The organism is Burkholderia sp. Se-20373 (assembly GCF_017104705.1).
GTDB lineage: Bacteria > Pseudomonadota > Gammaproteobacteria > Burkholderiales > Burkholderiaceae > Burkholderia.
In genome coordinates, this window is the sequence record NZ_JAAGPH010000006.1 from 1 (window position 1) to 55343 (window position 55343).

The 55343-nt window shown below is 65.5% G+C and carries 54 protein-coding genes and 5 pseudogenes (1 of these 59 running past the window's edge); 33 read left to right on the forward strand and 26 right to left on the reverse strand.

Features of this window, described 5'->3' with window-relative positions:
* The 3 genes and pseudogenes from G3N96_RS03120 to G3N96_RS03130 form a co-directional block, all read left to right on the forward strand.
* Nucleotides 1–231 (forward strand): annotated as a pseudogene (locus G3N96_RS03120) (hypothetical protein); the annotation flags it as partial.
* Between the two features lie 116 nt (nt 232–347).
* Nucleotides 348–1967 (forward strand): glutamine-hydrolyzing GMP synthase, encoded by a 1620-nt coding sequence (gene guaA, locus G3N96_RS03125; RefSeq protein WP_206136206.1) that lies wholly within the window; start codon nt 348–350, stop codon nt 1965–1967.
* A gap of 223 nt (nt 1968–2190) precedes the next feature.
* Nucleotides 2191–2568: pseudogene (locus tag G3N96_RS03130) on the forward strand (Arm DNA-binding domain-containing protein); the annotation flags it as partial.
* Between the two features lies 1 nt (nt 2569).
* On the opposite strand, the pseudogene G3N96_RS03135 reads toward G3N96_RS03130, so the two are convergent.
* Together G3N96_RS03135 and G3N96_RS03140 are read right to left on the reverse strand one after the other, a co-directional pair.
* Nucleotides 2570–2683, reverse strand: a pseudogene (locus G3N96_RS03135) (transposase); the annotation flags it as partial.
* Nucleotides 2682–3328, reverse strand: a pseudogene (locus G3N96_RS03140) (transposase); the annotation flags it as partial. The pseudogenes G3N96_RS03140 and G3N96_RS03135, both read right to left, overlap by 2 nt.
* A 58-nt stretch (nt 3329–3386) precedes the next feature.
* Here G3N96_RS03140 and G3N96_RS03145 point away from each other — a divergent pair.
* Both G3N96_RS03145 and G3N96_RS03150 read left to right on the forward strand, forming a co-directional pair.
* Nucleotides 3387–3539 (forward strand): annotated as a pseudogene (locus tag G3N96_RS03145) (redox-sensitive transcriptional activator SoxR); the annotation flags it as partial.
* Between the two features lie 794 nt (nt 3540–4333).
* The gene (locus tag G3N96_RS03150; RefSeq protein WP_206136207.1) at nt 4334–5386 is read left to right on the forward strand and encodes a sugar transferase; all 1053 of its coding nucleotides are present in this window, start codon (nt 4334–4336) and stop codon (nt 5384–5386) included.
* Between the two features lie 55 nt (nt 5387–5441).
* On the opposite strand, the gene G3N96_RS03155 is transcribed toward G3N96_RS03150, so the two are convergent.
* Complete coding sequence (locus G3N96_RS03155; RefSeq protein WP_206136208.1) at nt 5442–5810, reverse strand: hypothetical protein; 369 nt, start codon at nt 5808–5810, stop codon at nt 5442–5444.
* A gap of 289 nt (nt 5811–6099) precedes the next feature.
* Between G3N96_RS03155 and G3N96_RS03160 the strand changes: the two genes are divergently transcribed.
* The 9 genes from G3N96_RS03160 to G3N96_RS03200 all read left to right on the forward strand — a co-directional run bounded on the left by G3N96_RS03160 (nt 6100) and on the right by G3N96_RS03200 (nt 17716).
* Nucleotides 6100–7212 (forward strand): polysaccharide biosynthesis/export family protein, encoded by a 1113-nt coding sequence (locus G3N96_RS03160; RefSeq protein ID WP_124584615.1) that lies wholly within the window; start codon nt 6100–6102, stop codon nt 7210–7212.
* Between the two features lies 1 nt (nt 7213).
* Nucleotides 7214–7684, forward strand: coding sequence for a protein-tyrosine-phosphatase (locus G3N96_RS03165; RefSeq protein WP_124584547.1), 471 nt, complete (start codon nt 7214–7216; stop codon nt 7682–7684).
* Nucleotides 7671–9893: a GNVR domain-containing protein gene (locus G3N96_RS03170; protein ID WP_124584545.1), complete on the forward strand. Its 2223-nt coding sequence runs from the start codon at nt 7671–7673 to the stop codon at nt 9891–9893. The genes G3N96_RS03165 and G3N96_RS03170 overlap by 14 nt, the downstream gene beginning before the upstream one ends.
* A gap of 91 nt (nt 9894–9984) precedes the next feature.
* Nucleotides 9985–11235, forward strand: a complete 1251-nt coding sequence (locus G3N96_RS03175; protein WP_241022454.1) for a glycosyltransferase family 4 protein — start codon at nt 9985–9987, stop codon at nt 11233–11235.
* Nucleotides 11226–12614, forward strand: a complete 1389-nt coding sequence (locus G3N96_RS03180; protein ID WP_124584541.1) for an O-antigen ligase family protein — start codon at nt 11226–11228, stop codon at nt 12612–12614. Before G3N96_RS03175 ends, G3N96_RS03180 begins: the two co-directional genes overlap by 10 nt.
* Nucleotides 12611–13900, forward strand: a complete 1290-nt coding sequence (locus tag G3N96_RS03185) for an oligosaccharide flippase family protein (protein WP_206136210.1) — start codon at nt 12611–12613, stop codon at nt 13898–13900. Before G3N96_RS03180 ends, G3N96_RS03185 begins: the two co-directional genes overlap by 4 nt.
* 12 nt (nt 13901–13912) lie before the next feature.
* Entirely contained in the window at nt 13913–14848 is a 936-nt protein-coding gene (locus G3N96_RS03190; protein WP_124584537.1) for a glycosyltransferase family 2 protein, read from the forward strand.
* Nucleotides 14832–16460 (forward strand): polysaccharide pyruvyl transferase family protein, encoded by a 1629-nt coding sequence (locus G3N96_RS03195; RefSeq protein ID WP_346778872.1) that lies wholly within the window; start codon nt 14832–14834, stop codon nt 16458–16460. The genes G3N96_RS03190 and G3N96_RS03195 overlap by 17 nt, the downstream gene beginning before the upstream one ends.
* On the forward strand, nt 16457–17716 hold the full coding sequence (locus G3N96_RS03200) for a glycosyltransferase family 4 protein (protein ID WP_206136211.1): 1260 nt from the start codon (nt 16457–16459) through the stop codon (nt 17714–17716). The genes G3N96_RS03195 and G3N96_RS03200 overlap by 4 nt, the downstream gene beginning before the upstream one ends.
* Before the next feature lie 29 nt (nt 17717–17745).
* Here G3N96_RS03200 and G3N96_RS03205 read toward each other — a convergent pair whose 3' ends face one another.
* On the reverse strand, nt 17746–18600 hold the full coding sequence (locus G3N96_RS03205) for a glycoside hydrolase family 16 protein (RefSeq protein WP_124584612.1): 855 nt from the start codon (nt 18598–18600) through the stop codon (nt 17746–17748).
* Between the two features lie 312 nt (nt 18601–18912).
* The gene (locus tag G3N96_RS03210; RefSeq protein ID WP_124584533.1) at nt 18913–19191 is read right to left on the reverse strand and encodes a hypothetical protein; all 279 of its coding nucleotides are present in this window, start codon (nt 19189–19191) and stop codon (nt 18913–18915) included.
* 155 nt (nt 19192–19346) lie between these two features.
* Here G3N96_RS03210 and G3N96_RS03215 point away from each other — a divergent pair, with 155 nt between their 5' ends.
* Both G3N96_RS03215 and G3N96_RS03220 read left to right on the forward strand, forming a co-directional pair.
* Complete coding sequence (locus G3N96_RS03215; protein WP_206136212.1) at nt 19347–19679, forward strand: H-NS histone family protein; 333 nt, start codon at nt 19347–19349, stop codon at nt 19677–19679.
* A gap of 174 nt (nt 19680–19853) precedes the next feature.
* A complete protein-coding gene (locus G3N96_RS03220) occupies nt 19854–20711 on the forward strand; it encodes an IclR family transcriptional regulator (protein WP_124584529.1) in 858 nt (285 codons plus the stop codon).
* A 610-nt stretch (nt 20712–21321) separates the two neighbouring features.
* On the opposite strand, the gene G3N96_RS03225 is transcribed toward G3N96_RS03220, so the two are convergent.
* Both G3N96_RS03225 and G3N96_RS03230 read right to left on the reverse strand, forming a co-directional pair.
* On the reverse strand, nt 21322–21939 hold the full coding sequence (locus G3N96_RS03225; protein ID WP_206136213.1) for a 3'-5' exonuclease: 618 nt from the start codon (nt 21937–21939) through the stop codon (nt 21322–21324).
* Between the two features lie 234 nt (nt 21940–22173).
* Nucleotides 22174–22839: a DJ-1/PfpI family protein gene (locus tag G3N96_RS03230; RefSeq protein ID WP_124583967.1), complete on the reverse strand. Its 666-nt coding sequence runs from the start codon at nt 22837–22839 to the stop codon at nt 22174–22176.
* An 88-nt stretch (nt 22840–22927) separates the two neighbouring features.
* Between G3N96_RS03230 and G3N96_RS03235 the strand changes: the two genes are divergently transcribed.
* On the forward strand, nt 22928–23494 hold the full coding sequence (locus tag G3N96_RS03235) for a TetR/AcrR family transcriptional regulator (RefSeq protein ID WP_206136214.1): 567 nt from the start codon (nt 22928–22930) through the stop codon (nt 23492–23494).
* A 115-nt stretch (nt 23495–23609) separates the two neighbouring features.
* Here the strand turns inward: G3N96_RS03235 and G3N96_RS03240 are convergent, their stop codons facing one another.
* From G3N96_RS03240 to G3N96_RS03275, 8 genes are all read right to left on the reverse strand, one after another.
* Nucleotides 23610–24074, reverse strand: coding sequence for an acetyltransferase (locus G3N96_RS03240; RefSeq protein ID WP_206136215.1), 465 nt, complete (start codon nt 24072–24074; stop codon nt 23610–23612).
* Nucleotides 24075–24190: 116 nt separating this feature from the next.
* Nucleotides 24191–24682, reverse strand: a complete 492-nt coding sequence (locus tag G3N96_RS03245; protein ID WP_206136216.1) for an NUDIX hydrolase — start codon at nt 24680–24682, stop codon at nt 24191–24193.
* Between the two features lie 50 nt (nt 24683–24732).
* Nucleotides 24733–25617 carry an NAD(P)-dependent oxidoreductase gene (locus G3N96_RS03250; RefSeq protein WP_206136217.1) on the reverse strand — a complete coding sequence of 295 codons (885 nt, stop codon included), beginning with the start codon at nt 25615–25617 and terminating at the stop codon, nt 24733–24735.
* A 97-nt stretch (nt 25618–25714) separates the two neighbouring features.
* Nucleotides 25715–26002, reverse strand: coding sequence for a DUF971 domain-containing protein (locus G3N96_RS03255; protein WP_206136218.1), 288 nt, complete (start codon nt 26000–26002; stop codon nt 25715–25717).
* Nucleotides 25999–26994: a HEAT repeat domain-containing protein gene (locus G3N96_RS03260; protein WP_206136219.1), complete on the reverse strand. Its 996-nt coding sequence runs from the start codon at nt 26992–26994 to the stop codon at nt 25999–26001. Before G3N96_RS03260 ends, G3N96_RS03255 begins: the two co-directional genes overlap by 4 nt.
* A 31-nt stretch (nt 26995–27025) precedes the next feature.
* A complete protein-coding gene (locus tag G3N96_RS03265; protein WP_124583949.1) occupies nt 27026–27271 on the reverse strand; it encodes a ferredoxin family protein in 246 nt (81 codons plus the stop codon).
* Between the two features lie 10 nt (nt 27272–27281).
* Nucleotides 27282–29021, reverse strand: coding sequence for a fumarate reductase/succinate dehydrogenase flavoprotein subunit (locus tag G3N96_RS03270; RefSeq protein ID WP_206136220.1), 1740 nt, complete (start codon nt 29019–29021; stop codon nt 27282–27284).
* On the reverse strand, nt 29018–29788 hold the full coding sequence (locus G3N96_RS03275; protein WP_089461213.1) for a GntR family transcriptional regulator: 771 nt from the start codon (nt 29786–29788) through the stop codon (nt 29018–29020). Before G3N96_RS03275 ends, G3N96_RS03270 begins: the two co-directional genes overlap by 4 nt.
* Nucleotides 29789–30105: 317 nt before the next feature.
* Between G3N96_RS03275 and G3N96_RS03280 the strand changes: the two genes are divergently transcribed.
* The 11 genes from G3N96_RS03280 (at nt 30106) to G3N96_RS03330 (ending at nt 40311) form a co-directional block, all read left to right on the forward strand.
* Nucleotides 30106–31326, forward strand: coding sequence for an MFS transporter (locus G3N96_RS03280; RefSeq protein ID WP_206136221.1), 1221 nt, complete (start codon nt 30106–30108; stop codon nt 31324–31326).
* Between the two features lie 282 nt (nt 31327–31608).
* A complete protein-coding gene (locus G3N96_RS03285) occupies nt 31609–32010 on the forward strand; it encodes a DnaJ family domain-containing protein (protein WP_006478536.1) in 402 nt (133 codons plus the stop codon).
* Entirely contained in the window at nt 32007–32603 is a 597-nt protein-coding gene (gene tadA, locus G3N96_RS03290; protein ID WP_206136222.1) for a tRNA adenosine(34) deaminase TadA, read from the forward strand. The genes G3N96_RS03285 and tadA overlap by 4 nt, the downstream gene beginning before the upstream one ends.
* 115 nt (nt 32604–32718) lie before the next feature.
* Nucleotides 32719–33657: a muramoyltetrapeptide carboxypeptidase gene (gene ldcA / locus G3N96_RS03295; protein ID WP_206136223.1), complete on the forward strand. Its 939-nt coding sequence runs from the start codon at nt 32719–32721 to the stop codon at nt 33655–33657.
* 307 nt (nt 33658–33964) lie between these two features.
* Nucleotides 33965–34669, forward strand: coding sequence for a GntR family transcriptional regulator (locus tag G3N96_RS03300; RefSeq protein ID WP_206136224.1), 705 nt, complete (start codon nt 33965–33967; stop codon nt 34667–34669).
* A 150-nt stretch (nt 34670–34819) separates the two neighbouring features.
* Nucleotides 34820–36304, forward strand: coding sequence for an NCS1 family nucleobase:cation symporter-1 (locus G3N96_RS03305; protein ID WP_124583942.1), 1485 nt, complete (start codon nt 34820–34822; stop codon nt 36302–36304).
* Between the two features lie 10 nt (nt 36305–36314).
* Nucleotides 36315–37106, forward strand: coding sequence for an aspartate/glutamate racemase family protein (locus G3N96_RS03310; RefSeq protein ID WP_089425660.1), 792 nt, complete (start codon nt 36315–36317; stop codon nt 37104–37106).
* Nucleotides 37107–37254: 148 nt separating this feature from the next.
* Complete coding sequence (puuE, locus tag G3N96_RS03315) at nt 37255–38208, forward strand: allantoinase PuuE (protein ID WP_124583940.1); 954 nt, start codon at nt 37255–37257, stop codon at nt 38206–38208.
* A complete protein-coding gene (gene uraD / locus G3N96_RS03320) occupies nt 38205–38726 on the forward strand; it encodes a 2-oxo-4-hydroxy-4-carboxy-5-ureidoimidazoline decarboxylase (protein ID WP_089456399.1) in 522 nt (173 codons plus the stop codon). Before puuE ends, uraD begins: the two co-directional genes overlap by 4 nt.
* Before the next feature lie 62 nt (nt 38727–38788).
* Nucleotides 38789–39802: an allantoicase gene (alc, locus tag G3N96_RS03325; RefSeq protein ID WP_206136225.1), complete on the forward strand. Its 1014-nt coding sequence runs from the start codon at nt 38789–38791 to the stop codon at nt 39800–39802.
* Complete coding sequence (locus G3N96_RS03330) at nt 39799–40311, forward strand: ureidoglycolate lyase (RefSeq protein ID WP_206136226.1); 513 nt, start codon at nt 39799–39801, stop codon at nt 40309–40311. The genes alc and G3N96_RS03330 overlap by 4 nt, the downstream gene beginning before the upstream one ends.
* An 81-nt stretch (nt 40312–40392) precedes the next feature.
* Here G3N96_RS03330 and G3N96_RS03335 read toward each other — a convergent pair whose 3' ends face one another.
* A complete protein-coding gene (locus G3N96_RS03335) occupies nt 40393–41358 on the reverse strand; it encodes a LysR family transcriptional regulator (RefSeq protein WP_206136227.1) in 966 nt (321 codons plus the stop codon).
* A gap of 151 nt (nt 41359–41509) precedes the next feature.
* Between G3N96_RS03335 and G3N96_RS03340 the strand changes: the two genes are divergently transcribed.
* Nucleotides 41510–41914 (forward strand): RidA family protein, encoded by a 405-nt coding sequence (locus tag G3N96_RS03340; protein WP_124583932.1) that lies wholly within the window; start codon nt 41510–41512, stop codon nt 41912–41914.
* Nucleotides 41915–41944: 30 nt separating this feature from the next.
* On the opposite strand, the gene G3N96_RS03345 is transcribed toward G3N96_RS03340, so the two are convergent.
* The gene (locus G3N96_RS03345) at nt 41945–42088 is read right to left on the reverse strand and encodes a hypothetical protein (protein WP_241022455.1); all 144 of its coding nucleotides are present in this window, start codon (nt 42086–42088) and stop codon (nt 41945–41947) included.
* 128 nt (nt 42089–42216) lie between these two features.
* On the opposite strand from G3N96_RS03345, the gene G3N96_RS03350 reads away from it, so the two are divergent.
* A complete protein-coding gene (locus tag G3N96_RS03350; protein WP_124583926.1) occupies nt 42217–42633 on the forward strand; it encodes an ACT domain-containing protein in 417 nt (138 codons plus the stop codon).
* 92 nt (nt 42634–42725) lie between these two features.
* On the opposite strand, the gene G3N96_RS03355 is transcribed toward G3N96_RS03350, so the two are convergent.
* Together G3N96_RS03355 and uraH are read right to left on the reverse strand one after the other, a co-directional pair.
* A complete protein-coding gene (locus tag G3N96_RS03355; RefSeq protein WP_039342830.1) occupies nt 42726–43919 on the reverse strand; it encodes a urate hydroxylase PuuD in 1194 nt (397 codons plus the stop codon).
* Between the two features lie 52 nt (nt 43920–43971).
* Nucleotides 43972–44325: a hydroxyisourate hydrolase gene (gene uraH, locus G3N96_RS03360; protein WP_089473068.1), complete on the reverse strand. Its 354-nt coding sequence runs from the start codon at nt 44323–44325 to the stop codon at nt 43972–43974.
* 523 nt (nt 44326–44848) lie between these two features.
* Between uraH and G3N96_RS03365 the strand changes: the two genes are divergently transcribed.
* Entirely contained in the window at nt 44849–46261 is a 1413-nt protein-coding gene (locus tag G3N96_RS03365; protein WP_124583922.1) for an 8-oxoguanine deaminase, read from the forward strand.
* Nucleotides 46262–46353: 92 nt separating this feature from the next.
* On the opposite strand, the gene G3N96_RS03370 is transcribed toward G3N96_RS03365, so the two are convergent.
* Complete coding sequence (locus G3N96_RS03370) at nt 46354–47283, reverse strand: LysR substrate-binding domain-containing protein (RefSeq protein ID WP_006762467.1); 930 nt, start codon at nt 47281–47283, stop codon at nt 46354–46356.
* 222 nt (nt 47284–47505) lie between these two features.
* Nucleotides 47506–47715 (reverse strand): dodecin, encoded by a 210-nt coding sequence (locus G3N96_RS03375; RefSeq protein ID WP_011352399.1) that lies wholly within the window; start codon nt 47713–47715, stop codon nt 47506–47508.
* Between the two features lie 135 nt (nt 47716–47850).
* On the opposite strand from G3N96_RS03375, the gene G3N96_RS03380 reads away from it, so the two are divergent.
* Complete coding sequence (locus G3N96_RS03380) at nt 47851–48744, forward strand: NAD(P)-dependent oxidoreductase (RefSeq protein WP_206136228.1); 894 nt, start codon at nt 47851–47853, stop codon at nt 48742–48744.
* Nucleotides 48745–48810: 66 nt separating this feature from the next.
* Here G3N96_RS03380 and G3N96_RS03385 read toward each other — a convergent pair whose 3' ends face one another.
* The 4 genes from G3N96_RS03385 to G3N96_RS03400 form a co-directional block, all read right to left on the reverse strand.
* Complete coding sequence (locus G3N96_RS03385) at nt 48811–49257, reverse strand: hypothetical protein (protein WP_027784713.1); 447 nt, start codon at nt 49255–49257, stop codon at nt 48811–48813.
* A gap of 333 nt (nt 49258–49590) precedes the next feature.
* A complete protein-coding gene (gene mscL, locus G3N96_RS03390) occupies nt 49591–50022 on the reverse strand; it encodes a large conductance mechanosensitive channel protein MscL (RefSeq protein ID WP_006487991.1) in 432 nt (143 codons plus the stop codon).
* A 232-nt stretch (nt 50023–50254) separates the two neighbouring features.
* The gene (locus G3N96_RS03395) at nt 50255–51415 is read right to left on the reverse strand and encodes a tetratricopeptide repeat protein (protein ID WP_124583919.1); all 1161 of its coding nucleotides are present in this window, start codon (nt 51413–51415) and stop codon (nt 50255–50257) included.
* Between the two features lie 88 nt (nt 51416–51503).
* Entirely contained in the window at nt 51504–52184 is a 681-nt protein-coding gene (locus G3N96_RS03400) for a PspA/IM30 family protein (RefSeq protein WP_059233905.1), read from the reverse strand.
* 444 nt (nt 52185–52628) lie between these two features.
* Between G3N96_RS03400 and G3N96_RS03405 the strand changes: the two genes are divergently transcribed.
* A complete protein-coding gene (locus tag G3N96_RS03405) occupies nt 52629–55145 on the forward strand; it encodes a penicillin-binding protein 1A (RefSeq protein ID WP_206136229.1) in 2517 nt (838 codons plus the stop codon).
* Between the two features lie 84 nt (nt 55146–55229).
* Here G3N96_RS03405 and G3N96_RS03410 read toward each other — a convergent pair whose 3' ends face one another.
* Nucleotides 55230–55343: the end of a DUF3574 domain-containing protein gene (locus G3N96_RS03410; protein WP_206136230.1), read on the reverse strand. 318 nt of this gene lie beyond the right edge of the window; only the last 114 of its 432 coding nucleotides appear in the window; its start codon lies off the right edge, out of view — the gene reads right to left on this strand; it ends in the stop codon at nt 55230–55232.

Below are 55343 nucleotides of genomic sequence, written 5' to 3' on the forward strand. Positions count from 1 at the left end.
TCGCCTCGGGCGCCTGCGCTCGCGGCGCGGGAGCAGGCGCTCGAGGCGTGCGCGCCTGCGCATCGTCCGGCCGAGCCGGCGATGGCGCCCGCGTCGTCGCCGGCACCGCAGCGTGTCGAACCCGTCGTCAGCCGTCCCGCAGCGTCCGCTGCATCGTCGTCACCGGCCGCATCCGGCCCATCGTCGTCCGGCACCGTCGCACTCGACGAGCGCCCGCCGATGCAGGATTGACCGGCCATGCGTCGAGCGTGCTGCCTTCCGCCCGACGCCGCTGTCCATGCTATTGACGCAGCGCATGATGAAAATGATGCGCTGCTTTTCTTATTCTCTTCATCCCGTCCGCAGCCATGCACGACAAAATCCTGATTCTCGACTTCGGTTCGCAAGTCACCCAACTGATTGCGCGACGCGTGCGCGAAGCGCACGTCTACTGCGAAATCCATCCGAACGATGTGTCCGACGACTTCGTCCGCGAGTTCGCGCCGAAGGCGGTGATCCTGTCGGGCAGCCACGCCAGCACGTACGAAGACCATCAGCTGCGCGCGCCGCAGGCCGTGTGGGATCTTGGCGTGCCGGTGCTCGGCATCTGCTACGGCATGCAGACGATGGCCGTGCAGCTCGGCGGCAAGGTCGAGTGGAGCGACCACCGCGAATTCGGTTACGCGGAAATGCGCGCACACGGCCACACGCGCCTGCTCGACGGCATCGAGGACTTCAAGACGGACGAAGGCCACGGGATGCTGAAGGTCTGGATGAGCCACGGCGACAAGGTTGCCGAACTGCCGCCGGGCTTCGCGCTGATGGCGTCGACGCCGAGCTGCCCGATCGCCGGCATGGCCGACGAGGCGCGCGGCTACTACGCGGTGCAGTTCCATCCGGAAGTCACGCACACGGTGAAGGGCCGCCAGATCATCGAGCGCTTCGTGCTGCAGATCGCCGGCGCGAAGCCCGACTGGATCATGAGCAACCACATCGAGGAAGCCGTCGCGAAGATCCGCGAGCAGGTCGGTGACGAGGAAGTGATTCTCGGCCTGTCGGGCGGTGTCGATTCGAGCGTCGCCGCTGCGCTGATCCATCGCGCGATCGGCGACCAGCTCACCTGCGTGTTCGTCGACCACGGCCTGCTGCGCCTGAACGAAGGCAAGATGGTGCTCGACATGTTCGAGGGCCGCCTGCATGCGAAGGTCGTGCACGTCGACGCGTCCGAACAGTTCCTCGGCCACCTGGCCGGCGTGACCGATCCGGAAGCGAAGCGCAAGATCATCGGCCGCGAGTTCGTCGAGGTGTTCCAGGCCGAGGCGCAGAAGCTGTTGAAGGCGAAGTGGCTCGCGCAGGGCACGATCTACCCGGACGTGGTCGAATCGGGCGGCACGAAGACGAAGAAGGCGACGACGATCAAGAGCCACCACAACGTCGGCGGCCTGCCGGAAACGCTCGGCCTCAAGCTGCTCGAACCGCTGCGCGACCTGTTCAAGGACGAAGTGCGCGAGCTGGGCGTTGCGCTCGGCCTGCCGCCGGAGATGGTGTATCGCCATCCGTTCCCGGGCCCGGGCCTCGGCGTGCGGATCCTCGGCGAAGTGAAGCGCGAGTTCGCGGACCTGCTGCGCCGCGCGGACGCGATCTTCATCGAGGAACTGCGCAACACGACCGCGACCGCGCACGATGCGGCTGCCGGCCTGTGCGGCGAAGCCGATGTCGGCAAGAGCTGGTACGACCTGACGAGCCAGGCGTTCGCGGTGTTCCTGCCAGTGAAGTCGGTGGGCGTGATGGGCGATGGCCGCACGTACGACTACGTGACGTCGCTGCGCGCGGTGCAGACGACCGACTTCATGACCGCGCACTGGGCGCACCTGCCGTACGCGCTGCTCGGCCGCGCGTCGAACCGGATCATCAACGAGGTGCGCGGGATCAACCGTGTGGTGTACGACATCTCGGGGAAGCCGCCGGCGACGATCGAGTGGGAATGATCTAGACTGCTCCCAAGTCGTTCCGGGAGTTCAGTTTTCCCGCTGTTTTTTCGTTAAAAAACAGCGGGTTATTGTTCGCTGCGATCCGCTGCGATCCGCGCAATGCCATGTGGAAATGTCGGTACCGCTGACGGTATCGATGTTTCCTCCTCGGACGACCTTGTCCGATACCGTCAAATCGGTTTGACGGTATCGGCCGACGGTATGCGTTTGAGGAGGCAATATGCTCACAGACACGACGCTGCGCGCTCTGAGGCCAACCGAGAAAATCTATTAGGTCGCCGATCATCGCGGGCTATATGCAGCGGTGATGCCGTGGGGGGGCGTGAGCCTCAGGTACGACTACCGACTAAACGGTCGCCGCGAAACCGTGGTTATCGGTCGGTACGATGCATCACTGTCAGCGCGAAAGCCACGCAAACCAGACGAGCTCGGACTTGGAATGGCAATCAGTCTTTCTGAGGCTCGCATCCTACGCGACCAGGCTGCTCGGGCGATTCAGCGCGGGGAAAGTCCATCACGTGCGAAGGTTGAAAAACGCGTCGACGCAGCGGAGGCGTTGACGTTTGGTAAGTGGGCGGGGAAGTACTTCGAGGAGGCTAGGTGTTTTTCGCGCGCACGGCTGCCCATGCGGCCGTCACCAGTGCAGTCTTTAACCATGTACCGCTCTTGCGGACACGAGTGCTGCGGCGTTTGCCTGCGCTCTCGTCATTGCGCCGTCACCGAGAAATCCTGGTTCAGCAGATTCGGCGCGAGAGGCAGGTCGTGCTTCGAGTTCGTCGTGGCCTTTGTAGCGCAGTCCCAGTTTTCTGCGCAGCCGCTTGATCCGGTGCACGCCGACTTGCACGCCACGTTCTCGAGATCTTGCTGCAGTCACTCGGGGCCGAAACGTTCCAGGGCTCGCTTATGGGCGGCGAGCTCCTCGGCCTCCAGGCGAGGTCCCTGCTGCGTTCTTTCGGATGCCTCGCGCTTGCGCCATCCATAGCAACCGCTGATCGATACGCCCAGCACGCAGCGCATCGGCGGCTTGGGATAGTCCTGTCGCATGTGTTCAATCACGCCGTACTTCACCGCAACTCCTTCGCGAAGTACGTCGCGAACTTTTTTTGGGAGATCGGACTCCATTTTGACCTCGGCCAGTTCGCGCTTGATCTGCGCCAGCTCGGCTTCCAATTCCGTCAGTGGCTTCTTGCGTTGACCGACATCTTTCAGTTTACCGTCCTTCGCCGCGGGAACCCAGTTTGCCAGCGCCTTGATTGGGATTGACAACCGTCGGGAAGCTTCCGATACCGCAACACCTTCAGTCAGCGCCAGCTTGAACGCTTCGACGCGAAGCAAACCGCTCCTGGAATTCGATTCATGCATGCCTCGGTTTCTCGATACTACGAAACGTTGGCTTCCATTTTTTTCGCCCGGCCTCAGTTGCGCGACCAGATGGACGGGGGCATCGGTTGCGGGTGTCTGCCGATGAAGGATTGCCTGCTGAGGAACCCGGGCAATGCGTTGAGCAAGCGCGGACGAGGGGCGGTGCTGCTCGAGGGCGAGCCGGTTCGCCAGCGCAAGCCGACCTGATGCGCACGTTCATGCGGCCGTGACGATCGATTTCATTTCACCGACACCGAAGCGAGGTGCAGATGCGCGTCAGCGCAAGTCTTCGCGACGGTCGTCACTTATCGGCCAATTGATTTCAGGCGGAAACCGGAAATGCACAGTCGTTTCCTTTTGTTCGCCAGTGAACCGCCTGTCCAGATCCGATGCAGGAAAATAACCGGAAGATTTCCGGTGACATCGAAATATCCCCCTCATTCGCCCGCGTCAGACACATGGAATCGAATTGCCGGCGTTATTTCCGTCGTGTGTGCGTTACGGGGTGTCGTTACGTAACGGGCGACAAGATTCCCGATTCGCAAACGTTTTACGCGTGGAAGCTCAATTAATCAGACGTTTTTAATAAAAATCATAGGTCGTTGTTTCATTGGTATTTTTTTGCGATGCAGCACGAAAATCCGGAACAGTGGCACGGATTGTGCATTGAACGATGCGTGCCGCAGTAACGAATACCAAAACGATAGACCAATCATGAATCGAAACCACATTCCGAAATCCGGACGCGACGCGGGGGCGAAGCGGTCGAATCCGGACATTCGCACCATTGATCGCTCCGGCAGGCCAACCGATTCAGGCCTGTCCGGGAGCGACGTCATCCTTGCCGCAAAGGAACGTCCCAGCAGGTTCCAGCAGAGCCGATCTGCCGGCATGCGGGCGTACGCGTAGCCGTATCTCGATTCCAATAATCCAGTCAAGTCATAAAATTAGTATTGCGAAATAAATAATTAATCGATATTTCGTACATGTCGGGGTCAATGATGGACGGGTTCTTCTTGCGCGTGATCGACGGTGCGTTGATCGTGGTCGGCGCCTTTGGGGCATTGCATTTCGGGTTTCCGGCGGACGGCCTGTCGCACACCGGATTCGATGGCTTGCTCGTGGCTTTCGCGGTTGCGCTCGCGTTGTCCGTGTTTCCGGCATGCGGGCTGTATCGCGGTACTCGCGGACGCTCGGCGGTCAACCTGATGAGTCGAGCGATTGTCGCCTGGCTAATCGTGCAGGCCGGCGGATATGCATTGCTCTTCGTACTGCACCGGCTGCATCTGGTGCGCGGACTTTGGTTCGTCTACTGGACGATTACCAGCGGGATCGGGATGCTGCTGGCCCGCACGCTCGCGCTCGCGGTGCTCAAGCTGGTCGTGCGTTTCGGCCGGCGGGCGCGCAGTGTGGCGGCACAAGGGCCGGTGGTGGCTTCTCGCATGATGCGGTTCGTGTTCAAGCGCGTTTTCGACCTCGCGCTTTCGATTCCGCTCCTTTTTATTCTGGTGCCATTATTCGTAATACTAATTATTTTGGTGAAGCGGGATGGCGGTCCGGCATTCTTCGGGCATGTCCGTGTCGGCCGTGACGGAACGCGTTTCCGGTGCCTGAAATTCCGCACGATGGTCGTCAATTCCGACGAAGTGTTGCGCGACACGCTCGCCCGCGATCCGGAAGCGCGCGCGGAATGGATGAGGGACTTCAAGCTGAAGAACGACGTGCGCATCACGCCGGTCGGGCATTTCCTGCGACGGACCAGCCTCGACGAACTGCCTCAGTTGTGGAATGTGCTGCGCGGTGAAATGAGCCTCGTGGGCCCGCGCCCGATCGTCGACCAGGAACTCGCGCGCTATGGCAGCGATGCGCACTACTACCTCATGAGCACGCCTGGCATTACCGGGCTATGGCAAGTGAGCGGACGCAGTAATGTCGACTACGCGCAGCGCGTATCGCTCGACGTGTCGTATGTAAAGCAATGGTCGCCCTTGCTCGACTTCGGCATCTTGCTGCGCACCGTCAAGGTCGTGATGCGACGGGAGGGGGCGTACTGACGGCGGCATGGCGTGCGCGATCGATGTCGCGAGGCCGGCTCGCGACGCAGTGGCATCACGGCGAACTGGGGGCGGGATTCGCGTAAACCGAAGATGCCGACCAGCCGTCGTATTGGTACGGGTCGCCAGCCGTGCTGCTTGCGGCGCCGCTGTTCCGGTCGCGGTAACGGGCGAGGTGCTGGCGACGCGTCAGCGGTGCGTGATGCTTGCCCGTCGCCCCCGACAGCTTCGGTGCGGCGGGTCTGGCTGACGACGCGGCGTCGCTTGCCGTGCTGGCCGGAACCGGAAGCATCGCCTCGGTCTGCGTGATGCGGGCGGCGTGGGGCACGCGTTTGACGGCAGAGGTGGAGGCAGGGAACTGTGCAAGGGCGGTGACGCTGAGCGAAATGCTCGTTGCAACAGCAAGCAGGTGCGGGATTTTCATGAAATGGCAAGAAGCGAGATCGTTTCGGGGTGAGTGCGGATATGCCAGGGCGTGCGGTTGCTTTGCGATGCGCGTGATTGACAGAAGACGGTGGAGGATCGATTCGAACCGCCATCCAACACATAGGCCAAAAAGGATGACTGACCATCTGATCGGTATTCGAACGATAGCACTGTCCGTCGTATCGAAGGAAGCGCGGAACGTACGTCGCCGGGTTGCACAATGCGGCGGAATCTTGTCGGTCGCACTCGCGCTGACGTGGCTCGGCGGCTGCGCGTTTGCACCTGGCATGACTTTTCGCGGCGGGTGTCCGGCCGGCGTCTCTGCTGATCCGTCGGGGGCCTGTGGCCGGGCGACGCATGCGGCGTCACTTGCCGCTACGACGGGCGGCACGACAACCGAAGATGCACCGCCCGCCGGCGCGCTCGTCGAGATCGATGCCACGCTGATCGACCAGACGCGGGCACAGGCCGGGCCGCCGATCCCGAACGACGTGCTTTCGCTGTTCCAGCAGGCGCGCCCGTACACGCTCGGGCCCGGCGATGTCCTCAGCATCGTCGTATGGGATCACCCGGAACTCAACATGCCCGTCGTCGCGACATCGAACGGCATCGATACGACCGGCTCGAATGCGATCGTTTCCGGCTATACGGTCGACACGAACGGGGTGGTGCAATTCGCGTACGTCGGCCCCGTCAAGGTCGGCGGGCTCACGGAGTTGCAGGCGCGCGACATGCTTGCGCGCCACCTGGCGCGTTATATCCGGGATCCGCAGGTGACCTTGCGGATCCAGGCGTATCGCAGCCGGCGCATTTATCTCGACGGCGAAGTCCGCATCCCCGGCCTCCAGGTGATGAACGACCTGCCGATGACGTTGCCCGAAGCGATCAATCGCGCAGGAGGATTCACGTCGAACGGCGATCGCGCACGTGTCGCGGTCACGCGCGGAGAGGCGACCGTGACCGTGAACCTGCCGCGCATGATCGAGCAGGGACTCAACCCCGACCGGATCCTGCTGCAAAGCGGCGATCTCGTACGCGTCTATCCCGTCAGCGACAGCAAGGTGTTCGTGCTCGGCGAGGTCGGGCACACGATGACGGCGACGTTCAACAACGGCCGCCTGACGCTGAATGACGCGCTCGGCTATGCGGGCGGCGTCAGTCCGTATTCGGGCGATGCGAGCCAGGTCTATGTCGTGCGTAGCCGGCGCGGCGGTACGCCGACGGTCTTCCACCTGAATGCGACGTCGCCGGCAGCGATGGCGCTCGCGAACGATTTCGATCTGATGCCGGACGACGTGGTCTTCGTCGATGCGTCGTCGCTGGTGCGCTGGAGCCGCGTGGTGGGCATGTTCCTGCCTAGCGCGCAGACGCTCGCGACCGGCCGAAATATCGCGTTCTGACATGGACCGTCTGCTCCTGGTTTGCACTGCGAACGTGTGCCGAAGCCCGATGGCAGAGGCCCTGTTTCGACGCGTGCTGGAGGGTGTGCACGTGATGTCGGCCGGCGTCGACGCGATGCCCGGAATGGGCGCTGACCCGGCTGCGATCGCCGTCATGCGGCGTATCGGCCTCGACCTCGGCCAGCATCGCTCGCAACTGCTGGCACGCTGGATGGTCGAGTCGTCCGCGCTTGTGCTGACGATGAGCGAACGTCAGCGCCAGGTCATCGTACACCGCTACCCGTCCGTCTCCCAACGTGTCTGCCGTCTGCTGCCGGACGGGGACGTGGCGGATCCCTACCGGCTCGACAGTGCGGCGTACGCAGCGACGGTCGAGCGATTGACGACGGGCGTCAGGTACTGGTCCGGTCTGCTGGCCGGTGTCACCCGTCATACCCAAACATTGCAGGAAACGACCCATGAACCATCTTGATGCGCCAGTGCGTTACGCGGAACCGGACGACGGGCCGTCCGGGACGGTCGCGAGTTATCTCGACGCGCTTTACGACAACCGGCGGCTGATCGCGCTCGTCACGGGATTGACGCTGTTGATCGGTACGACCTATGCGTTTCTCGGGGTACCGGTCTATCGGGCCGATATCCTGGTGCAGGTCGAAGAGAACACGAATTCGGCAAAGAGCATGCTCGGCGACATTTCGTCGATGTTCGATGTCAAGACCCAGGCATCGTCGGAAATCGAGGTGCTGAGGTCGCGCCTGGTGGCGAGCAAGGTGGTTGACACCCTGTCGCTGGCCATCGACGCGCATCCGCGCTACGTGCCGCTGATCGGGTCATTGCTGTCACGGCATGCGACCGGTTTGTCGGATCCGCTGCCGTTCGGCTATGTGACCGGCACCGAACGCATCTCGGTTGCCCGGTTCGACGTGCCCGACAAGCTCTATGGCGAAACGTTCGTCATGACGCTGCAGCCGGGCAACACGTACCGTCTGTCGGGCCCGGATGTCGACGCGGGCGGCACGATCGGCGTGCCGCTGAAGGTGGTCATGCGGGACGGCCCGCTCTCGCTGCTGGTCACGTCGGTCCGCGGCAAGCCGGGTGCCACGTTCGTGCTGCGCCGGCATTCGACCTTGACGACGATCGAGGATCTCCGTCAGAGCCTGAACATCGCGGAGAAAGGAAAGCAATCGGACGTGATCGGCGTCACGCTCGATGGGACCGACCCGGTGAAGACGGCGATGATCCTCAACACGCTGGGGAGCGAATACGTTCATCAGAACGAGCGGCGCAAATCAGAGGAAGCCGAGCGATCGATCAGCTTCCTCAGCGCACAGTTGCCGGAGCTGAGGAGTCAGCTCGAGCTCTCCGAAAATCGCTTCAACGCGTATCGCGCGCAGCATGGAACGCTGAATCTCGATGAGGAAGCGACTGCGCTGCTGCAGCGCTCGGTCGATGCGCAGTCGCGCCTGACCACGCTGAAGCAGAAACGCGACGAACTGATGGCGCGCTTCACGCCGGAACATCCGGCCATCCGTGCGCTCGATGCACAGCTCGATACGGCCCAGGCGGAAATCGGGGGGATCGAGCAACGTACGCGTGCGTTGCCGCCCGTCGAGCAGGACGTGTTGCGATTGCAACGTGACGTGCAGGTCGGAACCGAGCTGTATACGAACCTGCTCAACACGCAGGAGCAATTGCGTCTCGTCAAGGCAGGGAAGGTCGGCAACGTGCGACTGGTCGACACGGCGGCGGTTCCCGAGGAGCCGGTCAGGCCGAAGCGCCTGCTCGTGATCGTCGGGTCGGCAGTCTTCGGGTTGCTGATCGGCGCGACGGTTGCGTTCAGCCGTCGCCGCATGTTCGACTCGATCGACGACCCGATCGAGGTGGAGCACGTCTGCGGCGTGCCCGTGTATGCGACGGTGCCGTATAGCCGCCAGGAAGCGTCGCTGACGCGTCTACGCCGTGTCGCGAATACGCCGTCCCGGGAGCTGATTCTCGCCCACAACGCGATGATGGACCCGGCACTCGAGAGCCTGCGCAGCTTCCGGACCGCACTGGAATTCGCGATGACCGACGTGCCGAACCGGATGGTGTTCATCACCGGGCCGACGCCTTCCGTCGGGAAATCCTTCATCTCGCTGAATTTCGCCGGCGTGCTGGGCTCGGCCGGAAAGCGCGTGCTGCTGGTCGATGCCGACCTGCGTCGAAGCGGACTCCAGCGGACGGTTCCCGTCGGTCCGGGAGCCGGGCTCGTCGAGCTGTTGCAGGGCACGCATCGCGTCGAAGACGTATTGCACCGCGAGATCCTGAAAGGTGTCGATTTCATCGCGACGGGAAGCGTGCAGATCAATGCGAGCGACGCGCTGTTCGATTCGGATCTGCGCGCGATTCTGTCCGAACTGGGGGCGACCTACGACGTGATCGTGTGCGACGGCCCGCCGATTCTTGCGGTTCCGGACGCCGCGCAACTGGCCGGTCACGCTGGCGTGACGTTCCTGGTGGTGCGTCAGGGCGTGACGAAACACGGCGAGATCAAGGAATCGATCCGGCGGCTGCGTCACGTGGGCGTGTCTCCGCACGGCTTGATCTTCAACGGGCTCAGCGTACGGCCGGGGCGCTACGCGTACGGCTACGGGCGCTATCGCCACAATCGCGACAGTCAAGCGTATTACGGCAAGGAATGACGGATGTCGGCATGGAACTGGCGACCGGCTGACATGACGGGCGGTCACGGACAACCCTCGGGCGAGGATCTGCATGAACGGTACAACTTCAATGTGTGACGCCACGACGCGTTCGCAGGCTGACGCGCAGCACACCGATAACGCGACGGGACGGCATTTCAGTCGCGTCGCCGTCGTGCACGACTGGCTGACGACCTATGCGGGCGCCGAGAAAGTCCTCGCCGAGATCCTCAACATCTGGCCGCAGGCGGACCTGTTCACGGTGGTCGATTTCCTGCCGGACAGCGAGCGCGAGAAGCTGCGCGGCAAGGTCGCCACCACGTCGTTCATCCAGCGGCTGCCGCGCGCACGATCGGCCTATCGTGCGTACTTGCCGTTGATGCCGTTCGCGATCGAACAGCTCGACCTGTCCGGCTACGACCTGGTGATTTCATCGAGCCATGCGGTCGCGAAGGGGGTCATTACCGGGCCGGATCAACTGCACATGAGCTACGTGCACTCTCCGATCCGTTATGCGTGGGATCTCCAACATCGGTACCTGAACGAGTCGGGCCTGGCGACGGGGTTGAAAGGCTGGATCGCGCGCGCGATGCTCCACTACATTCGCATCTGGGATCAGCGTACCGCGCACGGCGTCGATGCATTCGTGGCGAACTCCGGCTTCATCGCAAGACGCATCCGCAAGGTGTACGGCTACGATGCGGCGGTCGTCTATCCGCCTGTCGACATCGGGCGATTTTCGCTGGTCACGCAGAAGGAAGACTTCTATCTGACGGCGTCGCGCATGGTGCCGTACAAATGCATGCCGCTCATCGTCGAGGCGTTCGCCCGCATGCCGGAACGGCGCCTCGTCGTGATCGGCGACGGGCCGGACTTCGAGCGCGTCAAGGCCGCCGCCACGCCGAACGTCACGCTGCTGGGCTATCAGCCGGATGCGGTACTCGTCGACTACATGCAGCGGGCGAAGGCATTCGTATTCGCTGCCGAAGAAGATTTCGGCATCACGCCGGTCGAGGCGCAGGCGTGCGGAACGCCGGTCATCGCGTACGGGCGCGGCGGGGCGCTCGAGACGGTGATTGCATCCGCGGACGCGAGCACACGCACGGGGTTGTTCTTCGACCGGCAGGAAAGCGCGGACATCGTCAACGCGGTGATGCGCTTCGAGGCGGCAGGCGGGTTCGATCCACGGGTGTGCCGCGCCAACGCGCAGCGATTCACGGTCGAACGTTTTCGCGACGGCCTGCTGGAGGTGATGGCCAGAGCGTTGCGCAACCGGGCATCTGCGGCCGGGGCGCGCGACATGGCCGCCGGCTCGGGAAGGGGCGAACCATCGTGGAGCTGAGCCTGTTCGGCGTGATCGTCGTCGCGCTCGGCATCCTGACGTTCGTGCTGCCTTATCGGTGGGCGGTCTACGTGATGGTGGCCAGCACGCTGTTCGGGGCGACCGAGGCGGTTGCATTCGGCGGGCTGGGCGTGTTGCCGGCCAGCCTGATGATGCCGCTGTTCGTCGTACGTGCGCTGTTCCTCGAAGATTCGCGTGCGATCCGCAGCAGCCTGCGCGTCGGCTCGCCCGGGTTCTGGCTGCTGGTGTTGACCGGCTACGCGTGCATGACAGCTGTCGTGTTTCCGCGCATGCTGGCCGACACCACGTCGGTCTATTCCATCGATCGTTCCAACATCGGCACGACGCAACTCATGCTGCAGCCGCTCGGCCCCGTGTCCGGAAACCTGAGCCAGTCCGCATACCTGATCGGTGAGTGCCTGCTCTATCTGGCCGCCTCGATGGTGATGCGGCGACGCGACGCCAGCCGGGCCGTGGCGGATGCGTTCCTGTTCCTGACCGCGTTGAATGCGATCGCCGCGGCGGCCGATCTGTTCGGCAGCGCGGCGGGCGTCAGTCTGCTGGATCCACTGAAGACCGCGCAGTACTCGATCCTGGACGGCGCGGAGGTCGGCGGCATGCGGCGGATCAGCGGAACTTTCTCCGAGGCATCGGCATTTGCCGGCTTCTCGTTGCCGCTCTTTGCGTTCACCGCGAATCTTTGGCTGCTCGGCTATCGGCGGAGCCTGTCGGGATTGCTTGCGCTGTTGACGGCCGGGTTCGTGCTGCTGTCGACGTCGAGTACCGGGTATGTGGGGCTGTCGATCTATCTCGTCGTCTTCATGGCCAGCCGCTCCGGCGCGATCGTCCGTCACAGCCAGGCAAGGAAGTGCCGGATGCTGGCGGGGGCCTGCGTGGCGGTCGCGCTGATCGCATGCGTACTGGTCGCCATCGATTCGCCGATCGTGACGGCCGTGTCCGAGGTGATCAACCGGACGTTGACGAGCAAGATGAGCAGCGATTCGGGCGTCGAACGCAGTGCGTGGAACATGCAGTCGCTGATCAACTTCGTCGATACCTTCGGATTGGGGGCCGGCCTGGGCAGCGCGAGGGCATCGAGCTTCGTCGCGGTGACGCTCGGCAATCTCGGGCTGCTGGGTGCGATGTTGTTCGGACTGTTCCTTTACCGCACCGTGCGCGTACGCGTGCGGCCTGCTACGTGGGCATCGGACCGGATCGTCAGTTTCGCTGCCGTTCAAGCGCTGGCCGCAGCGCTGATCGGCGCGACGCTGTCCGGCACGGTGTTCGACCTCGGCCCATGCGTCTATCTGTTTGCGGCGGCGGCGTTCGGAGCACTGAACGTCAGGCGTGCATCGAACCGGGAGCCGAGGGCGACATGAACACCACCTCGTCTCGCACGGAATTGCTGGCGGTCTATGTGGCCTACATGTTCCGCTATCTGTACCCGTTGTTCATGCTCCCGTATTACGGGCGTGCGCTCGGCCCGACCGGCTATGGCCTGGTGCTGGCGGGCGCCTCGCTGTCGAATTCGCTGTGGCTGTTCGTGAGCTACGGCTTTCCGACGGTCGGCGCGCGCGATACCGTGCATGCCGCAGGCAGCGCCGAGCGAGCCGAGATTCTGCGCACCCACGTGATCGCCCGACAGCTGCTGTGCGTGCCAGCCATCGTCGCCGGCACGATCGCGATCGGCGCGTCGCTGGCGTTTCGCCAGCACTTGTCGAGCGGGCCGGTCGTCATCGCCATGGGCCTGGTCTCGGCATTCAACGTCGGATGGTATCTCGTCAGCACCGGCCGCGCGATCGCGAGCGTGCGGATCGAGGTCGTCGGCTTCGCGATTTCGTTGTCGCTGATCGTCGGCTTCGTGCATCACCCGTCCGATGTCGAGCGGGTATTTCCGTTGTTGCTGACGTCGAGTGTCGTCCAGCTCGGGCTTGCGTACTGGCTGATCCGGCGAGAGTTCGCCGGCGCCGTCTCGAACCTGAAGCGTGCCGTGGACCTGATCCGCGGGTCGACGGTCATCTTCGTCTATGGCGGTACATCGGTGTTGCTGGCAGGCGCGTCGACGTACCTGTTGTCGACCATGGCGCATGCGTCCGAGGTCAGCGCGTTCGGTGTCGCCGAGCGGCTCGTTGCTGCAGGATTGAGCGTGATGTCGCCGGCCGCGCAGATCCTGGTGCCGAAACTGACCGGCCTGGTCGGCAGCGATCCGGCGCGAGCGAATCGTCTGATGCGGCGGGTGTTCGTGTGGTTCTTTTCCGGGGCGGCGCTTGCGGCTGTCGCGACTGTCCTGCTGTCGGAATGGCTGATTCCGCTCGCGCTCGGTGCTGGCTTCGAGCGCTGCGTGCCGGTGTTGAATCTCATGGTGTTCGTGCTTCCCGTCAGCGTATGCACGCAGGTGATCGGCGCCTATTTCCTGATTCCGCGCAAGCTCGAACGCCTGCTTGCGCAGGCCGGCGTGCTGGGCGCGGTCGTGAGCCTTGCATGCGCGATTCCGCTGGCGAGCCAATGGGGTGCGCTCGGGATGGCAGGCGCGCGCCTGGTCGGAGAGTTGACGATCCTGAGCGTGCTGGCAGCCGGCCTGTGGCGCGCGAAGCTGCTGACGGAAATCTTCGGGTTCGACGGCGTTCCGGCCACGACTGTCGGCGACAACCGAATTCGCCAGTAACGAGGGTATGTGATGACTCATGAATGGGAAGTTCGCGAGAGCGGATCCGTGAACGTGCATGACCGCGCGACATCGCGCGAATCGCGCGTGTGTGCCGGCATCGCGACGCGCGGCCGGCCCGCCGAGCTGGCGAACATCGTTGCCTGCCTGCGTGCGCAGACGCTTCGGCCGGCGTCGATCATCGTCGCATGTACGGGGCAGGACGATATCGGTGCACTTGCCGAAGCCGATGATCTGTCCGTCGTGTTCGTCGAGCCTGGTTTGACGCGTCAACGCAATGCGATCCTCGACAGGATGCCGGCGGGTACGGACTATGTCGCGTTTTTCGACGACGATTTCGTTCCGCAAACGGACTGGCTGTGCGTGGTTGCGGACGCATTCGAGCGCGATCCGATGCTTGCCTGCGTGACGGGGCACGTCGTTGCGGACGGCATTCTCGGCCCCGGACTCACGATTGACGATGCGAAGCGGGCGCTGGCTGCCGTACGGGGCGACGCGCAGAGGTGGACCATGGACGGCTACAGTCCTTACGGCTGCAACATGGCGTTCCGTGCGTCGGCGGTTGCCGCGTTGCGTTTCGATGAACGGCTCGTGCTGTACGGCTGGCTGGAGGATCTCGATTTTGGTGCCCGGGTCGCCCAACGCCACGGCAGGCTCGTGAAACTCGGCAGTGCAGTGGGTGTGCATCTGGGCGTGAAGCGCGGCCGCGTGTCCGGACGCCGGCTCGGTTACTCGCAAGTCATGAACCCGGTCTACATGATGGCCAAGGGGACGCTGTCGCGTAACGATGCGTGCCGCCAGATCGTGCGCAACTTCGCGGCCAACATGGTGAAATCGATCGCGCCGGAAGCCTATATCGATCGGCGCGGCCGGCTGGCTGGAAACCTGATTGCGTTCGTCGACGTGTTGCGCGGACGCCGGACACCGGAACGTGCCGCACAGCTATGAGCGGCAGAACGGCATCGGAAACCGGCACGCGCGTGTGGGCGTTGACATCACTGCTTCAGCGTCGCAAACCTTTAATATTTGTTACGGTATGCGAATCATAATGGGCCTGGAAGGTATAGTGAAAGCGTATCGTCACCTGAGCGCGACGGCAGAGATCCGATGCAGATGTCGGTTTCGCATCCGCGAATGTGCAGCGCGAAGCTGCCGCTCGCATGCCTTTCCGTCATCGTGCCGCGCATTTTCACACGGTAACGTCCAGCGAGCCGGGAACAAGTCCTGCGACACAACAATGCTGCCCGATCATCCCACCATGCAGAACCACGTTCGCCACGGGGCGCCCGGCGCCGACGAAATGCCGCATGCACCGCGCGTCGCGCTCGTCAACGTGAAGTACAGTCCGAATCTCGGCGACGGCATGCTGTCCGAATGTCTCGAGGCGGAACTCGCGGCGGCGTTGCCGGGCATCGAGATTCATGTGATCGATCTCGCGGGCCGAACCGACTACGCCTGCGGTGCCATCTCCCGAAAATCGGTACTGACGCTGATGCATCACAGCCCGCGGGTCGTGCGTCATGCGATCGTGCATTCGGTGCTCGGGTACAAGTTGCACACGGAACTGCGCCCGCGCTGGCGTTCTGCGTTGTGCGGCGTCGACGCCGTGATCGTCGGCGGCGGCAATCTGTTGAGCGATGCGGATCTGAACTTCCCGATGAAGCTCGATGCGGCGATGGCGGAGGTCCGCGATCTCGGTTTGCCGGCCGCCGTCTTCGGCGTAGGCGTATCCGGCGACTGGACATCGCGCGGCGAACTGCTGTTCCGGCGTGCGCTCGGCGGAGTTGCGCTGTTTCATGCGTCGGTACGCGAGCGACGCTCGGCCGAGATCTGGCGGGCACGCCTGTGCGGTGCCGGGATTCGCGCCGCGCAGGTCGTGCACGATCCCGGTCACCTGGTGTCGCGGCATGTCGCGCGACACCGGGCACCGGATAACGCAGTCACCACGATCGGACTGGGTATCACTCATCCAATCGCGCTCAAGTACCACAGCGGCAGCATTCGCGTATCGGCGGCCGCGCAAGCCGAGTGGTATCGCGCACTCGTGCGTGCCGGTAGCGCGTACGGATGGCGTTTCGTCGTGTTCGCCAATGGCAGTCCCGAAGACGAGGCATACATCGGCGAACTGCGACCGATGCTCGCGGAGGCGGCCGGGCTTGGCCGAATCACTTTCGCGCCCCGTGCTGCGACGCCGGCCGACCTTGCGCGACTGATTTCATCGTTCGACTTGCTGATGGCTCACCGGCTTCACGCGAACATCGCCGCATTCTCGTATGCGATCCCACAGATCGGGTTCGCGTGGGACGTCAAGCTCGAGTCGTTTCTGTCGGGCGTCGGGCGCGGGCATTGCCTGTGTACGGTCGGAGTCGATTCGATCGACGCCGTCGTCGGGCTCGCTGTGCGGCAACTTGGTGAGGGCGTCGACGCGCATGTGCATCGCACCGTGCTCGACGACGCGTGCGCGCACGTGGCCGATCTTGCCGCCGCGCTGAGGGGCGCGGTGGCAAGATCGCGGCAGCCGGCCGGTCGCGCACGGGTGCCGGGAGAGTCGCTCGTATGAATACAGTTCCGCAGGAACGGCTGGTGATCATCAACGACGTGTCGGTCGCCAATGGCGGCGCGACGGCGCTGGCGTTACTCGAACTGCGCCTGATGCGGGCGCGTGGCGTCGAGGTGACGTACGTCACTGGCGATGACGGCGCCAATCCGGAATTCGACGCGCTCGGTATCGAGGTCGTCTGTCTGCGAGGCATCCGGTTGCTGCAGGCGGGGGCCGCGGCGTTGGGGCGTGGCGTGTACAACCCGGACACGGTCAGAACGCTCAATGCGTGGATTGCGCGTCACGACACGCCGGGCACGGTTTATCACGTGCACGGCTGGAGCCAGATCCTGTCGCCGTCCTTGTTCGCGGCGCTGCGTCGCGTACGCGAGCGGACCGTGATTACGGCGCACGATTTCTTCCTCGTGTGCCCGAACGGGGCATTTGCCGACTACCGTGCCGGTACCGTCTGTACGCGCGTGCCGCTCGGTGCGGCATGCGTGACGCGCGATTGCGACAAGCGACACTACGCGCACAAAGTGTGGCGCACGGTCAGGCAGGCCGTTCAAACGTACACGCTTCACTTCGATTCCGCCGGGCCGCGCGTCCTGATGATTCACCACTCGATGCGCGAACCGCTCGAGCGCGGTGGCATTCCGGTCGATTGCCTGCAGACCGTGCCGAACCCCGTGACGCCGTGGAGTACCGCGCGCATCGCCGCGGAACGCAATGACACGTTCGTGTTCGTGGGCCGGCTGGCATCGGAGAAGGGGCCGGACCTGGCCGCGCGCGCGGCACGACGCGCAGGCGCACGGCTCGTCATCATCGGCGACGGGCCGATGATGCCCACGTTGCGTGCCGCGTATCCGGAGGTGACGTTCTGCGGCCATCTAGCGCCGGGCGAGGTGGCGCAACGGGTGCAATCCGCGCGCGCGCTGCTGATGCCGTCGCGCTATCCAGAACCGTATGGCCTCGTGGCTGCGGAAGCGATGTGGAGCGGGTTGCCGGTTGTTGTCGCGCAGTCCGCACTGCTGGCGGGCGATATTGTTGCGTGTGGAGCCGGCGACGCGTGCGATCCCGCCGACGAGGCGGCATTCGCGGGTGCGATTGCCCGCATTGCGCGCGATGACGATGCGACGCGCAGGATGAGCATCGCCGCGCACTCGGCGACCCGCCACCTGGGGCTGTCACCGAATGCATGGGTCGAGCGTCTGCTCGAGGTCTTCGCGGCATGCACGGCGCTGGCGCCGCAACCGGCCTGGTCCACGGCCGGCTGAGCGCGTGGCGGCCCCGGGCCGGGGCGCGATCAGTGCTCTTTCGGCCGCGCACAACGGCTCGATCGGCCCGCTTCGTCGAGCGCGTAGAGCCGCACCCATTTGACGGCGAGCGTCGACGGGTCGGGCGTCTGGTCGATCGGATAGCCCGAGCCCAGCGCAAGATTGACGAGCGGATAGAGCGGTGTGTCGAGTTCGGCTGGCGTCGCCTGTTCCCAGACGGGACGGCGATCGAGGTAGTACGTGATCTTGTCCGGCAGCACGCGGACCCCGTAGTCGTGGTACCCGTTGACGAGCGAGCCGGCCGGAACGGGACTGCGATGCGTGACATGGCGCGTCTGATTCTGGTTCGCCCCGCGATACCACACGTGAAGCGACGCGGAATACCGATCTGTTGCGTGCCCGTAGTATTCGACGACATCGATTTCCACGCGCGGCGCCGGGTCAGCGACGGGCTTGAGGCTCATCAACCAGAACGCCGGCCATGTGCCGGGGCCGGGCGGCATCTTCATGCGGGCTTCGAAATATCCGTAGCGCACGCCGCGGCCATTGCCGGAAGCATCCGCCGCGGCGATCAGGCCGGAATGCCAGCGACCCTGCGGCGTGCGGCTCGCCGTGATGTGCAATTCGCCGTTGACCACGCTGAACGGCCCTTGAGGCCCCGGATCGGAGAACGCGGCATCACCGAAGTCACCATTCCAAGGTGTGTGCGCGATCCATTGTGCGTCGCCCAAGGTGCGTGGCGAGACGCGGAACGCGCTGAAATTCTCGTTGAATACCGGCACGAACTCGCAAAGATTGAGCGGAGCGGATTCTGCGCCGTTGGCCGGTGCAACCGTTGTCGCGGCCAGGAGGGCGACGATGGCGGGAAGGATCGGTGAGGACATGTGATGGGGGCGTCTGGGCAATGGATGAGGTGGGTGGCCCGAAGCGGATTCGCCGTGCTGTGTTCGGCCAGCGTCAGGATGGGATGATGCGCGATTGCGTGCAAGACCGCAACGACTGTCGGCGTGCAAAAGCGATCAAGTGGCCGTCGAAGACATGCCGCAGGCCATGCGGCAGCGTTCGCGTTCCGGCTACGCGACAGGCTGAAACGTTTCCCAGGATGAGTTCTTCGAAATCTGATCCGTATTCCTAATCGTTGATTCGATCGAGTGCTCACGAGAGAGGGGGGCGATGTCCCGTTCGTCACGTGTGTGTTACGACGTGTCGTTACGTAACGGACTGCGCCGCGGACGGAACGCAAACGTTTTGCCGCGGGAACCGGTTTTATTCAGATATTTTGAGCGACCGACAAAAGCCATTGGTTCGTCGACGTTTTTATGTGGCATTGCAACCGAGCGCGGGGCAATGGCACGAATCATGCTTCGAGTGGTATGTGCCGCGTAAATGGATGCCATAAATTCAGCCCGGTCGTGAATCGCAGGCGTCGCTCGAGAACCTGGTGCGACGGCGAGCAGGGCGAGTGCGAGACTCACGTCGGTGGCGTGTCCCGTATGACGCGTATGTATCGGGACGTTGCGCCCCGTCTTTGGGATCGGGTGCCGCGAGATGGGTCATGCGGTCACGGAAATGCAGCCTCGCTTACGCGCGCCGAAAGGCCGCAAGTTGACTTAATCCCGGAATGCATCAAATGAAGAGTCCTACGATTCGCGAGCTTCAAAAGCAGCTCGGTCACTTGAATCTGATTGTCGAAGAAGCCAGGCAGAAGGAGAAGAAGGTCAAGCTCGAGGAGATTGCCGAGCACGTCAAGCAGTTCGACATCACGGAAATCGAGTTGCTGCGGGCGGCGGGTTTCGTCAAGGCCAATCGACAGAAGGCATCGGCAAAATACTACGATCCGGACACCGGCCGATCGTGGTCGGGAAAAGGTGCACGCCCCAAGTGGCTCGTCGACAAGAACCTGGATGACTATCTGATTCGGGAAACACCGCAGCCATGGTGGCCGGAAAAGCAGGCTTGTTGAGCTGATCGCGTGAACTCGAGATGGGCGCGTCACACGTCGACTCGCATTGTCTCGCACGATACTCGTCACGAACATACTCGTCGATTCATGACGCGACAGGCACGCCAACTTGTGATCCCGCCGGACCGCGGACCCGGTGATCCTGGCGTTGCCTGACGACCGGAATTTCAGCCCATGCAGAATCCAGAAAGTGACGCCGTGGATCTCGTCGATACGGGATCTGCAAAAAAGGCAAGATATCGTGCGCCGGCGCTCGAGAAGGGGCTCGATATCCTCGAGCTGCTCATCGATCGCCAGTACGGCATGGCGCAGGCGGACATCTGCCGCGTGTTGAAGCGCAGCCGAAGCGAGCTGTACCGGATGATGCAGGTGCTCGAGGATCGCGGTTACATCTACCGGGTGGATCGCTACGACCGGTACGCGTTGACCATGAAGCTCTACTTTCTCGGGCAGCATCACGCGCCGACGCGATCGCTGGGTGCACTCGTCACGCCGCTGCTGCAACAGTTCGCATTTCAGACGGTCCAGTCGTGTTACCTGACGGTATTCGACGGCGACACGATGATCGTCATAGCAACGGCGGGCGCCGAAACGGAATGGAACATCGGGGTCCGCGTCGGGACGCGGGTTTCGTTGCACGGCAGCGCCGCGGGCGAGATGTACCAGGCCTTTCAGGACGAAGACGTGCGGACCCGGCTGTCGCGGGCCGACGGGCACGATGTCGAATTGAGGAGTCCGCCGCACGGCGACGAAGCGTTGCCCTCCCATCTGGTCGACGGCTATCTCTGCCGCCCCAACGAACGCATTCCCGGCATCACCGACATCGCGACGCCGATCGTCGACAAGTCCGGTTCGGCCATCGCGATCCTCGCTTGTCCGCACCTGGCTCAGTCGGGCGAAGCAAGCGCACTGTCGGACAGGCAGATCGGCGCGGCTTTGTATGAAACGGCCCAGCGGATCTCCGCGACGGTCGATCAACGGTTCATGCAATCGGCTGTCGACATACACGCGCGGGGTGTGGCACGCCCGTAGGGAGGGACGGATTTCGCGAACGTTGCCTGTGAGGCGACCGGGATTCGCGAATACTCCGCCACAGATCGACCTGACATAGTGTTAATTGTCATCGGGAGCGCGTGTAGCAGTCCGCGCGATCCCGTGTGTGACCCGACGGTATCGATGACGGTATCTCTACAGAGGCCGTCATCGAGATGTGCGGTCGTCGTGGATTTTCAACGAAAACATGCGTTGATTTTCCGGTGCGGTCTCTCCAGTACCGGCAACAGCCGGCCGGATTCTTCGGTATCTTTGACGGTATCGTCGCTACGCGACCGCGTGGAAGCGCTGTCTCCGCAAGGGTTCAGCCCATCGATTGACAATCGAGTGGGAATAAGCGTTCGTGCTGAATCCGCGTTCGATGCTGCGCTCCTATTCGCGCAGGAGTTGAAGTCGCGATAGGGCATGAGCGGAGGGCTGGTTCAGCGTGTTCGCCGTCCCGGCGCAGACCGGAACGAAAAACGGCTTGGCGATTGCCAAGCCGTTTTTCGTTAACGCGTCACCTGAGTCACGAAATGTCGTGCGGCATTCGTAAAACAGCAATTCTTTGTGCGCCCGATGGCGATCACTCGCGTCCGTCGACCGATTCTCACGCGTGCGAACCCATGAGCGAACGCAGGTACATCGGCACTTTCGCCTTCGCCGTGGCTTGCACACGCGTCATGAGCGCGTGATCGATGCGATTCAGTCCGTACGTCCGCGCAATGTCCTGCTGCAGCCTGCACCACAGCTGCCCGGCCATCTCGGCATCGACCATCGCCCGGTGCGCACGGCCCGATTTCGGCAGCCGCAGCATATCCACCAGGTTCGACAGGCGGTGACTCCGGGCATCCGGATAGATGCGTCTTGCCACGAGCATCGTGCACGCAAAGGCATGCTCGGCCGACACGCCAAGCAGCCCGAGTTCGGATTGCCAGAACCGTTTGTCGAACCCGGCGTTGTGGGCGACGACCGCATGCTTGCCGACGAACGCCGCGGCTTCCTTCATGACTGTCGACGCCGGCGGGGCCGCTGCGATCATCTCGTTCGTGATGCCGGTCAGCGCGACGACATCCGACGGTATGCGTCTGCCTGCATTCATCAGGCTCTGGAAACGGTCGACGATTTCACCGTCCCGGAGCAGGATGACGGCGATTTCGGTCGCACGGTCGCCCATGTTCGGCGAAAGTCCGGTTGTTTCGAAGTCCAGTACCGCAACGGTTTGCATGGTCGAATCCTGTGGCTTCACGCGGTGTCGTTAGAGTGGCCGAGAGGGTAGCATCTTCAGGCCCCCGACAGACTCGTTCAGCGCGAGAAACGACCCTCCGTGCGGCGAACGCGGACGCGATCGATGACCCGGACCGCTCGCGAATTCTTCCCGATCCGCCGTTGGCTCGGCCGGACGCGCGACGATGCAACAGGGTTCCGGCCGCCGACTATCGGCAGCCCATTGATCCGCGCGTCATGCCGCAAGCCCGCTTTCGCCCTCAACCATCCGGATCGGGCCCGTGCTTTGTCCCGCACCCTGCCTGATGCTGAATTCGATCAGGCCTTCGTAGATTTCCCGTTGCCCGGCGGGCAGTACGGGCAGCAGCGTCTCGCGCCGCTTGTCCGCATCGAACATCGATTCGATCAGCCACCCGGTCAGATAGACCGACGCCAGGCACCCGCCCGCGGTCGCGACGTTGCGATGGCACACCAGCGGCTGGTTCGGCACGTCCAGCCCGAGTGCCTGCAAACCCTTCCGCGCGTCGGGATGCGTCGTGGCACGGCGCTCCGGCAGAAGCCCGAGCCGCTCGAGAATGAAGGCCCCGCCGCAGATCGACCCGACAAGCTGGCGCTCGGGATCGAGATCGAACGACGGCAGGAAATCGGGATGGGCCAGTGCAGCGGGTACGCCTTCCTTGCCGCTCGAAAAGAGGACCGCGTCGGCGTGATTGGCGTCGGCAAGCGGGCCGTGCGTCGGGACGGCCAGGCCATGTACGGAATGCAGCACCGGCTGCGCACCCAGGATCCGGACGCGCCAGTCGCGGTTGTTGCGGCCGAGAATGTCCCACATCAGGAACAGGTCGATGTCGGTGAACCGGTCGAATGCGACGAGGGCGATGTCTTTCAAGGTGGACTCCATGCGTAGTGGCGCGCCGCCGGAAGGAAGCGGCCGCGGCCGTGATAGAGTTCGCAGCCTATCTGTCCATGCCGCACCATACACAGCCTGTATGCCGATGACGACGAGCACACTGACGCGAAACGACTGGATTGCAGCGGGCTTCGACGCCCTCGACGGGGAAGGGTATGCGGGCATTTCGGCCGAGAGCCTCGCGCGCCGGCTGAACGTGACCCGCGGATCGTTCTATCACCACTTCCGTAATCGCGAGGACTTCGTCAGGACGTTGCTGACCGCTTGGGAGGACGACTACACCGCGCGCATGCTTGCGTATGCGGCAGAGGGCCGTGGTGCCGGCGACACACTGGCGCGCTATCTGCGCATTGCCGCCGAGAAGCGGCCCGGGCGTGAAATCGCGATTCGCGCATGGGCGCTGCACGATCCGCTGGTCGCGGAATTCCAGCAGCGTGTCGATGCGGCGCGGCTCGCGTTTGCGATCGAGACGTCACGCGGGCTGGTGCGCACGTCGGGCGAGGCGGAGATCGTCGGGCAGGCCGTGCACTTGTGCTTGATCGGCGGACAACAGGCCGGGCTGCGCCGCGATGCCGACCGGTTCAACGGTTTCATGCGACGCGCGGTTGCAATGGTCGAGCGCGTGGTGCCGATGCGTCGTGCATGACGCGTCGCGTGGCCGCATGCGGTATGCGTGGAGCGGACTTGATATCGGGTTGCCGCGTTCGCGTGCCCGGAGCGCATGACGTGGAGGGCGGCGCGCTATCCCGCGCCGGCCACGGTTATGCATGCTGCGGCGAGGACGACGGTTTCGCGCGATAGCGCAGGTGAATCAACGGATAGGCGCGCCCCTGCCCATCGAGCGCCGATCGCCCGATGCGCTCGAAGCCGAGCCGTTCATAGAATCTTGCCGCCGCTTCGTTCTGCTCGTTGACGTCGGTCGACAGGTCGGGATGACGCGTGAGTGCATCTTCCACGAGCAGGCGCCCGACACCCGCGCCATGGTGAGCGGGATCGACGAACAGCGCTTCCATGTGACTGCCGTCGAGCAGCATGAAGCCGATCGCGCGGTCGGTATCGTCGACGGCGAGATCGAGCGGCGCACCGGGCAGGAACGCGACGACTTCCGATTCGATCGCGCGTCGATCGTCGGTGCTGAGGAAGTGGTGCGTGGCGTCGACCGCGTTGCGCCAGATAGCCAGCACGCGTGCGCCGTCGGCCGGGGTGGACTTGCGAATTCGGATCATGGTTTGGCCCATCTCTGATTTGTAATTGGAGGTTCGTCGGCGCGTAGCCGGCACTGTCATGGTCCCGATCGGGCCGCTCGCAAGCGCTGCGAGAAAGACAGCGTTGCTTCACGCATTCAAGTATTGGCCGGATGCTGCACGTGACCACGTGCCGCCGCGCGCTCGATCGCGCGTCGTGCGACATCACGAACCCCCGCGCTCATCGGCAAGTCATCGCGGTCGAGTTCGGCGAGATCGAACCAGCGCGCGTCGAGTGCATCGTCGCCGGCAGCTGGTGTGCCGCGCAGCCATCGGCACAGCACCGCGACCATCACGAAATGCTGATGCACGTCGCCGCCGGCATCGTAATCGAACGCATCCAGCGCGGTAAAGGTGTCGAGCGCTTCGACGTCGACGGTGGTTTCTTCCGCGATCTCGCGCACGACCGCGTTCGCAATCGATTCCCCCGCTTCGATCTTGCCGCCGGGAAAGCCCCAGCAGCCCGCATCGGGCGGATTGGCGCGACGCACCAGCAGCACGTCGTGCTCTCGCAGGACGATGCCGATCACGGCGGGAACCGGGCGGACGGAAGCGGGGACGCCGGTTGGGGAGCGGGGCGAGTCGGACACGGGGTGCTACGCGCGGAAGCGTTCGAGTGGGTGGAGCGGCTGACGACGATTCATTGCGCGCCGTCGGTGCGCTGCTCGATCGCGCGGATCACGGCGACCATGTCGTCCGCGCCATGCCCCGCCCGCTCGGTCTCGCCGTACAGCGCATGGCAGATGTCGAGCAGTGGCGACGCGATGCCGATGCCGCGCGCGGATTCGGCGACGAGGCGCGCATTCTTCAGCACGTCGGTGATCGCGGCCTGCACCGAGAAATCGGCCGCGACGAGTTTGCCGAGCTTCACGCGCGACACGTCGCTCGCCATCGGGCCCGCGTTCAGCACGTCGGCGAAGCGGGCGAGATCGATGCCGTGGCGTTGCGCGAAATGCGTGGCTTCGGTCAGGCCGGTGACCATCGTGATCAGGAACAGGTTCACGGCCAGCTTCATCGTCAGCGCCGACGGTACGTCGCCGCACACGAAGCTGTCGCGGCACAGCGGTTTCACGAGTGCGCGAACGGCGTCGACGTCGTCCGGCGCGCCGGCGAGCATCACCACGAGTTGCCCGGCTTCGGCCGGCTTGCGCGATCCCGACACGGGCGCTTCGACATAACGGCCCGACGCGGCGGCGATATCGTCGGCCAGTGCGCGCGAATACTCGGGTGCATTCGTGCCCATGTTCACGATGGTGTGGCCGCCGACACGGGCGGCGAAACCGGGCGTGCCGCGTGCGAGGGCGCCGTCGATCGCCGCGTCGTTCGCGAGCATCAGGATCACGGTGCGGCAGGTCGTGAACACGTCGTCGATGTGCTCGGCCACGCGCGCGCCGGCGTCGCGCAGTGCATCGTCGCTGCCGTGCGACCGGCTCCATACGACGAGCGGCGTGCCGGCCCGCGCAAGATTGAGCGCCATCGGCGTGCCCATCACGCCGAGGCCGACGAATCCGACTGCGGTTTGCATGTTCTGGCTCCCACGGTGAGTGGAGACGATCGTGGGCGTCAGTATCGCAGCGTTTCCGCACGCCTGCCATGTCGTCCGCGCAGGCGCGGGAGCGACGTCACGGCCGCGCTGTCATGCCCGCCAGATAGGGCCACGGATAGATGCCGCGCGCATGACCGTCGCCGAACACCATGCGGATGCCGTAGCCGGCTGCTTCAACGCTGTCCAGCGTCAGGTCGGGCCGCGCATCGACACGACCGCCGTCGCGCCGGATCCTCCGGCATTCGGCACACGGGCAATCGCCGCGCAACCGCGCATAGCCGATGCGCTGCGTGTGACCGTCCGGCCAGCGGAGGGTCAACGTGCGCGCCGGCTGATCGAGCACGATTTCGGTCGGGGAGATCATCGCGACGCCTCGTCGATTTGCCGGATCGCGATCCGCACGGCCTTGCGGACTTCCGGATCGTGATCCTCCAGTGCGCGGGTCAGCGCGGGCAACGTCGCGCGCTCGCGCAATTCACCGAGCGCAAGCGCGGCTTCCTTGCGCAGGTTGCTGATCGCGTGCGAGAGCAGCGCGACGACGGCCGGCGCCGCGGCCGCATCGCGCAGGTGCCCGAGCGCACGCGCGGCACGCAGGCGCACCTGCCAGTAGTCGTCGTCGAGCGCGGCGACGAGCGGTTCGCGCGCGGTCGCGACGCGCAGCTTGCCGAGCGTCGTGGCCGCTTCCTCGCGGACCTGCCATTCGGGGTCGCGCAGCGCGGCGAACAGTGCGTGGATGACGGTCGCATCGTCGGGGGCCGCGAACCCGATCGCGCCGACCGCGATACGTCGCACGTCCGCTGCGGCATCGGTTGTCGCGATGCCTGCAAGCGGTGGCAGCGCACGCGGATCCTTGAGCCAACCGAGCACCGCCACGGCTTCGGCGCGCACCTCGGCGGGTTCGGCGTCGAGCGCATGCAGCGCGGGCGCGAACGCGCCGGGGTCGCGCAGCTCGCGCAATCCGTGCAGCACGGCACGGCGCACGAACGGCTCGGGCCGGTCGGCCCATCGGCACAGCACGGTGCCCGATGCCGCGTCCTTCAGTTCGGACAGGCTCTGCGCGGCGGCGGCGCGCACGTCGTCGTCCGGATCGAGCAATGCGCCGCACAGCGCGTCGACGACGTCGGATTGCTCCCATGCGCCGAGCACACGGGCGGCCTCGCCGCGCACGTCGGCCGACGGATCGTCGCGCAGCGCGGCGACGAACGCGGGCACGAACCACGGGTCCTCGAGATCGGCGAGTTCGAACAGGGCGACGCGGCGCACGGCGGCATCGGGCGCGGCGAGGCGGGCGACGAGTGCGGCTTCGTCGGGGGCGTGTGCGCGATGTAACGCGCTAGCGAAGGTGGAGTCGGGCATGGGCGACAGGAGAAGACGTTGAGACACACGGTCAGCGCAGCAGGTAAGGAATGTCGACCTTGACCGCGCCGGTCGGGCAGTCGCGCTCGCACGGCATGCAGTACCAGCATTCGTCGAACTGCATGTAGGCCTTGCCCTTGGTCACGTCGATCGCGAGCAGGTCGAGCGGGCACACGTCGACGCAGACGGTGCAGCCCTTGTCGGCAATGCACAGGGCCTCGTCGATCGTGACGGGTGCGCTGCTGCGCTGGAAGATGTCGTGCGGAGTATGGGTCATGGCAGGTTCCTCAAAGGGCGGCCGCGAGCGCTGCCGGTTCGCGGATGCGCAGATTCGTGTAGGCGCCGCGTTCGTCGTCGGCAAGCGGCACGACGTACGGTTCGACCGGCCGCTTCTCGCTGCGCATCGCGCCCGCAGCGTCCTTGCGCAGCCAGGTGTGGCAGAACCATTCGGCGTCGTTGCGATGCGGAAAGTCGACGCGGTGGTGGTACAGCCCCCAGCGGCTCTCGGTGCGGAACAGCGACGCACGCGCGGCCATTTCCGCGCAGTCGCGGATCGCACGCACTTCGGCGGCCCGCATCAGTTCGTGCGGATGATTCGCTTTTATCTCTTCGATATCCTCAGTAATGGCGTCAAAGCGTTGCAGCCCGATTTCCATCTTGCGCGTCACCTTCGGCGGTTGCAGATAGTCGTTCACCATGCGGCGCAGCTTGTATTCGACCTGCGCCGGCGCGAGGCCGCGCTCGCGCAGCAGCGGGGCAAGCACACGGGTGCGTTCGGCGGCGACCTGTTCGTCGTCAACCGGCGCATGCGCGCGGCCGGCCACGTAGTCGGCCGCGTTCTGCCCGGCAAACCAGCCGTACGTGAATGCGCCGAGCATGTAGTTGTGCGGGACGGCCGCCATGTCGCCGGCCGCGTAGAGCCCGGGCACGGTCGTCTCCGCGCGGGCGTTCACGTACACGCCGGATGCGCTGTGCCCGCTGCAGAAACCGATCTCGGAGATGTGCATCTCGACCATCTGGCTGCGGTAATCGGTGCCGCGCCCCGCATGAAAGCGGCCGCGGCTCGGCCGCTCGTTCATGTGCAGGATCTGCTCGATGGTCTGGATCGTTTCTTCCGCGAGATGGTCGAGCTTCAGGAACACGGGGCCGTTGCCGCTTTGCAGTTCCTGGTAGAACTCCCACATCATCTGGCCGCTCCAGTAATCGCATTCGATGAAGCGATCGCCCTTGCCGTTCGCGGTGAAGCCGCCGAGCGGGCCGGTGACGTACGCGCACGCGGGGCCGTTGTAGTCCTTGATCAGCGGATTGATCTGGAAGCATTCGAGATTCGCGAGCGCGGCACCGGCGTGATACGCCATCGCGTAGCCGTCGCCCGCGTTGGTCGGATTCTCGTAGGTGCCCATCAGGTAGCCCGAGGCCGGCAGGCCGAGGCGACCGGCCGCACCGCAGCAGAGAATCACGGCCTTCGCACGGATCACGTGGAATTCGGCGGTGCGGCAGTCGAAGCCGAGCACGCCGCTCGCGCGGCCGTGCGCGTCGGTCAGCACGCGCGTCGCCACGATCCGGTTCGTGATCGCGATGCGCGCGCGCTTCAGCTGCCGGTACAGCACCTTCTTGATGTCGTGTCCTTCCGGCATCGGCAGCACGTACGAGCCCATGTGATGGACCTTCTTCACCGCGTAGTCGCCGGTGCCGTCCTTTTCGAACTTCACGCCCCAGCGGTCGAGCTGCTCGATCGTTTCGAAGCTGTGCGTCGCGTATGCGTACACGGCCTCCTGGTCGACGATGCCGTCGTTGGCGATCGTGATCTCGCGCGTGTACTGCTCGGGCGTCGCATGCCCGGGGATCACGGCGTTGTTCAGGCCGTCCATCCCCATCGAGATCGCGCCGCTGCGCTTCACGTTGGCCTTTTCGAGCAACAGCACGCGCAGGGACGGGTCGCGCTCCTTCGCCTTGATCGCCGCCATCGGGCCGGCCGTGCCGCCGCCGACCACGACGATGTCGTATTCGAGCACATGGGTAGTCATTGCTGTTTCCTTGCAGGTTTGCGCGGTTTCTGCCGGTCGATGCGCAGCCGGTACTGGAAGGCGTCGCCGCGGAAGTAGAGGTATTCGAAGTCGATCGGTGCGCCCGACGCGTCGTGCGTGAGGCGCTCGATGCGCAACACGGGGCTGCTTTCCTCGACATGCAGCGCATCGACGATCTCGTCGTCGGCGAGGATCGCGTCGATCGACACGTCGGCATGGCCGAGCGGAATGCCGCAGTCGTTTTCCAGGACCAGGAAAATGTCGCGGGTCGCGAGATCGGCGCCCGCGAGGCGCTTGCCGAGTGCTTCGGGCACCCAGGTCTGTTCGAGCGACACGGGCTCGCGATTGAGCAGCCGCACACGATGGATCTCGACGAGCGGCGCGCCCTCGGGCACGTTCAGTTTCGTCGCGAGATGGCGGTCGGCCTTGACGGTGCGGAAGCTGCGCACCTGGTTGACGATCTCGTAGCCCATCGACGACATCGCCTCGGCGAAGCCCTGCAGCGACGTCACGTTCTGGAACGCCTTCGGCTTCGACACGAAGGTGCCCTTGCCGTGCAGCTTGAACAGCAATCCTTCCTTCTGAAGATCGCCGAGCGCCTGGCGCACCGTGATGCGGCTGACGTCGAACATCGCGCAGAGTTCGTGCTCGGACGGCATCCGGCTGTGCGGCGCATAGGTGCCGTCGAGAATGCGCGCGCGCAGCGTGTCCTTGATCTGCACGTAGAGCGGGGCCGCCGACAGCGGCACGACGTTGGGGGAGGTCATCGGTCAACTTGTTATGACAAGATCGCTCGAGTGTAGTCAGCCGGATCGCGCGGCCCAACCAACTATTTCTGATTTCGACTTTCCGATTCCGGAAAAGCGTGGCGGCAGGGGGCGAACCGTCGATCCGGCGTGTGATGGTGATCCGATCCGTCCGTTGCGGGCTGCGCAGAACGGCGGACAATCAAAGAATTCGCCGGCGTGTGCCGCGCATGTCGATTTCCCGATGCGTCGCCCGTCGTATCCATGTCGACCGGGCATGGCGCGAAGCAGGTGGCGCCCGGTTCACGAGGATCGCCGTCACGACAAGGAGGCACCCCATGCCGGATTCCCGATACCGCTGGGTCATCGTCGCCGCGGGCGGCCTGATGGGCTGCATCGCGATCGGCGCGATGTTTTCGCTGCCGGTGTTCCTGCGCGCGATCGCGCGCGACACGGGCTGGTCGATGACCGGCATTTCCGGCGCGATGACGCTCGGCTTCATCACGATGGCCTTCGCGAGCATCGCGTGGGGCAGCCTGTCGGACCGCATCGGCACGCGCCCGGTCGTCATCACGGGCGCCGTCCTGCTGTCGGCAAGCCTGGCGCTGGCGAGCCGCGCGCCGTCGCTGCTCGCGTTCCAGCTCACGTTCGGCCTCGCCGTCGGAGGCGCGACGGCTGCGATATTCGCGCCGATGATGGCGTGCGTGACCGGCTGGTTCGACACGCACCGCAGCCTCGCGGTGTCGCTCGTGTCGGCGGGCATGGGGATGGCGCCGATGACGATGGCCCCGCTGGCCGCGTGGCTCGTGTCGGTGCGCGACTGGCGCACGTCGATGCTGCTGATGGCGGTGCTGGCGGCCGTCGTGATGATTCCGGTGTCGCTGCTGGTGCGCCGGGCGCCCGCGCTCGACGGCGCGCAGGCGGCTCCAGCGGTGCCGGCGCCCGCCGGCGAGCCGGCGGCGATGTCGGTCGCGGACGCGCTGCGTTCGCCGCAGTTCATCGTGCTGCTGCTGACCAACTTCTTTTGCTGCGCGACGCATTCGGGCCCGATCTTCCATACGGTCAGCTACGCGGTGACGTGCGGGATCCCGCTGATCGTCGCGGTGTCGATCTACAGCGTCGAAGGGCTCGCCGGCATGGGCGGCCGGATCGCGTTCGGGATCCTGGGCGACCGCCTCGGCGCGAAGCGCATGCTGGTGGCCGGGCTGCTTGCGCAGGCGCTGGGTGCGCTCGGGTATTACTTCGTACGCACGCTCGACGGGTTCTATGCGGTCGCGATCGTGTTCGGCTTCATCTACGCGGGCGTGATGCCGCTGTATTCGGTGCTGGCGCGCGAGAACTTCCCGCTGCGGATGATGGGCACCGTGATCGGCGGCTGCGCGATGGCAGGCAGCCTCGGGATGGCCGCGGGGCCCGTCGCCGGGGGCTTGATCGTCGATACGCTCGGCGGCTACGGCTGGTTGTATCTCGGCTCGTTTGCGATCGGTCTCGGTGCGTTCCTGATCGCGATGATGTTTCGCCCTTTCGCGAATGCGCGGCGGGAAGCGGCGGCTGCCTGAACCAGGAAAACTGGAAACAGGACCGTGTCCGTTTTTCCGGAACGGCACGTTTCGGTTGGCGTTGTCGCCAATAAAAACAGGGCCCGATTCTGGTCGCGTTTGCCGGTGTCAAGGTGGCCCGCAGCCTGCTGCGGCGCAGCAGAGCGGCAAATGAGACCGATCGGCGTGCATGCCCCGCGATTCGGCCCCTAAAAAACACAATATCGAGCATATATTCGAAGGGCCTGTCATACCCGCGTCACCCTGCTAGAATTCGGCCTGCCGCATTGTTCCGATTGACTGATGAGATTGCTTGACGCCCTGGTCGAACAACGTATTGCCGCCGCCGCCGCGCGGGGCGAGTTCGACGATTTGCCGGGTACCGGCGCGCCACAGGCGCTGGATGACGACCTGCTCGTGCCCGAGGAGGTGCGGGTGGCCAACCGTATCCTGAAGAATGCGGGCTTCGTGCCGCCGGCCGTCGAGCAATTGCGCGCGCTGCGCAACCTGCATGACGAAGTGCAGGCGGTCAGCGACCGCGCCGCGCGGTGCCGGCTGCAGGCGAAGATCCTCGCTCTCGACATGGCGCTCGAATCGCTGCGCGGCGGCCCGATGGTGATGCCGCGCGATTACTGCCGGCGCATCGCGGAGCGCTTGTGCGAGCGCGGGCTCGACGAAGCGTCCGCCGAAGCGGGGCCGATGTGACGTCCGACGCGCTGCACGACGCAGCCCGGTCGGCAGCCGCCCCGGCGGCCGAACCCGCCGCCGAATCTCCCGTTCCCGAAGCCGCGCCCGTATCGGCGCGCGATCTGCATTTCATGCGTCTCGCCCAGGCTGCCGCCGAAGAGGCACGCGCGGCCGGCGAAGTGCCGGTTGGCGCGGTGCTCGTGCGTGGCGACGAAGTGATCGCACGCGGCTTCAACCATCCGATCGGCGGGCACGACCCGTCGGCTCATGCGGAAATGGCGGCGCTGCGCATGGCCGCACAGCACCTGCAGAACTACCGGATGCCCGGCTGCGAACTGTACGTGACGCTCGAGCCGTGCCTGATGTGCGCGGGCGCGATCATGCATGCGCGCATCGCGCGGGTGGTCTACGGCGCCGCCGATCCGAAGACGGGCGCGTGCGGCAGCGTGATCGACGCATTCGCGAATCCGCAACTGAACCACCATACCGACGTGACCGGCGGCGTGCTCGCCGACGAGTGCGGCGCCGCGCTGAAGTCGTTTTTCGCCGACCGCCGTCGCGCGCTGCGCGAAGCACGGCTCGCCCGCGACGCCGACTCCGGCGCGTCATAGGCGCCCGCCGCGCTCGTCGCGCATCGCTCGCCGCGAGCCGGGCGTGCACGGTTCCGTGAACCGGAGACGGTTCGGTCCCTCTAAGAGGTTTGACGACCCGACACCTTTCCTCGCCATGTCCTTCCAGCCTGCCGCGTCCTACACCATCCGCCTGCTTGCGCCGTCCGGCTATCCGCACGATCCGGACGCGATCAATCGCGCGCTCGAACGCCTCAGCACCGCGCAGCATCGCATCGAGAACATCGAGGCGACGCAGCGGCGCTTCCAGCGGTTCGGCGGCACCGACGGCGAGCGGGCCGGCGACCTGAACCGCCTTGCCGATCCCGAGCGGCCGCTGCCGGACATCGCGCTCGCGGTGCGCGGCGGCTATGGCGCGGCGCGCATCCTGCACGGGCTTGACTATCGCGGGCTCGAGCGCGGGCTGCGCGACCAGCCGGTCGCGCTCGTCGGCCATAGCGATTTCACGGCGCTCCAGCTTGCGCTGTACGCGAAGGCGCGCGTCAAGACGTTCGGCGGCCCGATGCTGTCCGCCGACTTCGGCGCGGAAACGCCGAGCGACTTCACGATGCAGCACTTCTGGCAGACGCTGACGCAACCGAGCACGACGATCATCGCCGAAGCACCGCAGGTGCAGACCGTGAATGTGACGGGCACGCTGTGGGGCGGCAACCTCGCGATCCTCACGTCGCTCGTCGGCACGCCGTACATGCCCGACATCGAAGGCGGCATCCTGTTCATCGAGGACGTCAACGAGCAGCCGTTCCGGATCGAACGGATGATCTATCAACTGCATCTCTCGGGACTGCTCGCGCGCCAGCAGGCGCTCGTGCTCGGCCAGTTCACCGGTGCACGACCATTCGAGTACGACAATGGCTACGACATGCAGGCGATGATCGACCAGGTGCGCGCGGTGATCGGGATTCCGGTCGTGACGGGGCTCCAGTTCGGCCACGTGCCCGACCTGCTGACGCTGCCGTTCGGCGCACAGGCGCAACTGGTCGCGAATGCGCACGGCTTCCGGCTCACTTTGTCGGACTATCCGCACCTCGGTTGAGGCGGGCGCGGTCGGTCGAAAGGCGGGGTTCCCGCCTTTTTCTTTATGTAAACGCGCAACTAACGGTCAAGTATTTTCGTCGATATCAGCAAGGTCGCCGCCGGATTTTGCACCAGTTTTGTCAACAAAATGACCGGGAGGGTATACGACGAGAAGCGCGTCTGTCATACGTCTCAGCCTTGCCATGCATGGATTTGACGCATCGTGCACCGAACGAGGTCGCGTCGATGCACGCCGATTGTGCGCAATGCCGGAAAAGAATTGTTGACAATCTTTATGTCCACCCTAGGATGAGGATCATCACACGATGCCGATCATGAACGAGCCCGAATCCCACCCGTCCGGTGCAGCCAGTCCCGAAGCGATCGCCGAGCGGATCCGCACGGCGATCCTCGAGCATCGGCTCGCGCCGGGCGCGAAGCTGACGGAGGCGCAGCTCTGCGACGTGTTCAACGTGAAGCGCGGGGCGATCCGCCAGGCGCTCGCGCAGCTCGCGACCGACAAGCTGGTCGATCTGGAGCCGAACCGCGGCGCGTTCGTCGCGAGCCCGACGCTGCAGGACGTGCACGAGGTGTTCGAGATGCGCCGGATCATCGAGCTCGCCGTGGTCGAGCGGCTCGCGACCGGGCCCGGCGCGAAGCGGCTGAAGGGCGTCGCCGCGCTGATCGAGAAGGAACGCAAGGCGTTCCAGCGGCAGGACTTCGCGGCCTGGATCCGCCTGTCGGGCGAATTCCATACGGCGCTCGCGACGCTGATGGGCAATGCGACGCTCAGCGCGTGCCTCGAAGGGCTTGTCGCACGCTCGACGCTGATGTCGGCGCTGTACGAGTCGCACGGGCGCAGCCCGTGCTCGTGCGACGACCACGACGAGATCCTCGGTGCGCTGGAGGCCGGCGATCCGAAGCGGGCGGTGACGCTGATGGCGCACCACCTGCAGCATGTCGAACTGAAGATGCTGGACCGGCCCGCACAAGGGCAGGTCGATTTGCGCGAAGTGTTCGGCGGCGCCTGAGCGGCGACGCGAACCCGGCCACGCGCCACAAGAACGAGCGAAATGCAGGCCCGCGGCGTTTGCCGCGGGCCGCTGGTCCGACTCCGGGCGTCGATCCGGAGCGATATCGATGACGGTGGAGCGGCCGCGCGGCCGCGTCAAGGAGAAGTCATGGCTCAGTTCAGTGTGGCGCACGACAGCGCCTATCCGGCGGAAGAAGGCGGCGAGGGCGGCGACCCGACACTGCCGAAGGGTTACAGCGAACGTCTGTACAACGAAGATTTGGCACCCCTGAAAAACCAGACATGGGGTTCGTACAACATTTTCGCGTTCTGGATGTCGGACGTGCACAGCGTCGGCGGCTACGTGTTCGCGGGCAGCCTGTTCGCGCTCGGGCTGACGAGCTGGCAGGTGCTGATCGCGCTGATCGTCGGGATCGGCTTCGTGAACCTGCTGTGCAACCTGATCGCGCGGCCGAGCCAGCAGATCGGCGTGCCGTATCCGGTCGCATGCCGCGCGACGTTCGGCGTGCTCGGCGCGAACGTGCCGGCCGTGATCCGCGGGCTGATCGCGATCGCGTGGTATGGGATCCAGACCTATCTCGCATCGAGCGCGCTCGTGATCGTCGTGCTGAAATTCTTCCCGCAATGGTTGCCTTACGCGGACGTGCATCGCTACGGCTTCCTCGGGCTGTCGGCGGTCGGCTGGGCCGGCTTCATGATGCTGTGGGTGCTCCAGGCGTTGGTGTTCTGGAACGGGATGGAGACGATCAAGAAGTTCATCGACTTCGCGGGGCCGGCCGTCTACGTCGTGATGTTCATCCTCGCCGGCTACATGGTGTGGCGCGCGGGCTGGCGCAACATCGGCATCAACCTCGGCGGCGTGAAGTACCACGGCGCGGAAGTGATTCCGGTGATGATCACGGCGGTGTCGCTGGTCGTGTCGTACTTCTCCGGGCCGATGCTGAACTTCGGCGATTTCTCGCGCTACTGCCGCTCGTTCGGCGAAGTGAAGCGCGGCAATTTCTGGGGGCTGCCGGTCAACTTCCTCGCGTTCTCGCTCGTCACGGTGATCACGACGGCCGCGACGCTGCCGGTGTTCGGTGAACTCATCACCGACCCCGTCGAGACGGTCGGCCGCATCGACCATCCGACCGCGGTGATCCTCGGTGCGCTGACCTTCACGATCGCGACGATCGGCATCAACATCGTCGCGAACTTCGTGTCGCCCGCGTTCGACTTCTCGAACGTCGCGCCGCGCCTGATCAGCTGGCGTGCGGGCGGGATGCTCGCGGCCGTCGCGTCGATCTTCATCACGCCGTGGAACCTGTTCAACAACCCGGCCGTGATCCACTACACGCTCGACGTGCTCGGCGCGTTCATCGGCCCGCTGTACGGCGTGCTGATCGCCGATTTCTACCTCGTCAAGCGCGGCCGGCTCGTGCGCGACGACCTGTACACGATGTCGGAAAGCGGCACGTACTGGTACACGGGCGGCGTGAACCGCCGCGCGCTGGCCGCGCTGTTGCCGGCCGCGGTGATCGCGATCGTCTGCGTGATGGTGCCGGGCTGGCAGGGCGTCGCGAACTTCTCGTGGTTCATCGGCGCGGGGCTCGGCTTCGTGTTCTACCGGCTGCTCGTGAGCGCGAAGGCCTGAGGAGCATGCGATGAAGATCCGACTGATCAATCCGAATACGACCCAGCGGATGACCGACGCGATGGGCCGCTGCGCGCGCGAGGTCGCGGCCGCCGGCACGGAGATCGTCGCGGTGAGCCCGCCGATGGGGCCGCCGTCGATCGAAGGGTATTACGACGAGGCGCTCGCGACGCCGGGGCTGCTCGCCGAGATCGTGCAGGGCGAGCGCGACGGCTGCGATGCGTACGTGATCGCGTGTTTCGGCGATCCGGGCCTGTACGCGGCGCGCGAGCTCGCGCGCGGGCCGGTGATCGGCATTGCCGAGGCCGCGATGCATGCGGCGAGCGTGCTCGCGCCGGGCTTCTCGGTCGTCACGACGCTCGCGCGTACCTGCGGGATGGCATGGCATCTCGCCGAGCGCTACGGGATGAAACGGTTCTGCCGCAACGTGCGCGCGACCGACGTCGCCGTGCTCGAGCTCGACCGGCCGGGCTCGGCCGCGCGCCGGATCATCGTCGACGAATGCCGGCGCGCGCTCGACGAGGACGGCGCCGACGCGATCGTGCTCGGTTGCGCGGGGATGGCCGAGTTCGCGCACGAGATCGAGCAGCAGATCGGCGCGCCGGTGGTCGAGGGCGTCACGGCGGCCGTCAAGTGGGCCGAGGCGCTCGTCGCGCTGCGCCTCGCGACCGCGAAGCGCGGCGACTACGCGCGCCCGCTGCCGAAGCGCTACGACGGCGCGTTTGCCCGCTTCAGCCCGCCGGACGGGGATCAGGCGGAACCGGTGCCGAATTTGCCGCAACCGCACATACACACCGTCTGACACGCACTATCTGCGCCGCTGTATGGGCGCGTATGGGCGTTTTCGCTACACTGGGCCGTCATCGCATCGGCTTGCGCAGCCGGCCTCCGGCACCCGCGCAGTCGATGCGAACCCATTATTTCAGCGAGCTTTCGCCGCACTTCGAACCATGTCACTCGATCCCAACTATCCTCGCGACCTGATCGGCTACGGCCGCCATCCCGTTCAGGCGAACTGGCCGGGGCGCGCCCGCGTCGCCGTGCAATTCGTGCTGAACTACGAGGAGGGCGGCGAGAACTGCGTGCTGCACGGCGATCCGGGCTCCGAGCAGTTCCTGTCGGAAATCGTCGGCGCCGCCGCGTATCCCGACCGCCACATGAGCATGGAGTCGATCTACGAGTACGGTTCGCGAGCCGGCGTGTGGCGCATCCTGCGCGAATTCGAGAAGCGCGGCATGCCGCTGACGGTATTCGGCGTCGGGATGGCGATCGAACGCCATCCTGAGCTTGCACGTGCCTTCGTCGAGCTGGGCCATGAAATCGCGTGCCACGGCTGGCGCTGGATTCACTACCAGAGCATGACGCCGGAACTCGAAGCGGAGCACATGCGCCTCGGGATGGAAGCGATCGAGCGCGTGACGGGCGAGCGCCCGCTCGGCTGGTACACCGGCCGCGACAGCCCCAATACGCACCGCCTGGTCGCGGAATATGGCGGCTTCCTGTACGACTCCGACAACTACGGCGACGACCTGCCGTTCTGGATGGACGTCGACGTGTCGGGCGGCAAGAAAACGCCGCAGCTGATCGTGCCGTACACGCTCGACACGAACGACATGCGCTTCGCGACGCCGCAGGGCTTCAACACCGGCGATCACTTCTTCGACTACCTGCGCGACGCATTCGACGTGCTGTACGCGGAAGGCGACGAAGCGCCGAAGATGCTGTCGATCGGCATGCACTGCCGGTTGCTCGGTCGGCCGGGCCGGTTCCGCGGGCTGCAGCGTTTCCTCGATCACATCGAGAAGCACGATCGCGTATGGGTGACGCGCCGTGTCGATATCGCGCGTCACTGGCGTGAACATCATCCGTATCAGCCCAATCATCGAAACGAAGGGAAAGCATGAAGGCGATGCGCTACACGTTGGAACAACTGAATACGATGGCGCCGAGCGCATTTGTCGCAGCACTGTCGGGGATTTTCGAACATTCACCGTGGGTGGCCGAAGTCGCCGCGGGCCAGCGGCCGTTCGCGAGCATCGACGCGCTGCACGAGACGATGTCGGGTGCGGTGGAAACGGCCGGCGAAGCGCGCCAGCTCGCGCTGATCAACGCTCACCCGGAGCTGGCCGGCAAGGCTGCCGTGCGCGGCGAGCTGACCGCCGAGTCGACGCGCGAGCAGAGCGGCGCGGGCCTCGACCAGTGCACGCAGGAAGAGTTCGACAAGCTGCTGACGCTGAACCGCACGTATCGCGAGAAGTTCGGCTTCCCGTTCATCCTCGCGGTGCGCGGCTATGACCGGCACGGCATCATCGCGAACTTCGAGTCGCGCGTGAATCACTCGCGCACCGAGGAACTGCGGGCGAGCCTCGACCAGATCTACCGGATCGCGCGCTTCCGCCTCGACGACCTGATCGACGCCTGACATCGCAATACGGCCTGCTGCGTCGCAGCGGCCCGATCGCCTCACTGAAACAAGGAAACATCATGGCTGTTCCGCTTCTCGATCCCAACGCACCCGACTTCACGCGGCGCTACGTGAACCTGGCCGACCCGCGTCTCGGTGCGCAGGCGCTCGAAGCCAGCGACGATTTCTTCGCGCCGAAGGACCGGATGCTGAACCCCGAGCCGGCCGTGTTCATCCCCGGCAAGTACGACGACCACGGCAAGTGGATGGACGGCTGGGAAACGCGCCGCAAGCGCATGACGGGCTACGACTGGTGCATCGTCAAGCTCGCGCGCCCCGGCGTGATCAAGGGCTTCGACATCGACACGAGCCACTTCACCGGCAACTTCCCGCCGGCTGCATCGATCGAGGCCGCGTTCGTGGCCGACGGCGCACCGACGCACGCGACCGAGTGGGTCGAGATCGTCCCGTCGACGACGCTGCAGGGCAACAGCCATCATTACGTCGAAGCGAGCGATGCGCGCGCCTTCACGCACCTGCGCGTGAACATCTATCCGGATGGCGGCATCGCACGCCTGCGTGTGTACGGCCAGCCGCAACTCGACTGGGCCGGCGCGAGCGCGACCGAGCAGTTCGATCTCGCGGCGATGGAAAACGGCGGTTACGTGGTGGCCGCGAACAACCAGCACTTCGGCGTCGCGTCGAACCTGCTGCTGCCGGGCCGCGGCGTGAACATGGGCGACGGCTGGGAAACCCGTCGCCGCCGCGAACCGGGCAACGACTGGGCGATCATCGCGCTCGCGCAGCCGGGCGTGATCCGCAAGATCGAAGTCGATACCGCGTTCTTCAAGGGCAACTACCCGGATCGCTGCTCGATCCAGGCCGCGTACGTATCGGGCGGCACGGACAGCTCGCTGATCACGCAGTCGATGTTCTGGCCGGTGCTGCTCGGCGAACAGAAGCTGCAGATGGACAAGCAGCACTACTTCGAACAGGACATCGCGTCGCTCGGCCCCGTCACGCACGTGCGACTGAACATCATTCCGGACGGCGGCGTGTCGCGCCTGCGTCTGTGGGGGACGCTCGACAAATGAAGACGCTTGCCATCGAACCGCTGACCAAGGAAGCATTCGCGCCGTTCGGCGACGTGATCGAAACGAAAGGGGCGAAGCAGATCCCGATCAACCTCGGCACCACGATCCGCTTTCACGATCTCGCGACAGTCGACGTGACCGATGAAGGCGGCCGCACGCTCGTCAACCTGTTCCGCGGCCAGCCGCGCACGCTGCCGTTCGAAGTGAAGATGCTCGAGCGGCACCCGCTCGGCAGCCAGGCGTTCGTGCCGCTGAACGACCAGCCGTATCTCGTCGTCGTCGCGCCCGCGGGCGATCTCGATCCGGCGAAGATCCGCGCGTTCGTGACGAGCGGCTGGCAGGGTGTCAACTATGCGAAGGGCGTGTGGCATCACCCGCTGATCGCGCTCGGCGGCGTCAGCGACTTCATCGTCGTCGATCGCGGCGGTGACGGCCTGAACCTGAACGAGCAGGACCTGCAGGAATCGCTGTGGCTCACCGACGAGGCGCTGCACGCGCTGACGGCCTGAGTCGCCGGCGTTGCTGCCAGGGTCTGACGAAACCCGCGCATCATGCGCGGGTTTTTTTATGTGCGGCCGGTTCGGCGAGATTCAGGTCGCCGCGTTTTTGCGCGTGTCGCGCGCGCTGCCGGCGCCGCGACGCCGGTTCGCAATCGGTGCATGCTGCGCCATCAGCTCGGCGACCCAGTCGATGAACACGCGCAGCTTCGCGCTGACGTGCCGGTTCGGCGGGAACGCGATGTACATCGGCATCGGTTCGAGTTGCCATTGCTCGAACAGCGGCACCAGTTCGCCGCGGGTGCGGTGCGCGCCCGCCATGTAGTCGGGCAGCCACAGAATGCCCAGCCCGGCGAGGCCGGCCTCGAGGTACGCATTGCCGTCGTCGACCGCGAGCACGTAGCGTCCGCGCACGCTGACCTGCTCGCCGTCGCATGCCATCGCGAACGGCAGCGCCTTGCCGGTGCGCGCCCACAGAAAACCGACGATCCGGTGATGCGTATCCTCCAGCTCGTCCGGATGCGTCGGCGTGCCGGCGCGTGCGAGATAGGCCGGCGACGCATACACGCCGAGCCGCAGGTCGCCGACGCGCCGCGCGACCAGCGAGCGGTCGGTCGGCTCGCCGCCGCGCACGACGCAGTCGACGTTCTCGCCGATCACGTCCACCACGCGGTCGCTCACGCCCATGTCGAGCTGGATGTCCGGATAGCGTGCATGGAACGCCGGCAGGGCAGGGATCAGGATCAGGCGCGCGAACGGGCTCGGCACATCCACGCGCAGCCGCCCGCGGGGCGCCGCGGAAGCCGCGGACAGGCTCGTTTCGGCATCGTCCATGTCGGCCAGCAAGCGCACGACGCGGTCGTAGTACGCGGCGCCGTCCGCGGTGACGACGACCTTGCGCGTCGTGCGGTTGAACAGCTTCACGCGCAGCCGCGCTTCGAGCTGCTGCACGAGTTGCGTGACGGTGGTGCGGCTCATGTGCAGCGTCTCGGCCGCCTTCGTGAAACTGCCGGCTTCCACCACGCGGGCGAACGCCTGCATTGCGTCGAATCGATCCATCGGGTCAGGGCTCCGCGTCGGTCGGAATTGTTTGGTGCGTGCAAACAGTGTTGGACAGGGTTGCCGGTTTATTCGCCGCGCAACGATCCTTAAAGTGCCTTCATCGTTGATGCCGGGGCGGCTTCGCCCCACCAACCGAAGGAGGTAGGGAATGGTAAAGCGTAGCGTGGTTTTCCCGCCCGGTCGCCAGGCACTGTACGACCGCAACCGCTATTCGCCGGCCGTGCGCTCGAACGGCTTCCTGTTCGTGTCCGGGCAGGTCGGCAGCCGCGAGGACGGCTCGCCGGAGCCGGAACTGGGTGCCCAGGTCCGCCGTGCGTTCGACAACCTGAACGCGGTGCTGCGCGCGGCCGGCTGCACGTTCGACGACGTCGTCGACGTGACGGTGTTCCTCGTCGATCCCGAGGCGACGTTCGAGCGGATCTGGGAGATCGTTCCTGACTATTGGGGCGACGCGCCGCATCCGACGCTGACCGCCGTCGGCGTGACCTGGCTGTATGGGTTCCAGTTCGAGATCAAGGTGATCGCTCGGCTGCCGGAGACGGTCGACGGGTGAGCAGGGCGCCGTGGTTCGTGGTGGTGCGCGTCACGGCGCGGCCGGCGGCTCCTGTTCGTACGCACGATGCATCAGCGCGACGAACGACGATGCGTCAGGCAGCGTCGTCGCGCCGAGCCGGCGCACGGCAAGTATCACGTCGTGTTTACGGAGCGCATCCTGGACGATCCTCATACCGCGCGTTGTGCGACCGGCTCGCAGATGAACGCGTTGCGACGATGCGCGCGTCGTGGTGGCGTCTGCGCGTGCTATCGTGCTCGCATCTCCACCGCGCGATGCCCGGTTCCGGGCATGTTCCTCCGATGAGCCAACCTGAAAACGACCTGGCAGTCCTGCTGAGCACGATGCAGCCCGAACTGCATCCGGGCGCGTTCGCCTTCGTATCGTTGCCGACCGATGCGGACGTATCGTTATCCGAAGTGATCGCAACGTTTCGCGAAGCGGAAGGACTGACGGTCGTGGTCGAAGAGGAGACGGCAGCGCGTCACGGCTGGCCCGTGCTGTTCCGCTCGGCCTGGATCACGCTGACCGTGCATTCCGACCTTGCGGCTGTCGGCCTCACGGCGGCGTTCGCGCGGGCGCTCGGCGCGGCCGGCATCAGTTGCAACGTGATGGCGGCTGCCTGCCACGACCACATCTTCGTGCCGTTCGACGACGGCCCGCGCGCGCTCGATGCGCTCGTCGCGCTCCAGCGCGACGCGATGCGCGGGGAGCGCTAGCAACGCATCTGCGACACGCAAAAAAACGGGCCCGTAACGGGCCCGCGAACGGAAAGGATTGCGCCGGAACACGACCTCCGGCGCACGGCGGCTTACTTGTTCGCGCCACCCTCGAACCACGCGGCGAGCTTCGTGCGCTCGTCGTCGGTCATGTGCGTGACGTTGCCGATCGGCATCGCCTTCAGGCGCACGGCCTGTTCATAGATACGCTGCGCGTTCTTCGACACTTCGTCCGGCGTGTCGAACATCACGCCCGCGGGCGCGCTGCCCATCAGCGTCGGCTTCGCCGAGTGGCACTCGACGCAGCGCTGCTGCAGGATCGGCATGATGTCGTTGATCACGACCTTCGGCGCGTTCGCGGCCTGCGCTTCAGGCGCGACCGGCTTCGGCGTCGTCCAGACCAGTGCACCGGCCAGCAGCGCGACGCCGCCGATCGGCAGGTACCACAGCTGCTTGCCGCGGTGGCGCATCACGAAGAACTGGCGAATCAGCGCGCCGGCCAGCATGATCAGCACGAGCACGACCCAGTTGAACTTGTTCGTGTAAGTCATCGCATAGTGGTTCGACAGCATCGCGAACACGACCGGCAGCGTGAAGTACGTGTTGTGCACCGAGCGCTGCTTGCCGCGCTTGCCGTAGATCGGGTTCGGCTCCTCGCCCTTGAGCATCTTGTCGACCATCTTGCGCTGGCCGGGGATGATCACGAAGAACACGTTCGCCGACATGATCGTCGCGAGCATGGCGCCGACGATCAGGTAGGCGGCACGACCCGCGAAGATGTGGCACGCGAGGTACGCGGCGGCAACCACGTAGATGCCGACGCAGATGCCGAGCACGCGGTCGTTGGTGCCGAGGATGCGGCACAGCGAGTCGTAGACGATCCAGCCGGCCGCGAGGAAGCCGAGTGCGGACGCGACGGCGACCACCGGGCCCATGTCGAGCACGCTCTTGTCGATCAGGTACGTGTTCGGTGCGAGCAGGTACAGCACGAAGAACAGCGAGAAGCCCGACAGCCAGGTCGTGTACGACGGCCACTTCGACCAGTGCAGGTCATCCGGCATTTCCGGCGGCGCGACCGTGTACTTCTGCATGTTGTAGAAGCCGCCGCCGTGGACGTGCCACAGCTCGCCGAACACACCGCGCTTGCGCTGGTTCGGGTCGGTCGGCGGTTTCAGGCTGTTGTCGAGCGCGACGAAATAGAACGACTCGCCGATCCACGCAATGGCGACGATGACGTGCAGCCATCGCAGCGCGAGGTTCAGCCAGTCGGTGATGAAGCCTTCCATGAAACTCCTCCAGACTCAAATCGTTTGTTTGATGCGGGCGCTGATTCGAATGTCAGCTGCCGCGATAGGTGCTGTACGACCACGGCGACACGAGCAGCGGCACGTGGTAGTGCGAGCCGGTGTCGGCGATGCCGAAGCGGAGCACGACGCGATCGACGAAACGGGGTTCGGGCACCTTCACGCCGAGCGACGCGAAGTAGTCGCCGGCATGGAACACGAGTTCGTATTCGCCGGCGGCGAGCGCGGCGCCTTCGAGCAGGGGTGCGTCGCAGCGGCCGTCGCTATTGGTCAGCACGGTCTTGATCGCGCGGCGCGATTCGCCGTCCAGCGCGTAGAGGTCCACCTTGATTGCAGCGCCGGGACGGCCGTGCGCCGTATCGAGTACGTGGGTAGTGAGCTTTCCCATTCGCAATTGTCCTTGTGTGAATGCGAGGTTCGGCGGCGACTCGATCCATTGACTGTGCGGCGGATCGAGGCTCCACGTCACGTGGCTACATACCCGTCGGCGAGATTGAAGCGAGCGCCGTGCAGGCATTGTAAAAAGGTTCCCCGCGCAAATACGGGCGCGATATCAAAGATAATGCGCCGCGCATGAGCGGCTGTCGACGGCACGCCGGAGACGGCTTCCGGCTGGCTTCCGGCGGGCATTTCGGGCCGCCGGCGGGGCGCTGCGCGGCGTACCATATCGAATCCGTGAAACGCGGTATTCCGGATCGCGCATTGTGTGCGGCGCGCGCTTGGGCGATCCTCCCGCCGTGCGCGTCGGCCTTGTGGCCCGCGCGTACCCCGAAGACGGCGAGCACGCCGGGTAACCGGGCCAGGGCGTTCGAACGGACGCAGGCACCGGAACGTGCCGCGATTCAGCGTTCGAACGGCTGTGTGACCGCTCCCAGGATCCGCCCCTGGGCGCAGACCGACGCGGAGAACGCATGAACCTCGAGCAGCACGCTGGCGCACGCGCGCCGAACCCCTCCTCATCCCGCCCGACAACCCTGCTGGTCAAGCACGCCGACGTGCTCGTGACCATGGACGACACGCGCCGCGAGCTGCGCGACGCGGGGCTCTACATCGAAGACAACCGGATCGTCGCGGTCGGCCCGACCGCCGAGCTGCCCGAGACGGCCGACGAAGTGCTCGACCTGCGCGGCCACCTCGTGATCCCGGGGCTCGTGAACACGCATCACCACATGTACCAGAGCCTCACGCGCGCGGTGCCCGAGGCGCAGAACGCCGAGCTGTTCGGCTGGCTCACGAACCTGTACAAGATCTGGGCGCACCTGACGCCCGAGATGATCGAGGTGTCGACGCTCACCGCGATGGCCGAACTGCTGCAGTCGGGCTGCACGACGTCGAGCGATCATCTGTACATCTACCCGAACGGCAGCCGCCTCGACGACAGCATCGGCGCCGCGCAGCGGATCGGCATGCGTTTTCACGCGAGCCGCGGTGCGATGAGCGTCGGCCAGCGCGACGGCGGGCTGCCGCCCGATTCGGTCGTCGAGCGCGAGCCGGACATCCTGCGCGACACGCAGCGCCTGATCGAGACCTATCACGACGAAGGCCGCTACGCGATGCTGCGCGTGGTCGTCGCGCCGTGCTCGCCGTTCTCGGTGAGCCGCGACCTGATGCGCGACGCGGCCGTGCTCGCGCGCGAATACGGCGTGTCGCTGCACACGCACCTCGCGGAGAACGTCAACGACATCGCGTACAGCCGCGAGAAGTTCGGGATGACGCCGGCCGAATATGCGGAAGATCTGGGTTGGGTCGGCCACGACGTGTGGCATGCGCACTGCGTGCAGCTCGACGATGCGGGGATCAGCCTGTTCGCGCGCACCGGCACGGGCGTCGCGCACTGTCCATGCTCGAACATGCGGCTCGCGTCGGGTATCGCGCCGGTGAAGAAGATGCGTCTGGCGGGCGTGCCGGTCGGCCTCGGCGTCGACGGCTCCGCGTCGAACGACGGCGCGCAGATGGTCGCGGAAGTGCGGCAGGCGCTGCTGTTGCAGCGGGTCGGTTTCGGGCCCGATGCGATGACCGCGCGCGAAGCGCTCGAGATCGCGACGCTCGGCGGCGCGAAGGTGCTGAACCGCGACGACATCGGCGCGCTGAAGCCCGGCATGGCCGCGGACTTCGCCGCATTCGACCTGCGCCAGCCGCTGTTCGCGGGCGCGCTGCACGATCCGGTCGCGGCGCTCGTGTTCTGCGCGCCGTCGCAGACGGCGTACACGGTCGTGAACGGGAAGGTGGTGGTACGGGAAGGGCGTCTGGCGACGCTCGACCTGCCGCCCGTCATCGCACGTCACAACGCGCTCGCGCAGGCACTGGTCGAGGCATCGCGCTGACGGAAGGCCGAGGCGCCATCCGGCGGCCGCGTTGCCGCCGGGGCAAGCCGCCGGCTGTCGCCGCGCCGAAACGGCGCGGGCGGTGCGCGCCGTTACGCCTCGATCAGCGTGCGGGTGGCTTCGGCGACGAGGCTGCGCAGCCAGCGCACTTCGTCGGAGTAATGGCAGCGCTCGTGCCACAGCTGGTAGTACTGCATCGGCGGGAAGTCGAGCGGCGCCGGCACGACCGACAGCGGCAGGAACTTCGCGTAGTGATCGGCGAACAGGCGCGTCGTCGTGAAGATCAGGTCGGACTTCACGAGCACGTACGGTGCGAGGTTGAAGTACGGCAGCGTGACGACCACGTGGCGCTTGAGCCGTTCGCGCGCGAGATGCACGTCGATCGCGCCGCGCTGTCCGACCGAGTACGGCGTCGGCGCGAGATGCGGTGCGTTCAGGTACTGGTCGAGCGTGAGCCCGCCGCGCTTCGCGAACGGGTGCGTGTTGCTCATCAGGCAGACGATTTCATCGACGAACAGGTTTGACAGGTGCAGCTGCTCGGGCGGTTCGGGCCAGTTGCCGACGACGATGTCGAGCTTGCCGTCCTCCAGCGCGAGCTCGTAGTCGAACGCGGGGCCGAGCGAATGGAACTCGAGCGTCGCGTTCGGCGCGGCCTGGCGGAAGCGCTCGACCACGGTCGGCACGAACAGCACGTTCAGGTAGTCGGGACAGCCGATCCGGTAGCAGCGGATCGACGTGGCCGGGTCGAAATTGTGCTGCTGGAACTTGATGCGCTCGATTTCACGCAGCGCGTTCTGCACGGGCTCGAGCAGGCGCAGCCCGTATTCGGTCGGCACCATGCCGGATTTGCCGCGCACCAGCAGCGGATCGCCGGTGATGTCGCGCAGGCGCCGCAGCGCGGCGCTGATCGCCGGTTGCGACTGGTTCAGTTTGACGGCCGCGCGCGTGACGCTGCGCTCCATCAACAAGGTGTGCAAGACGCGCAAGAGGTACGTGTCGATCGCCTCGCGTTGCTGACTCATGTTATCTCCGGTTTATATGGCTGGGCTGATCGAGGGGTGGGGTGGGTATATTGTTTTTAATATGAACGAAAATCAGCGTCAAGAGATGGATACCCGCAGGTACCCGCCGGCCGGGCCGCGGCAAGGGGCCTGAACGGGGCGGATTGCGGTGCGCGCGGCGCCGCGCGGAAAGCGCGTTGCACGGATCCGGTCAGCGGCGCGGCGTGTGATGCAGGGGGCGCGTCAGTCGTCGATGCGCATGCCGACCTTCAGCGTGACCTGCCAGTGCACGACCTGATCGCCTTCGATATGGCCGCGCGTTTCGGTCACCTGGAACCAGTGCAGGTTGTGCAGCGTCTTGCCGGCTTTCGAGATCGCGTTGCGGATGGCGTCGTCGCTCGATTGCTTCGACGAACCGGTCAGCTCGATCATCTTGTACACGTGGTCGCTCATGATGTGCTCCCTGGGATGTCGGTATGGATGGCCGGCGCAAACCGTGGTCCCGAAGCGGCGCCGCGCGTGCCCGGCTTCTTGAGTGATAGGTATGATGGGCGGCAAGTTCAACCCATATCGGAGACGAGGAGCATCGTGGAAGTCGGATTTTGCGGACCGGGATTGATGGGCGCGCCGATGATTCGGCATTTGCTGGCGGCAGGGCATCGGGTCAGCGTGTGGAATCGCTCGCGCGACAAGGCCGAGGCGCTCGTGAAGGACGGCGCGCAGGTGCTCGGCACGCCGCGCGAACTGGCGGAGCGCGTCGAGACGGTATTCGTGTGCGTGCTCGACGGCCGCGCGGTAGGCGATGTCGTGTTCGGCGAGCACGGCCTGCTCTCCGGCGATGCGCCCGCGCGTCGCCTGCAGCGCATCGTCGATCATTCGAGCATTCCGCCCGCCGCCACGCGTGATTACGCGGCGCGTGCAGCGGCGCTCGGCGTCGGCTGGGTCGATGCGCCGGTGTCGGGCGGCGTGCCCGGCGCGCAGGCCGGCACGCTCGCGGTGATGGCCGGCGGCCGCGCGGCCGATCTCGACGCGGTGCGGCCGCTGATCGATACCTACGCGTCGCGGATCACGCACATGGGCGACGCGGGCGCGGGACAGACGGCGAAGCTGTGCAACCAGGCGATCGTCACCGCGACGGTGACCGCGATCGCCGAGGCCGTCGGGCTGGCGCAGGCGAGCGGCATCGATGCCGCGCGGCTGGCCGAAGCGCTGGCTGGCGGCTGGGCCGATTCGGTGCTGCTGCAGACGTTCGTGCCGCGCATGACGTCGGGCGGTCATGCTCCGATCGGCGCGCTCGGCACGTTCCAGAAGGACGTCGATGCGATCGCCGACGCGGCGCGCGACACGGGCGCCGTGATGCCGGTATCGGCCACCGTGCAGCAGGTGTTGCGGCTCGGCGCCGCGCAAGGGCTCGCCGGTGCCGATTTCGCCGCATTCATCGACATCGTGCGACCCGGCAACGGGCGTCAGCAGGCGTCGTGACGGGCAAGCGGAGCGTGTGAATGGCAGATGGGCCGCCCGGAGGCGGCCCATCGAATGGCAGGGTGATCAGCCGAGGGAGCGTGGTGTCGTGTCGCCGGCGTTCTGGCGACCGAGCCCGCCGCGCAGGCTCGCTTTCGTGCCTGCACCAAACTCGGGCAGGATGCGCGCACGCGCACGGCTGGCGAACACGAGGAAGCCGAAGCCGTTTGCTTCATACCAGTATCCGCCGTTCTCGAGGCCGTCCAGCGGCTGCTCGAGCGCGTTGGCGATCGATTCGATGCAGCGCTTGCGGAGTTCGGCGATGGCGGGATAAGGCGGCTGGGCGCCGCGCACGCTGCACAGGAGCACGTCGAGACCGGGCAGCACATGTGCGTACAGGACGGGTTCGTCCTGCGCACGGGCGCGGGCAATCTTGGTGTCGAGCTGGGCAAACGGTTTCGAGTGGCGCAATACCGCGAGGAATGACTCCTGGCCATCCTGCTGGGCACGCCGACGTTTTTTCGGGAAGGACATAAACACTCGCCTCAAAAACAATTGCAAGAAATGCGGCACTTTCATGCGACCCACTCCCGGCTATGTACGCCGCATGTCGATCCTTTATAGCACACGAAAATGCTGCCTTCGTGCAGTACGACGATCAATGTCTCCCGTCGACCTGCTCGCCATGATCGACACAGCCAGCGTCTTGGCGCCCGTACTGTCGTTTAGTCTCCATCATAGACCTGCTTTCCTCGCGCGTGCATTCGCCCGTCACAAAAAAGTGAGATAGGCCGCATGCGGCGGTGCATCGCACACGCAATAAAAAGGCCCGCACGGGGCGGGCCTGGCTGGCGGGGCGCTGGGCGATCAGCGCTGCTTCAGCGAATCGCGGATCTCACGCAGCAGCACCGTATCTTCCGGCGTCGCGGCCGGTGCGGCTTCCTCCGGCTTGCGCAGCTTGTTGATGAATTTCACCATCAGGAAAATGATGAACGCGAGGATGACGAAATTGATCGCCACCGTGATGAACGAGCCGTAGCCGAACGCGGCGACACCCGCGGCCTGCAGGTCCTTGAACGAATCGGGATTACCCTTGAACGTCGGGGGGATGGTGCCGAGCAGAACGAACTTGTTCGAGAAATCCAGGCCGCCGGTCAGCACGCCGATGACCGGCATGATGAGGTCTTTCACGACCGAGTCGACGATCTTCGAGAACGCGCCGCCGATGATCACGCCGACGGCGAGATCCATGACGTTGCCCTTGACGGCGAACTCCTTGAATTCCTTGATGATGCTCATGAGCGGCTTTCTCCTGTTTGGGGCGAGGGGAGGCGTGCCGCGACGCGCGGGGATGCAGAGCGTCGAATGAGGGTCGGTGGCACGCCGATGGCCGCATGATAGCGAACGCTCCCCATTGCCGGTAGTCCATCTTGAAATGATTGACAAATCCGCGCGTCGGCGCGGCCGGCCCTGCAGGGGAGCGTGGCGTGCATTGCAGCGCGTCGCGGGTGCGTCGACGCGCTGCGCAGCGTCAGGTGTTGTCGTCGGTCCAGCCGTCGTCGTTGCTGCCGAGATCCATGCCGCCGCCGTTGCCGTCGCTCCAGTTCGAACTGTCGCCGCGGCCGAGGTCGAAGCCCGGGTCGTTCTCCTGCCGGCGGCGCTCGCCGTCGACGATCACGTCGCGTTCGACCACGCGCTCGCGACCGCCGGACATCGCCTCGCCGAGCAGCACACCGGTCAGCAACCCGCCCATGCCGCCACCGAAACCGCCGCCGCCTTGCTGGATCACCACCGGCGGTTGCTGTTGCGGGTAGGGCTGCTGCGGATACGGCTGGCCTTGCGTGCCCGTCATGCGATCGGCTTCCTGTGCATACACGGAGCCGCTGCCGTTCGCCGGTGCCGCAGGTTGCGCGGCCGGGTCGGGACGGCCTTCGACGCGTGCCTTCACGCTCGCATGTCGCTGTTCGAGTTCGTCGACGCGATACGGCGGCACCGGATTCTTGCCGTTCGACAGCGACTCGACGAGCGTGCGCGCATCGGTCTCGATCGCCTCGAGTTCGCCCGTGAGCGCCGCGGCGCCGGGCGCCGTCGACAGCTTCGCGTCGAGCTTCAGCGGGCGGATGTCGTTCAGCACGTCGGTGGCGCGCTTGAGCTGCGTGCGGCGTTCGTCGTCGGCGCGGCTGTCGTCGGCCGTGCGCGCACGCCGCAGCGTCCAGCGCAGCACCAGCGCGATCACCGCGACGATCAGCCCGAGGCCGATCCACATGCCGGTCGACGGGCCGTGCTTTTCGGCCGGCGCGACGGCGGGCGCGAGCCCCGGCTGCAGCGTCCCTGCCTGCGTAACCGACGGCACGTTGCCGCTCACGCGCGCGGCGTCGGCGCGGATGCGCGACTCGGTCTGCGCGAAGCGCGATGCGTCGGTGAACTTGAGTTGCGGATCGAGCGACTTCGCGCGCTGCAGCTGCTCGAGTGCGTCGGACGCGCGGCCTTCGCGGTCGAGCACCTGTGCGTACAGGTAGCGCGCATGCGCGTTGTTCGGATGGGCGTCGATGACTTGCGACAGCTGCGTGTCGGCTTGCTGCCAGTTGCGTTGCGCGATCGATTGCTCGACCTGCTGCAGCGACGGGACCGCAAACGCGGCGGACGACAGCACCATCAGCGAGAGGCCGAGTGCGGCGAGAGATTTCTTCATGGTCGAACCGGGCGCAGGCGCCCGTCTCCTGACGATCGGTTCGCGCCGCGCCCGGGGCGGGCGGCGGCGCGGTTGCCCGCGGTGGCCGTTACTGCGCGGGCGTATCGAGCTGCTTCTTCAGCGCGGCGAGGCGATCCTCGACCGACGGGCCCTTGTTCAGCGCGGCGAGCTTGTCGTCGAGCGCCTTGCCGCTCGACGTGTCGGCCGAATTCAGGCGCGCGTCCGAGCGGGCGTTCTGCAGCGCGACCTTGTCCTCGAGCTTCTGGAAGTCCTCGGACAGGTTCTTGCCGCCGATGCCGCCCAAAGCGCTGGCCGCGACGTCCTTCGCCTGCGCGATTTCCTGCTTGGCCTGCAGGATGTTCGAGCGTGCATTCAGGTCGTTGCGGCGCTGACGCATGTCGGCGATCTGCCCCTTCAGCTTGTCGACCGACGGCTCGAGCGTCGTCAATTCTGCGGCGAGCGCGTCACGCTCGGCTTCCGCGTTCGACTGCGCGGCGAGCGCCTCGCGGGCGAGCGCTTCGTCACCGGATTGCAGCGCGCGCTTCGCGCCGTCCTCGTACTTCTTCACCTTGTCGTCGGCCGCATCGCGCTTGCTGCGCTGGGTCGCGACCTGTGCCTCGATCTCGATCAGCGAATTCTCGGCACGGCCGATGCTGTCGTCGAGCTCCCGCACGATCTGCCGTGCGTCGCGCGACGGATCCTGTACCGAATCGGCCGCATCGTTCAGCAGGCCTTTGATCGTGCGCGAAACAGAGTCGAAAAGCGACATGAAATCCTCCGTGGTTGAAAGGCGCCGCGTGAGAGCGGCAGTGCCCGCTGCGAGCCGGTTCCGACCCGCATGAGCCGGCGGATATTACACCACCGGTTCACTTAAATACGGCTTAAACGCGCGAGTTCAAGCGGCTTGCGCATCAGGATGTCGAACCTTTCGCGGTTGAAAGAAAGCCGGTGCGTGCGCGCGATATCGCGTGTCCATGATAGGCAGAGGATGCCGACAATACGTTCCTTAAATCACGGCATTGCGGGAATTTTTACAAAAAATCGCGAAGGCACCCGGTCGATTTCATTAAAATGCGCTGTCACGTCGCGGGAACGGATCGCCGCGCGGCGGGGTCTGTCGACGTGACAGCCGCATCACGCTGTATCCGCTCTGATTCATTCGCCTGCATTTCCGCATGCGTCCGAGGGTGCCACGACCGCCCGCCATTCCGACATGCCAATTATCAAACGACCGCCTTCTTCTTCCGACAGGAACGAACCCCACTACACGCTGCGCCGTTCGCCGTCCGGAGCCTATTACCCCGATGACGACGATCGCGACGACGACCGCCGCACCCAGCGCAGCGGCGGCGGAGGGCGCGGCCGCTCGTTCGGCTCGCGCGTCATGCTGTGGTTCGCCGGCCTCATCGCGACGCTGGCGATCGTCGGCGCGCTGATCGTCGGCTACGCGCTGGTCGTGATGGCGCCGCAACTGCCGTCGCTCGACGCGCTGACCAACTACCAGCCGAAAGTGCCGCTGCGCGTGTTCACGGCCGATCATGTGCTGATCGGCGAATTCGGCGAGGAGCGCCGCAGCCTCGTGCGCTTCCAGGACATTCCGGACGTGATGAAGAAGGCCGTGCTCGCGATCGAGGACTACCGCTTCTACGAACACGGCGGCGTCGACTTCGTCGGCATCCTGCGCGCGGGTGTCGCCGACCTGATGCACGGCGGCGCGCGCCAGGGCGCGAGCACGATCACGATGCAGGTCGCGCGCAACTTCTTCCTGTCGAGCGAGAAGACCTACACGCGCAAGATCTACGAAATGCTGCTCGCGTACAAGATCGAGAAGGCCCTGACGAAGGACCAGATTCTCGAGCTGTACATGAACCAGATCTATCTCGGCCAGCGCTCGTACGGCTTCGCGGCCGCCGCGCGCGTGTATTTCGGCAAGGACCTGAAGGACATCACGCTCGCGGAAGCGGCGATGCTCGCGGGGCTGCCGAAGGCGCCGTCCGCGTATAACCCGGTCGTCAATCCGAAGCGCGCGAAGGTGCGCCAGGAATACATCCTGAAGCGCATGCTCGAGGTCGGCTACATCACGCAGCCGCAGTACGACGCGGCCGTGAAGGAAGAGATCCACGTGCGCACGCCGGGCAACCAGTACGCGGTGCACGGCGAGTACGTCGCCGAGATGGTGCGGCAGATGATGTACCAGCAGTACAAGGACGAAACCTATACGCGCGGGCTGACCGTCACGACGACGATCAACTCGTCCGACCAGGAAGCCGCGTACCAGGCCGTGCGTCGCGGCATTCTCGACTACGAGCGCCGCCACGGCTATCGCGGGCCGGAGGCGTCGATCAAGCTGCCCGCGGCCGGCGACGATCGCGACGAGGCGGTCGACGACGCGCTCGCCGATCATCCGGACAACGGCGACCTGCAGTCGGCGGTCGTGCTGTCGGCATCGCCGAACGCGGTCGAGGTGCAGTTCGTCGGCGGCGCGACCACGACGATCGGCCCGGCCGGGCTGCGCTTCGTGGCGGGTGCGCTCAGCCCCCGCGCGAACGACACGCTGCGCATCAAGCCGGGCTCGGTCGTGCGCGTGCTGAAGGACGGCAAGACGGGCTGGCAGGTCGTGCAGCTGCCGCAGGTCGAAGGCGCGCTCGTCGCGATCGCGCCGCAGGATGGCGCGATCCGCTCGCTCGTCGGCGGCTTCGACTTCAACAAGAGCAAGTTCAACCACGTGACGCAGGCCTGGCGGCAGCCGGGCTCGTCGTTCAAGCCGTTCATCTATTCGGCGTCGCTCGACAAGGGGCTCGGGCCGGCGACGATGATCAACGACGCGCCGCTGTACTTCCCGCCGAGCGTCCCGGGCGGCACCGCCTGGGAGCCGAAGGACGACGACCAGCCGGACGGCCCGATGACGATGCGCACCGGCCTGCAGCGTTCGAAGAACCTCGTGTCGATCCGGATCCTCGCATCGATCGGCACGCAGTATGCGCAGCAGTACGTGACGCAGCGCTTCGGCTTCGATCCCGCGAAGACGCCGCCTTACCTGCCGATGGCGCTCGGCGCGGGCCTCGTGACGCCGCTGCAGCTCGCGACCGGCTATGCGGTGTTCGCGAACGGCGGCTACAAGGTCGATCCGTACCTGATCGCCGAAGTCGACGACGCACGCGGCCAGCCGCTGCAGAAGTCGCAGCCGGTGCTCGCGGGCAGCACGGCGCCGCGCACGATCGAAGGCCGCAACGCGTACGTGATGAACAGCCTGCTGCACTCGGTCGCGACGGCCGGCACGGGCGCGGGCACCAACGCACTGGGCCGCAGTGACCTGCAGGGCAAGACGGGTACGACGAACGACGCGAAGGACGGCTGGTTCGCCGGCTACCAGCAATCGCTCGTCGCGGTCGCGTGGATGGGCTTCGACCAGCCGAAGAGCCTCGGCAGTCGTGAGTTCGGCGCGCAGCTCGCCTTGCCGATCTGGGTGAACTACATGCGCACCGCGCTGAACGGCGTGCCCGAGCAGCAGATGCCGATGCCGGACGGCCTGACGTCGATCGACGGCGAGCTGTACTACGCCGATCGCACGCCGGGCAATGGCTTCGTCGCCAACGTCGACATCAACCCGGCCGAGAATTCGATCAGCGCGAACGATGCGCTCGGCTCGGCCGGCGCGGCGGGGCTTGCGCCGCCGCCCGTCACGCCGCAGGAGAAGCAGCAGATCATGGACATGTTCGAGAACAAGTAAGCGGCACGCTGCGGTTCCGGCATGCGACGGGCGCCTTCGGGCGCCCGTTTTTTTGCGCATGGCCGGCAGACGGAGAAGGGTGAATCAGAACGATGCGCAGGCCGGCACGACCGTCATGCCGACCGATTGCTGGTGAAATCGCTGCATGTACGCTTGCCGGATCGCGACGAGCCGCGCACGTGTCTCGGGCGTATCGCC

Bases quoted from the DNA above. Each gene is read 5' to 3' on its own strand.
- G3N96_RS03265 (WP_124583949.1), bottom strand. From the start codon at position 27,271: ATGACCCATACTCCGCACGACATCTTCCAGCGCAGCAGCGCACCCGTC.
- G3N96_RS03185 (WP_206136210.1), top strand. From the start codon at position 12,611: ATGAACACCACCTCGTCTCGCACGGAATTGCTGGCGGTCTATGTGGCC.
- G3N96_RS03400 (WP_059233905.1), bottom strand. From the start codon at position 52,184: ATGTCGCTTTTCGACTCTGTTTCGCGCACGATCAAAGGCCTGCTGAAC.
- G3N96_RS03170 (WP_124584545.1), top strand. From the start codon at position 7,671: ATGAACCATCTTGATGCGCCAGTGCGTTACGCGGAACCGGACGACGGG.
- uraH (WP_089473068.1), bottom strand. From the start codon at position 44,325: ATGGGAAAGCTCACTACCCACGTACTCGATACGGCGCACGGCCGTCCC.
- alc (WP_206136225.1), top strand. From the start codon at position 38,789: ATGGCTGTTCCGCTTCTCGATCCCAACGCACCCGACTTCACGCGGCGC.
- G3N96_RS03255 (WP_206136218.1), bottom strand. From the start codon at position 26,002: ATGATCTCCCCGACCGAAATCGTGCTCGATCAGCCGGCGCGCACGTTG.
- G3N96_RS03395 (WP_124583919.1), bottom strand. From the start codon at position 51,415: ATGAAGAAATCTCTCGCCGCACTCGGCCTCTCGCTGATGGTGCTGTCG.
- G3N96_RS03330 (WP_206136226.1), top strand. From the start codon at position 39,799: ATGAAGACGCTTGCCATCGAACCGCTGACCAAGGAAGCATTCGCGCCG.
- G3N96_RS03220 (WP_124584529.1), top strand. From the start codon at position 19,854: ATGCAGAATCCAGAAAGTGACGCCGTGGATCTCGTCGATACGGGATCT.
- G3N96_RS03240 (WP_206136215.1), bottom strand. From the start codon at position 24,074: ATGATCCGAATTCGCAAGTCCACCCCGGCCGACGGCGCACGCGTGCTG.
- G3N96_RS03205 (WP_124584612.1), bottom strand. From the start codon at position 18,600: ATGTCCTCACCGATCCTTCCCGCCATCGTCGCCCTCCTGGCCGCGACA.
- G3N96_RS03335 (WP_206136227.1), bottom strand. From the start codon at position 41,358: ATGGATCGATTCGACGCAATGCAGGCGTTCGCCCGCGTGGTGGAAGCC.
- G3N96_RS03160 (WP_124584615.1), top strand. From the start codon at position 6,100: ATGACTTTTCGCGGCGGGTGTCCGGCCGGCGTCTCTGCTGATCCGTCG.
- G3N96_RS03235 (WP_206136214.1), top strand. From the start codon at position 22,928: ATGCCGATGACGACGAGCACACTGACGCGAAACGACTGGATTGCAGCG.
- G3N96_RS03230 (WP_124583967.1), bottom strand. From the start codon at position 22,839: ATGGAGTCCACCTTGAAAGACATCGCCCTCGTCGCATTCGACCGGTTC.
- G3N96_RS03355 (WP_039342830.1), bottom strand. From the start codon at position 43,919: ATGGAAGGCTTCATCACCGACTGGCTGAACCTCGCGCTGCGATGGCTG.
- G3N96_RS03365 (WP_124583922.1), top strand. From the start codon at position 44,849: ATGAACCTCGAGCAGCACGCTGGCGCACGCGCGCCGAACCCCTCCTCA.
- G3N96_RS03385 (WP_027784713.1), bottom strand. From the start codon at position 49,257: ATGTCCTTCCCGAAAAAACGTCGGCGTGCCCAGCAGGATGGCCAGGAG.
- G3N96_RS03225 (WP_206136213.1), bottom strand. From the start codon at position 21,939: ATGCAAACCGTTGCGGTACTGGACTTCGAAACAACCGGACTTTCGCCG.
- G3N96_RS03200 (WP_206136211.1), top strand. From the start codon at position 16,457: ATGAATACAGTTCCGCAGGAACGGCTGGTGATCATCAACGACGTGTCG.
- G3N96_RS03260 (WP_206136219.1), bottom strand. From the start codon at position 26,994: ATGCCCGACTCCACCTTCGCTAGCGCGTTACATCGCGCACACGCCCCC.
- mscL (WP_006487991.1), bottom strand. From the start codon at position 50,022: ATGAGCATCATCAAGGAATTCAAGGAGTTCGCCGTCAAGGGCAACGTC.
- uraD (WP_089456399.1), top strand. From the start codon at position 38,205: ATGAAGGCGATGCGCTACACGTTGGAACAACTGAATACGATGGCGCCG.
- G3N96_RS03310 (WP_089425660.1), top strand. From the start codon at position 36,315: ATGAAGATCCGACTGATCAATCCGAATACGACCCAGCGGATGACCGAC.
- G3N96_RS03190 (WP_124584537.1), top strand. From the start codon at position 13,913: ATGACTCATGAATGGGAAGTTCGCGAGAGCGGATCCGTGAACGTGCAT.
- G3N96_RS03345 (WP_241022455.1), bottom strand. From the start codon at position 42,088: ATGAGGATCGTCCAGGATGCGCTCCGTAAACACGACGTGATACTTGCC.
- G3N96_RS03155 (WP_206136208.1), bottom strand. From the start codon at position 5,810: ATGAAAATCCCGCACCTGCTTGCTGTTGCAACGAGCATTTCGCTCAGC.
- G3N96_RS03350 (WP_124583926.1), top strand. From the start codon at position 42,217: ATGAGCCAACCTGAAAACGACCTGGCAGTCCTGCTGAGCACGATGCAG.
- G3N96_RS03305 (WP_124583942.1), top strand. From the start codon at position 34,820: ATGGCTCAGTTCAGTGTGGCGCACGACAGCGCCTATCCGGCGGAAGAA.
- G3N96_RS03165 (WP_124584547.1), top strand. From the start codon at position 7,214: ATGGACCGTCTGCTCCTGGTTTGCACTGCGAACGTGTGCCGAAGCCCG.
- ldcA (WP_206136223.1), top strand. From the start codon at position 32,719: ATGTCCTTCCAGCCTGCCGCGTCCTACACCATCCGCCTGCTTGCGCCG.
- G3N96_RS03175 (WP_241022454.1), top strand. From the start codon at position 9,985: ATGTGTGACGCCACGACGCGTTCGCAGGCTGACGCGCAGCACACCGAT.
- guaA (WP_206136206.1), top strand. From the start codon at position 348: ATGCACGACAAAATCCTGATTCTCGACTTCGGTTCGCAAGTCACCCAA.
- G3N96_RS03300 (WP_206136224.1), top strand. From the start codon at position 33,965: ATGCCGATCATGAACGAGCCCGAATCCCACCCGTCCGGTGCAGCCAGT.
- G3N96_RS03340 (WP_124583932.1), top strand. From the start codon at position 41,510: ATGGTAAAGCGTAGCGTGGTTTTCCCGCCCGGTCGCCAGGCACTGTAC.
- puuE (WP_124583940.1), top strand. From the start codon at position 37,255: ATGTCACTCGATCCCAACTATCCTCGCGACCTGATCGGCTACGGCCGC.
- G3N96_RS03250 (WP_206136217.1), bottom strand. From the start codon at position 25,617: ATGCAAACCGCAGTCGGATTCGTCGGCCTCGGCGTGATGGGCACGCCG.
- G3N96_RS03215 (WP_206136212.1), top strand. From the start codon at position 19,347: ATGAAGAGTCCTACGATTCGCGAGCTTCAAAAGCAGCTCGGTCACTTG.
- G3N96_RS03150 (WP_206136207.1), top strand. From the start codon at position 4,334: ATGGACGGGTTCTTCTTGCGCGTGATCGACGGTGCGTTGATCGTGGTC.
- G3N96_RS03405 (WP_206136229.1), top strand. From the start codon at position 52,629: ATGCCAATTATCAAACGACCGCCTTCTTCTTCCGACAGGAACGAACCC.
- G3N96_RS03270 (WP_206136220.1), bottom strand. From the start codon at position 29,021: ATGACTACCCATGTGCTCGAATACGACATCGTCGTGGTCGGCGGCGGC.
- G3N96_RS03275 (WP_089461213.1), bottom strand. From the start codon at position 29,788: ATGACCTCCCCCAACGTCGTGCCGCTGTCGGCGGCCCCGCTCTACGTG.
- G3N96_RS03280 (WP_206136221.1), top strand. From the start codon at position 30,106: ATGCCGGATTCCCGATACCGCTGGGTCATCGTCGCCGCGGGCGGCCTG.
- G3N96_RS03375 (WP_011352399.1), bottom strand. From the start codon at position 47,715: ATGAGCGACCACGTGTACAAGATGATCGAGCTGACCGGTTCGTCGAAG.
- G3N96_RS03370 (WP_006762467.1), bottom strand. From the start codon at position 47,283: ATGAGTCAGCAACGCGAGGCGATCGACACGTACCTCTTGCGCGTCTTG.
- G3N96_RS03285 (WP_006478536.1), top strand. From the start codon at position 31,609: ATGAGATTGCTTGACGCCCTGGTCGAACAACGTATTGCCGCCGCCGCC.